Raw genomic sequence first — 54,543 nt, 5'->3', positions numbered from 1 at the left:
CGCGCCCGACGAGGATGTCCGGCTGGAGACCGATAGAGCGCAGTTCCTTCACCGAGTGTTGGGTCGGCTTCGTCTTCTGCTCGCCGTTCTGTGAGTACGGGACGAGCGTGACGTGGGTAAAGAGAATGTCGCCGTCGTCCTCCTCGTGGGCGAACTGCCGGAGCGCCTCCAGATACGGCATCCCCTCGATGTCGCCGACCGTGCCGCCGACCTCGATGATACACACGTCCGATCCCTCGGCTGCCTCCCGAATCCGGCGCTTGATGTCGTCGGTGATGTGGGGGATAATCTGGACCGTCTTGCCGAGATAATCGCCGGCGCGCTCCTTCTCGATGACGTGTTGGTAGGTCTTGCCCGTCGTGATGTTGTGGTCGAAGGTCATGTCGATATCGAGGAACCGCTCGTAGTTCCCCAGATCGAGGTCGACCTCGCCGCCGTCCTTCAGGACGTACACCTCGCCGTGCTGGTAGGGGTTCATCGTCCCCGCGTCGACGTTGAGATACGGGTCGATCTTCACGGCGGTCACGTCGAACCCGGCGTTCGCGAGCAGTCGGCCGGTGCTGGCGGCGGTAATTCCCTTCCCCAGTCCGGACATGACACCCCCTGTAACGAAAATGAACTTCCGACCCATGCTCGGGTCGTACTCGGTGAGTTCCGTCGGCATACTGACCGTCGTCGGGGCCACGTCAAAACCGTTGTGAATCCACCGACCCCGGCGGCAGAGACCACCGGCAGAACTGCCCGCCGTGGTGTGAACGCTTATACAGTATCGGCTGGTCGCTAGCAGTATGACCGGACACACACACCAGCGAACGCCACCGGAGGGACCGTTCCATGGCTAAGGGACAGTTCGAACACGTCCTCGTCCCGGTTGCCTCCGACACCGACGCCGAATCGACCGCCGAGGCGCTGGCCGACCATCTCGAGACCGACCGCGTCACCGTGGTCCACGTCGTCGAGAAGGCCGGCGGCGCACCGGACAAGGCGGGCGTCAAGCAGCGCGAGGAGGCCGCCGCCGAGGCGTTCGAGCGGTTCGAGGAGACGTACGGTGAGTCCGTCGAGACGGACATCGTCTACGACACCAACATCGCCGACGGGTTGCTGGCCGCGGCCGCCGAGGTGGGGGCCGACGCGCTCGCGTTCACGCCCCGCGGTGGCGGCTGGTTCGAGCGACTCCTCTCCGGGAGCGTGACCCGCAGGCTACTCGACGAGACGGACCGACCAGTCGTCGTACTGCCCGGGGGCGACCAGTGAGCGAGGAGGAGCTCGCTAAGGACCTCGGCCCCTTCGCCGCGCTCACAATCGGCGTCGGGACAATGATCGGTGCGGGTATCTTCGTGCTGCCGCGACAGGCGATTACCGACGCCGGCTCATTCGCCGTCGTCTCCTTCGTGCTTGGCGGCGTTATCGCACTCTTCACCGCCTTTTCGGCCTCGGAGCTGGGGACGGCAATGCCAAAATCCGGCGGTGCCTACTACTACGTGAATCGCGCGCTCGGTCCCTTCTTCGGCTCTATCGCCGGCTGGTCGAACTGGCTCGGGCTCGCGTTCGCCTCGGCCTTCTACATGGTCGGGTTCGGCCGCTACATCCAGAACATCATCGGCGTCACCGGGAGTCTTGAACTCGGTCTCGTCTCCATCGCGTGGGTGAAGATTATCGGACTGTTCGGTGCGGCGCTGTTCACTTTCGTCAACTACGTGGGCGCAAAGGAAACCGGCAAACTCCAGAACGTCATCGTCGGGATTCTCGTCGTCATCCTGGCGGCGTTTACCATCCTCGGAACGACGCAGGCGAACGCGGCGAATCTGCCGGAGGCGACCGGTTACGGGCCGATGTTCGCGACCACTGGTCTCATCTTCGTCTCGTATCTCGGCTTCGTCCAGATTACGAGCGTCGCCGAGGAGATCAAAGAGCCGGGCAAGAACCTCCCGCGTGCAATTATCGGGAGTGTGCTCATCGTGACCGTCATCTACGCGCTCGTGCTCATCGTGATGAGTGCGGCCGTCGAGCCGGGGTTCATCGCGGCGCTGTCTGAACAACAGATTGCCGTCGTCGAGGTGGGACGGCTCATCTTCTGGCCGCTGGGAACGGCGCTGCTCATCGGCGGCCTGCTGGCGACGGCCTCATCGGCGAACGCCTCCATCCTCGCGTCTTCGCGGATTAACTTCGCGATGGGTCGCGACCGCATCATCACGCCCGATCTCAACGAGATTCACGACCGCTACGGCACTCCGTACAAGTCCATCGCCATGACCGGCGGGCTGATTCTCGTCTTCATCCTGCTGGCGAACGTGGAGACGCTCTCGACACTCAGCAGTGTGCTCCATCTCGTCATCTACGCCCTCCTGAACGTGGCGCTCATCGTGATGCGGGAAGCCGACGTGCCTGAGTACGAACCCAGCTACACGGTGCCGCTGTATCCGTTCACGCCCATCGTCGGTGCAATCGTCTCGCTGGCGCTAATCTACTTCATCGACCCGCGAGTCATCGCCATCGGGGCCGGGTTCGTCGTCTTCGCCGGGCTGTGGTATCTGTTCTACGCCCGGTCGCGAACGACCAGAAGCGGCGTGCTCGGTGACTGGATTCGCTCGCGTTCCGATGAGCTTCCCGACGCGGCCGTCTCCGCGGCGGCCTCCGTCGAACCCGACGCCAACGACTACCGCGTGATGGTACCGCTCGCGAATCCGAACACCGAACGCGACCTCATCAAGCTTGGGGGAGCCATCGCGAAACACCACGGCGGCACGCTCCACGCCGTCCACATCGTCACCGTCCCCGACCAAACCGACCTCCAGTACGCCAAGGAGCACCTCGGCGAGTTCGACGGTGACACCGCCGGCGTCCTCGAACAGGCGCGGCTCGACGCCGAGGAGTTCGAGGTGCCAATCGAGACGCACACCGTCATCTCCCACCGCGGCTTCGAGGAGGTGTTCGACGCCGCGACGACCCACGAGGCCGACACCGTCGTCATGGGCTGGGGCGGGAACAGCCACGGCTCGCCGGGCCGCATCGAGTCGGCCTACGACGAGGTGATGCAGAAGCTCCCGTGTGACTTCATCGTCATGAAAGACCGCGGCTTCGACCCGTCGCGGGTGCTCGTCCCGACGGCCGGTGGTCCCGACTCCGAACTGTCGGCGGCCGTCGCCCGCATCCTCCGGGACGCCTACGACTCGGAGGTGACGCTGTTGCACGTCGCCGACGACGAGACCGAGGGGCGCGAGTTCCTCGATGAGTGGGCCGAGGCCAACGGGCTTCCGGACGCCACGCTCAGAGTCGAGACCGGCGACGTGGAGGCGGCCATCGAACGGGCCGCGCGGGACGCCACCCTGTTGTCCATCGGTGCGACCGAACAGGGGCTGCTCTCGCGGCTCGTCTCCGACTCGCTCACGATGGATGTCATCGACGACCTCGACTGCACCGTGCTCCTGACGGAGACGGCACACGACCGCTCGCTGCGCGACCGGCTGTTCGGCTCGCGATAAGCCGGATACCGCCGACGCCGCTTTTGTGAGGTGAAGATTCACTGTCCGTGCCCCCTAACCGAGCGTATGGGCACGGTTCCACGAACGACGGCACGCGGCGGGCGGTCGCCGACCGTCGAGACGCTGCTCGCTCTCGCCGTCGTCTTCCTCGTCCAGTTTCCGCTCTCGGTCGTCGGATTCGCGCCACTGTTTGCACTCACGCCCGCGTTCCCGGTGACGCCATGGACCCTCGTCACGAGCACCTACAGCCACGCCGGACCGGGACATCTCCTGTCGAACGCGCTCGTCTTGGTCTTCGTCGGCTTGGCCGTCGAGCGCACGACGACCCGGCTCCGGTACCACGCGTTCTTCGTCGCGACGGGTGCGGTGTCGGGACTCGCACAGATACTTCTGGCTCCCGTGACGGGAGCCGTCGGCGTGCTCGGCGCGTCGGGCGCAATCTTCGGGCTGCTTGGCTATCTCGTCGCCGGAAATCCGCTCTCGATGCGACTGCTCGACGGCGTAGACGCGAGCGCTCCGAACTGGGTCGTCCCGGCCGGGCTGTTGGCGGTCGGGCTCGGACTCGCCGTCGCGATGAGCGGGCCGAACTCCGCGTTCGTCGCGCACCTCGCGGGACTGGTCGTCGGTCTCGGGGCCGGGCGCGCGCGACTGCTCCACGTCGGTCGCGGCGACCGACGGACCCACAGGGTATAGGTCACGGGGTGTGACATCCGGGTATGCCAACCGTCGACGACCTACGGAACGACGTTCGGGTCGCGGTCGACCGCTACGAGCGCCGCGAGTCCACCGCGTTCACGAAGGAGGCGCTGGCGGCCGTCGCCGGCGCTGTCGGTTCGCCGGTCGAGAAGCCGCTCCCGCCGAAAGGCGAGATGCATGCCGCCATCGCCGAAAGCGTCGAGGGTCTCGACGCCGACCGCGACCGAGAGCGCCCGTTCCGAAAAGCCGAACTGGAGACGCTCGTCGCGACCGTCGCGCAGTAGTCAGGCGTCAAGCGCGTCGCGCAGGAAGCCACCACACCGCCGTGCGACCTTCTGTGACTGTCCGACGAAGTGGTGGTCTGCACCCAGCGACTCGACGGTGAAGCCGACCGCGCGGGCCCGCTCGACCACGGGCTTCCACTCGGCGGTCGTGTCGCGCTCGCCGTAGAGCACGTAGCCCGGACAGTCGATGGCGTCGACGGCTGTGACGGCGTCGAGGTCGGCGGAGAGCCGCGAGGCGGGCGCGAGCGCAGCAACTCCGTGTACCTCCTCGCGGGCAGCCGCGAGCAGGGCGATACAGCCCCCGAACGAGTAGCCGAACAGCGCGACCCGGTCGTACTGCTCGCGTGCCCACGCCACGGCGTTGCGGGCGTCGGTCAGTTCCCCCTCGCCCTCGGTCCACGCGCCGTAATCAAATCGGAGGGTCGCCACGTTGGGCGCGAGGTCGTCGCTCACGGCTTCGAGCCGGGTGTCGGTCCGTTTCCCGCCCATCTGTGGATGGGGCGGACAGGCGACGACGCAGGCGTCGGCGTCGGGAGAGTCGAGGGTGGCGCGCACGTCGCGCGCGCCGGGAACGAGTACCGTCTCGCTGTCGGTCATACCCTCGGTTCGGTGCGGTGTTACTTCGCGTCTTCGTCCCCGGATTCGGTTTCTTCGTCCGCTTCGTCCTCGTGTCTGGCCAGTCCGGCGAGGTGGGGTGTCTCGGGGAGCACGACCTCCTCGACGCCGAGTCGAACAGCGTCCGTCGAGCCGGGGAGACAGAATACGGGGACGCCCTCGACGACGCCGGCGGTCGCGCGGGTGCCGACGACGCGCGTGCCGACCTCGTCGTACGAGAGCCGGCGGAACAGTTCGCCGAAGCCAGGGAGCCGCTTGGCGAACAGCCGGTCGACCGCCTCGACGGTCACGTCGTCGGGAGAGACGCCCGTGCCGCCCGTCGTGACGACGATGTCGGTGTCGTCACGCTTCGACAGCTGGCCGACGATGGACTGTATCCGGTCGTGGTCGTCGGGGACGAGTTCGCGGTGAACGACATCGTGGCCGGCGTCGGTACAGGCACTCACGATGGCGTCGCCGGAGGGGTCGTCGTCGAGCGACCGCGTCGAGGAGATGGTGACGACGCTCACGCCGAGCGTCTCGATATCGTCGTGGTGGTGCCCGTGCCCCTCCTCGTGTTCGTGGCCGTGGTCGTCGTGCTCGTCTGCGTTCCCCTCGGTCATACCGGTCGTGGGGAGGCCTCGCAGTTAGGCCTCGTGTTCGCGTCCTCGAACGAGCGGGACGCCCACGCCGGCGAGAAGCGTGCCGGCGACGATGGGTGCGATGACCTGCTCGCGGTCCCACGGGTCACACGGCTCCCGCTCGGTGCCGGTGAGGACGAGATACGACTCGTCGCCGCGAGTGACGACCGCGGTCGGGAGCTGTCCGCCGGTGAGTGCACTCCCGCCGGCCTCGCGGACGGCGGTGAACAGCGTCTGGTTCTCGTCGCTGAGGTCCGCGAACGTGACGCGGTCGTAGCCGTCAAGCGAGTCGTCGATGCGGTCGGTGTCGGTGATCTGGATGTAGGCCGCGTTGGCACACTGGCGGGCGTCGAGTTGGGCGGCCGCGCCGCTACCTGCAAGCAATAGCCCGCAGACGAACAGGGCGAGTCCGAGATACGTCCAGCGTGTCGTCCGGCGGGTCACACGCGAGGGTTCGCCCGTGCGAGCATGGGCCTTTTGCATGCGACCGCGACCTTCGGCACGTCTTTGTGTATCGGGGCTAACACCCGGCTATGAACGGTATCTTCTACGAGGAGCACGGTGACACCGACGTTCTCCAGTACGGCGAGCTACCCGACCCCGAGCCGGGTCGCAGTGAGGTGCTCGTGGACGTGAAGGCGGGCGCGCTCAATCACCTCGACATCTGGACGCGCAAGGGGATGCCCTCCCCGGGCGAGTTCCCGCACATCCCAGGCTCCGATGCGGCCGGCGTCGTCGCCGCCGTCGGCGAGGGCGTCACTCGGTTCGAGACGGGCGACCACGTCGCCGTCGCCTCCGGCTCGTACTGCGGCGAGTGTGAACACTGCCGCGCCGGCGAACACTCCCAGTGTGTCGAGTACACGATCATCGGCGAACACTCCACGGGCGTCCACTCCGAGCAGACGACGCTCCCCGAGGAGAATCTCGTCCACGTCCCCGACCACGTCGACTTCGAGACGGCCGCGGCCGCGCCGCTCGTCTTCCAGACCGCGTGGCGGATGCTCCACTCCCGCGCCGAAATCGAGGCCGGGGAGTCGGTGCTCGTCCTCGGCGCGTCGGGCGGTGTCGGACACGCCGCGGTCCAGATTGCCGACCACGCCGGCTGCGAGGTGTTCGCCACCGGTTCGACGGCAGCGAAGCTCGACGCGGCCCGGGAGCTGGGTGCCGACCACGTCGTCAACTACGAGGAAGAACCGTTCGACGAGTTCGTCAACGAACGGACCGACGGCCGCGGCGTCGACGTGGTGGTCGACCACATCGGCGGCGCGACGTGGGACGCCTCGATGAGCTCGCTGGCGAAAGCCGGCCGCATCGTCACCTGCGGCGCGACCGGCGGCCCGAAGGTGGAGGTGAACGTCGCCGACCTGTTCTGGCAGCAGTACGACATCCTCGGCTCGACGATGGGAGCCAACGCCGACATCGACGCCGTCCTCGAGTTGGTGTGGGACGGCACCTTCGAGCCACAGATTCGCGACGTGCTCCCGATGAGCGAGGCCGCCCGCGCCCACGAGATGCTCGAAGCGCGGGAAGGGTTCGGGAAGGTCGTCGTCGTCCCCGACAGCGAGCTATGAGCGACGATGACGACGGATACGTCCACGCCCCGGGCGAGGACAGCCACGGCGTCAAGCCGACTGACCGCGACCGCGAGTTCGGGCTTCGCGGCTGGATTCTCGTCGGCTGGCTGTTCGTCTCGCTCATCGTCGTTCCCGGCATGCTGTTGTACATCCCCGAGGCGGGCAACTTCACGAAGTCGCTCGGACTCGGCTACCGTGACGCCTTCCTCGTGCTACCGTTGATTCCGGCGCTCGGACTCGGCGTGCTCGGCGTCTGGGCGACGACGCGGCCTTAACGCCCCATCAGGATCGACACCGTCCACGAGCAGACGACGGTGTCGTCGCCCCGCTGTATCTCGATGTCACGCGTCACGATGCCTCGCGAGTCGTCCGACTCGGAGACGCGCATCCCGGTCACCTCGTGGCTGGCGTACAGTTCATCGCCCGGATAGACGGGCGCGTGCCACCGGAGATTCTCGATGCCGAGGCCCGCGAGGTTGGTCGAGTCGTTGAGGAAGTGCTCCACGAACAGCCGGGTCGCAGTGCCGATGGTGTAGAGTCCGCTCGCGAACACGTCGTCGTACCCCTTCGCGCGGGCGGCGTCGGCGTCGAGGTGCATCGGCTGTGGATCGAACTGTTCGGCGAAGGCGATCATCGAGTCCCGCTCTACCTCCGCCGGGCCGTAGGTCGCAGACCAGCCGACGTGAAGGTCATCGTAGGTGGTTGGCATACTCGCGGCACACCCGTCCGAGACAAAAATCCCCCGGCGCGGTCTCAGGGCTGGTCCGCCGTGTCCTGCACCCAGACGGTCTTCTCGTTGCAAAACGCCTTCAGCCCCTGTTCGGCGAGCTCGCGGCCGTAGCCGGAGTTCTTGATACCGCCGAAGGGGAGCCGCGGGTCCGACTTCGCGAGTTCGTTCACGAACACCGCGCCCGACTCGATGCGGCGCGCAACTGCCTGCCCACGCTCTCGGTCCTCGGTCCAGACGCTCCCCGCGAGTCCCAGCTCGGAGTCGTTGGCGAGCGCGACCGCCTCGGCCTCGCTCTCGACGCGGAAGACGGCGGCCGCGGGCCCGAACACCTCCTCGCTGGCGAGGGGTGCATCCGGCGGGACGTCGGTCACGACCGTCGGCGGGTAGAAATAGCCGGTCCGGTCCAGCGGTTCGCCCCCGGTCTCGACGCTCGCGCCGGCCTCGACGCTCGCCGTCACCTGCTCGTGGAGGTCGTCCACGAGGTCCGCCCGCGCCTGTGGCCCGATATCGGTGTCGGGGTCGGACGGGTCACCGACCGTCAGCGCCTCCATCTCCGTGACGAAGGCATCGAGGAAGGCGTCGTACGCGTCGGCGTGGACGATGAAGCGCTTCGCCGCGATACACGACTGCCCGGAGTTGAGCGTCCGGGCGCGTGCGCCGACGGCCGCGGCCGCCTCGATGTCGGCGTCGTCGAGCACGACGTACGGGTCCGAGCCGCCGAGTTCGAGCACGGAGGGCTTCAGCTCCTTGCCCGCAGTCTGCCCGACGGCTCGACCGGCCGGCTCCGAGCCGGTGAGCGTTACCGCCCGGATTCGGTCGTCTCGTATCATGGAGTCGACGCGGTCGGAGCCGACGACGAGCGTCTGGAACACGCCCTCGGGGAAGCCGGCCTCCCGGAGTATCGACTCGACGGCGAGGGCGCACTCGGGCACGTTCGAGGCGTGTTTGAGCAGTCCGACGTTGCCGGCGACGAGGTTCGGCGCGACGAACCGAAACACCTGCCAGAAGGGGTAGTTCCACGGCATCACGGCGAGGACGGGGCCGAGCGGCTCGGTGGCGACGAACGACTCCGTCTCCGGCTCCGTGCCGACCGGCTCGTCGGCCAGATACTCGGGGGCGCGCTCGGCGTAGTGGTCACACACCCACGCGCACTTCTCGATTTCGGCGCGTGCACCGTCGATCGGTTTGCCCATCTCCTTGGTCGCCAGCCGCGCAAACTCGTCGGTCCGGTCGCACAGTACCTCGGCCGTGGTCTCGAGCAGTCGACGGCGCTCGCGGAGGTCGGTGTCGCGCCACATCCAGAACGTCTCACTCGCGGTCGCAAGCGCCGTCTCTACGTCGTCGCCGTCGTGGCTCGCGACCGAGGAAAGCGACTCCTCCGTCGCCGGATTCGTTCGCGTCATGTGAGGAGATAGCACGACCACCAGTAAAGCTGTCGGGGTCGAAGCGAACGGAGGGAGTTTAGTAGACGGCCGCTAATAGACGGGTATGTTCGACCGTCTCGTCGCCGTCGATAGCGCGCTGTCGGAAAATCAGAAGCTGTTCGGCGGTGCCGTCATCGTCGCGCTCGGCGTCATCCTCATCGCACTGATGAGCTTCGGCGCGTTCGGTACGGAACTGCTGAAGATTCTCCTCGGTATCGCGGGCGCGGTGTGTATCATCGTTGGCACGCTGCTCGTCGGCACCTCGGAGAATCGCGAGCACGCCGTCTGATTACCAGTCGATTCGCTCCTTGTCGCGCCAGAAGTCCCCCGACGGGTTACCGGGCGTGAACCGACACAGCCACGTCGGCGTCTCCGCGCCCTTCTCCACCGACCGTTCCGCTTCCTCGCCGCCGAGATCCGTCCGGACCCAGCCCGGACAGACGGCGTTCGCCATCAGTCCCTGTTCGTTGTACTCGCCGTGGAGATACGTCGTCAGCCCGTTCAGCCCGGCCTTCGAGACGCGGTAGGCCGGCGAGCCACCGTCCATCTCGGACAGCTGTCCCATCCCCGAGGAGACGTTGACGACGCGACCGCCGTCCTGCTGGACGAGCAGCGGGACGAGGTGTTTACACACGAGCATCGGGCCGCGGAGATTCGTCCCGAGCGTCCGGTCGATGCGCGAGGGCGGCTCCGCGACAATGTCGTCACCCGGACGCTGTCCGGGTGACCGGCCCGCGGAGCTTCGCTCCGCTCTGTCGTCCCCGAACTCACCGATACCGGCGTTGTTGACGAGGATGTCGAGCCGCCCCACCTCTGAGAAGACGCCGTCGGCGATGGCGTCGATATCGCCCTCCTGTGTCACGTCGAGTAAGACCTTCTCGCAGCCGTCCGGCACCTCGGCGTTCATCGACCGCGCGCCGGCGTACACGGTCGCGCCGAGGTCGTTCAGATTTCGAGCGATTTGTGCGCCGATACCCCTGTTCGCGCCGGTGACGAGCGCGACTTGGCCGCCGAGGTCGTCGTGAAGTTCCATATCTCCGTGTCGACGGGCGGCAAAAAGGGTCTGGCTGTTCGTCTCCGGCTCAGAACGCGTAGGGGTCGTCTGCGCCGGCGATTTCGGGCACGACCCATGTCCCGTCGGCGTCCTGTTCGACTTCGCCGGCGTCCTGGAGCCGGCGGAGTCGCTCCTTCGCTTCTTCGGTGCCGATTCCGATCGCGCCGGCGATACCGCGGGCAGTCACGCCGTCGCTCTGCTCGATGACCTGGAGCACGTCGTCGCCGGGTGCCTCGTCGTCGAATCCGCCGTCGTTGTGTTGCATGGCCGTACGTCGCTGGCGGGGGTATTTGAGGGTGCGGTTGTCCGGCCGGCGTGCGAGTCGGTCGCGCGACTACGCTCGCTGCTCGATAGCGCCCCGCACGTCCTCCCACACCTCGTCGGGAGTGCCTTCGCCGTCGATTTCGGCGTAGGCGTCGGTCCCGGCGTAGTGGTCGATGACCGGTTCGGTGTTCTCGGCGAAGACGCGGAGCCGCTCGCGGACCGTCTCCTCCGTGTCGTCCTCGCGCTGGGTGAGGTCTGCACCGCACTCGTCACAGACGCCCGACTCCTCGGGCTGGTCGAACTCGACGTGGTAGGTCTCGCCACACTCCGGGCAGACCCGGCGACCGGTGAGCCGGTCGACCAGTTCCTCCTCGCTGACGGCGAGTCGGATGACGGCGTCGAGCTCCGTCCGCTCGTCGAGGAACTCCGCCTGCTCGATGTTGCGCGGGTAGCCGTCGAGGACGAAGCCGTCGGCGTTACCGAGTGCCGTGACGACGATCTCGTTGACGACCTCGTCGGGGACGAGTTCGCCGGCGTCCATGAAACCGCCGGGCGTGTCGAACTCGAATCCCAACTCGGAGATGTCCATCCCCTTGTTGGCGCGCAGGGCGTCGCCGGTCGTGATGTGGTCGACGCCGAACTCGTCGCTGATTCGTGAACTCTGGGTTCCTTTGCCAGCACCGGGAGCACCGAGTAACAGCACGCGTGGCTTGCTCATGGGCTGGATTCTCGACCCCTGCGTAAAACTCTGAAGAAACTGGCCGCACTCGCCCCGATTGTTTGGCCGCGTGGGAGCACGGACCGACGTGCCGTGCTGAGTGGCGCGGACCACGGACCGACTCGCCGTGCGGGTCGAGTCGGACTGTGGACCGCGCGGTTGAAACCGCTCCCCGGTGAAGCGCGGGTATGAGCGACGAGAGCAACGAGTGGGAGGAACCCGACCGCGAGGAGTTCAGCCACGACCCGCTCGGCCACACGCACGTCTGGGAGGAGATGACCGTCGGCGACCTCGTCGAAGGGTACGGCGAGGCTGGCATCGGGGCCGCCGACGTTCACGAGGCCGCCGACATCTACACGGAGATGCTGGCCGACGACGACTGCACCGTCTTCATGTCGCTCGCGGGCGCGATGGTCCCGACCGGGATGCGCCGCGTCGTCGCCGACCTGATTCGCGACGGCCACGTCGACGCGCTCGTCACGACGGGCGCGAATCTCACCCACGACGCCATCGAGGCCATCGGCGGCAAACACCACCACGGCCGCGCCGAACACGAAGAACGCACCGAACGCGAACACGACGAGACCCTCCGCGACGAGGAGGTCGACCGCGTGTACAACGTGTATCTCCCACAGGAGCACTTCTCGCTGTTCGAGACCCACCTCCGCGAGGAGGTGTTCCCGCCGCTCGAAGCCGAGAGGACGGTCGGCATCGAGCGGTTCACCCGCGAACTCGGCAAGGCGAACGCGGCCGTCAACGAGCGCGACGACATCGAGGAGGGACCCGGCGTCGCGGCCGCAGCCTACGAGTCCGACGTACCGATTTACTGTCCGGCGGTCGCAGACTCGGTGCTCGGACTGCAGGCGTGGATGTACTCACAGACCTCCGACTTCTCGCTCGACGCCCTCTCGGATATGACGGCGCTGACCGACCTCGCGTACGATGCCGACCGCGCCGGCTGTCTGCTCGTCGGCGGCGGCGTTCCGAAAAACTTCACCCTCCAGACGATGCTCGTCACGCCGAACGCCTACGACCTCGCAGTCCAGGTTACGACCGACCCCTCCAGCACGGGCGGGCTGTCGGGCGCGACGCTGGACGAAGCCCGTTCGTGGGGGAAACTGGAGAAAGGTGCCCGCAACGCGACCGTCGTCGGTGACGCGACCGTCTTCCTGCCCCTGCTCGTCGCGGCCGCTCGCGAGCGGCTAGCCGAGTAGACCGCTTACTCGTCGCGCGTGAGCTGGTCGTCGCCGTGGCGCTCGCGCAGGTCGCGAAGGTACTCCCGCTGTTCGACCATGCGCGGGGTCGGCTCCGCGAACGCGTCGGCGAACATCTCGTCGGGGTCGGTCTCGACCTCTGAGAGCTGGTCGACGGCCGCGGCCATCCGGTCTTCGTTCGCCTGCTCGATTGCGGCGACGGCATTGTCATCGAGCACGCCCTGCCGGCGGAGATACAGTTCGAGCCGGTCGATCGGGTCCACGCGCTTCCACTGGTCGACTTCCGCGTCCTCGCGGTAGGCCGTCGGGTCGTCGGCGGTCGTGTGGGCACCGTAGCGGTACTCGACCGTCTCGATGAGCGTCGGGCGCGACTGGGCGTCCGGGTCGGTCGCCTTCTCGCGGGCTGCAAGCGTCACCTCGTAGACGGCGAGCGGGTCCATCCCGTCGACCTGCACGCCGTCGAAGCCGTACGCCTCGGCCTTCTGGGCGATGGTGTCGGCGGCGGTCTGTTCCTCGCGCGGCACCGAGATGGCCCACTGGTTGTTGTGACAGATGAACACCGTCGGCGTGTCGTAGACGCCGGCGAAGTTCAGCCCCTCGTGGAAATCACCCTCCGACGTTGCGCCGTCGCCGAAGTGACAGACGACGACCTCGTCGTCGTTACCCTGTAGCTTGGCGGCCATCCCGATTCCCGTGACGTGGGGGATGTGGTCGGCGATGCAGATGTTGAGCGGGAAGATGCGGTCGTCCGCGAGCGCGGCGTTGCCCGACTCGTGGCCGGCCCAGTAGTGCAGATACTCGGGCGGGAATCCACGCACCAGCGGCGCGGCGTGTTCGCGGTACTGATACGACACCCAGTCGTCCTCGTCGAGTGCGTACATCGACCCGAAGCCGGACCCCTCCTGGCCGGCCATCGGCGAGTAGGTCCCCATCCGGCCCTGTCGCTGGAGACTCACCATCCGGTCGTCGAAGTGGCGGCCGAGCTTCATGTCGGCGTACAGGTCCCGAAGCGTCGCGTCGCTCGCCGTCGGCTCGTACCCCTCGCGCAGGTGGCCGTCGGGCGCGAGCAGGCCGACGCGGTCGTCGTAGTCGCGGGCCAACAGCGTGCGGCGTGCCGACTCGTCCATACCTCCCGTGCGGTGCGCGCCGACATAGTTCTGTCCGAGCGCTTTTTCTCTCCGGTGGCGTAGCGACGAGTGGCCGATGACGAGCGACCGGGCCGAGCCGGTGTAGGCAGCCGGCAGTGACGAACCCTATGAGTGCCGAGGCCAGTTCTCTCTCGTGCGGTTCGGAAGCGAGATGAGCGAACGTCAGAGAATCGCGTACTCCCCGAGACGAGATAGCGCCGTGTCGACCCTGTCGGCTCCCCAGCAACGTATTACCGCCGGAGTCACGGGGTGGATGACAGCCCGGACAGGAACTCAGTCGGCAGTCGACTCCTCCGTTGGCTCTCCCAACAGTGCCAGCGCCATCCGTTCGGCGACGTACCCGAAGCCGTTGGCCAGATGCAACGTGAGCAGGACGAGAATCGTACCGACTCCCACTGCCAGAGCGGTCTCGGGGAGCGTCTCGACCGTCCAGGTGACGGGCTCACCGTTCACCTCGCCGAAGCTGACGTCGAACGGACGACGCACCACTGCCGAGATGAGCGTCACGCCCTGCACCACCCCGTAGGCGAGCATGACGCCGATTATCCCGAGAAAGATCTTCAACAGCAGAAAGCCGAACCCCCGCCAGGTGCTCGCCGCATCGACGGATCCCCGGAGGCGGCCGCCGACCCCGCTCCGATTCGTGACATCATCCGGAGTCTCCAGTGAGACGGCAAGGAGCGCGTTCACCAACTGCCGTTCCAGCGCCGCGAGCGCCCGCACGACAGCGAGCATCAGCGCCAGGATGGCGATTCCCACAAGCGCTACCGAGAGGAGCGTCCCAAAAATCATGCCGAAGCCGAACAGCGACCAGTACAGCATCGTGAGCGGAAACGACACAAAGAGGTAAGCCAGGTTCGCGTAGGTCCGGCGAGAGACGACCGGACCGAATACGGCGTCGATACCGCCTCGAAGCGTGATTCGACCATCGACGATGGAGGGCATCACTCACCCGTTGCACAGCCCAATACTAAACGACCGGTGCCGACGTGCGGTGTGTGCGTGAGTCCGTCCGACGGATGGGTATCGAGTCGAGCGAAGGCGTCGACCGTCTCGCCGGCGCGTTCTCGCATCGAGCGTGTTGTGAACCGGACCTTTCGACCCGCCCGCGACCCACGAGACCGGGCGTCTCACTTCCGAGACAGGAGTTCACGGCCCGAGAGTCGAGACGGGAGCGACCGGGCCGTCGTGCGACCGGCTTACGTCGCGGCTTCGATTGCCGCTTCGAGGTCGGCGATGATTTTCGCCGGGTCCTCGATGCCGACGGAGAGCCGGACGAGTTCGTCGGTGACGCCCGAGGATTCCTGCTCCTCGTCGGTGAGCTGTTGGTGGGTCGTGCTTGCGGGGTGGATGATGAGCGTCTTCGCGTCCCCGACGTTGGCGAGCAGGCTCGCCAGTTCGGTGGACTCGACGGTCTTCCGGGCCGCCTCGTAGCCGCCCGCGAGACCGAAGGTGATCATCCCGCCGTAGCCGCCCTCGAGGTACTTGCTGGCGTTCTCGTGGGTCGGGTGGGATTCGAGTCCGGGGTAGTTGACCCACTCGACGTCGGGGTGGGCATCGAGCTGCTCGGCGACGAGCATCGCGTTCTCGCAGTGGCGCTCCATCCGCAGCGGGAGCGTCTCGATGCCCTGGATGGTCTGCCACGCGTCGAAGGGTGACTGCTGATTGCCGAGGTCGCGCAGCCCCCGGGCGATGGCGGCGTAGGTGAACGCCGCGTCGCCGAACGTCTCGGCGAAGTTCACGCCGTGGTAGGCGGGGTTTTCGCTGGCGATTTCGGAGTACTTCTCAGGGTAGTCGGCCCACGGGAATGAGCCGCCGTCAACGACGACGCCCCCGACGGTCGTGCCCGAGCCGTGGAGCCACTTCGTCGTGGACTCCCAGACGAGGTCGGCCCCGTGTTCGAGCGGGCGACACAGCGCCGGCGTCGCGAACGTGTTGTCCACGAATAGCGGAACACCGTGGTCGTGCGCGATATCCGCGACGCGCTCGATATCCGGCGTGTCGAGGGCGGGGTTGCCGATGGTTTCGAGGTGGACGTAGGCCGTATCCTCGTCGATAGCCGCCTCGTACCCCTCGTAATCGAGTGTGTCCACGAACCGGGTCGTCACGCCACGTCGCTCGACGCTGTGGGTCAGATAGGTGTAGGTGCCGCCGTACAGCGAGTTCGAACTGACGATGTTGTCGCCCGCCTCGGCCAGCAGGAAGGTCGTGAGGTCGAATGCAGCCATTCCGGAGCCGGTGGCGGCCGCCCCGACGCCGCCTTCGAGGGTGGCCAATCGCTCCTGCAGCGTCTCGACGGTCGGATTCATCAGCCGCGAGTAGATGTAGCCCGGCTTCTCGAGCGCGAACTGCGCGGCCGCGTCCTCGGCGTCATCGAAGACGTAGGAGGTGGTCTGGTACAGCGGCGGTGCCCGCGCACCGGTCGCGGCGTCGGGTTCCTGTCCGGCGTGCAGCGAGTCGGTCGAAATCGAACGGGAGTCTGGGTCGTCGCTCATACCGTAGTTTGTGGTGCGAGACCGCTTACAGCTACCGCTGTGTGCAACACTCACACGTCGATAGCGAAAACGTGACCGAACCCGGGCGACTCGCTACTTCTTCGGCCCGTGGCTCTTCCCCGAGCGCGTGCTCGTTTTATGATGGAGACGGACAGCGAGCGCGAGCGGGACCGACAGGAGCGTCCCGACCGCGCCGGCGACGCCGACGCCCTGCCAGCTGAGCGACTGCTGTGGGCCGTTGCCGACGACGACCACCCCGCGCATCCCTTGGTCGCCGTACTCCTCGCACTCGTAGGTGGAGAGCCCGTCGCCGCCGAACTCGACGGCGTACTCGTAGCCGGCCGCCGAGGTCGTGGCCGACTCGTAGCCGAGTTCAGGGTCGACCACGTCGTACTGGTTCGGACCGTCCCACACCCAGCGGATGGTGGTGCCCGGCGAGACGTGAATCGCCGGCGGGTCGAACGCGAGCTGACCGCCGTTGCCCTCCGCGCCGACCGTGACGGTCACCTCCTCGCTGCCGCGCTTGTCGACGACGCCGGTGTAGTTGTCCGTGTTCGCGAGCCAGCCGTCAAACGAGCGGGCGTCGGGCGCGTCCTGTTCGCCCGTGTCGGTCTCGTTTGCCGACGGGGTTGGGGTCGCGGTGCTGCTTCCGGGCAGCGACACGTTCGCGTCGCCGGTGACGACGGCCCCGCGCATTCCCACTGCCTTGTGGGGCGTACAGTAGTAGCGGGTGACGCCGGCCGACTCGAAGGTGTGTTCGAACGTCGCACCCTGCTCGCCCTGCATCGAGGACTCGAAGCTCCCGTCGGAGGCGATGACGTTGTGGCTTCCGCCGCCGCCGGTCCACTCCCACCGAATCGTCGCGCCGGGGTCGATTCGGACGACCGGCGGTCCGTAACCGAACGCTCCGCCGTTGGCGTCTGCGCCGACGGTGACGGTCACCGTGTCGCTGCCCGTCCGGTCGGTGACGGAGCCGGCCCCGTCGGTGTCCGCGAACCAGTCGGTCAGGTCGGTGCCCTCCTGTGCTGTGACCGGGCCGGCGGCGAGGGTCGCCCCCGCGCCGGCCGCGCCCAGCATGAACGTTCGTCGTGTTGGCATCGGTCTCACCCCTCGTAGCCGGCGTGGTCCATCAGGTCGGCGAAGATGTCCGTGTCCATCGCCTCCTCGTAGACGATACCGGTCAACATTCCGCCGGGATAGCTCGACCCGTTGCGCACGTGGTCGACCTTGTGACAGTGCATCAGATAGATGCCGGGGTCGGCGTCGGCCTCGAACTCGACGGTATAGCGTTCCGCCGGCGAAACGGACTGCACGTCGCGCTTGTAGCGTGCCGCGTCGGGAATCTGTGAGCCGTCCCGTTCCACCACCTCGAACCGATGGTTGTGCATGTGTAACGGGTGAGATCGGAAGCCGGCGTTGACCCAGTGGAGCCGGACGGTGTCACCCGAGGAGACGACGATGGGACTGCCGTCTTCCGGATTGAGCGTTCGGGGCGCACACTTCCCGTTGATGGTGAACACGTCGGGGCGGCGGTTCGTGATGTCGTAGGTGGCGTCCTGTCCGGCGAGCTGGCGGGAGAGCCGCGAGTCCCACTCCTTGACGGTCATGAAGTACTCCTTGTCGGCGGGCTCGTACCCCTGCGGGTCGACGCGGAGCGTGCCGTACATCCCCATCTCCATGTGACGCGGCGTCTGGTAGTGACAGTGGTAGATGTGGGTGCCGGGGACGTTCGCCGTGAACTCGTAGGTGTGTGTCTCGCCCGGGCCGACGGTGATGCCCGTCGTCGTCGGGACGCCGTCGTTTTCCCACGTCTTGTGGATGCCGTGGAGGTGGAAGGTGTGGGGCATCCCCGCCTCGGAGTTGTCGAGCGTCACCTCGAACTCCGACCCCTCGTCGATACGCAGGATGGGACCTGGGACCGAAGGGTCGCCGTCGTCGGCCTGCCACGCCCACACCATCGGGAGATTCACCGGGCCACCCATCGACTCGCCGGGGTGGGCGCGGTGGGCCGCACGCACCGTCTTCAGCGTCACCGAGTTCCCCTGCTCGTTCAGATCGACGACCTCGGGTGGACTGGTCGTCGGCAGCGACTGCGACAGCGTCGACGCCGTGTTTCCCCGTTCCTCGACCGTCGGGTCGGTCGTCGTCATACAGCCGGCCGCCGCGACCGCGCCGGTCGTGCCTGTCGCCGCCACGAACTCTCGCCGCGTGATACCGTCGCCGGGTGCGCCAATCTTCGGGGTCATACAGATACGCCTTGTCGGGGGTCACAAGTAGCCCCCCGCGGTGAGTCCCAGTCCCGGAGACGCGAGCGAACACGTTCGGGCAATAGTATATAAACGCTCGATTCGGAACTTCGGCAAGGTAATGAGTCGGGCGACCCCGACCACTGACAGGGATGGCACGTGCACGACTCACCGTCACGACACCGGACGGCTCGTGGGCCGGGCGAGTCACGCGGAGCCATCCTGACGCGCACATCCGGGTCAGAACGGCGAGTATCGGTGAGCCGGCGACGCTCGTCGCGGAGGTGACAGCACCCTCGCTCGCTCCCGTCATCGCGGCCATCTCGGAGGCGGACGGGGTCCGCTCGCTCGACATCCTCGACCGCCACGGCGACACCGCAGTGTGTCGACTCACCGTCGCAGACGCCGGCCCGCTGGCCGCCGCGGCGGCCGCCGGCGCACCCCCGGAGTATCCGTTCACCGTCGCGGACGGCACCATCGAGTGGGAGCTAACCGCGACACGGTCGGCGCTCGCCGACCTCGCGGACGAGCTCTCCGAACGGGGTCTCGAGTTCACGGTGGCGGAGATGCGGCCCGGCGACGACGGCGAGCCCCTGCTCACGCCCCGACAGCGCACCGTCGTCCGGACGGCCGTCGACAGCGGCTACTACGAGGTACCCCGCGGTTGTTCACTCGCCACGGTCGCCGAGCAGGCCGACCTCTCGAAGTCGACGTGTAGCGAGATTCTCCGACGCGCCGAGAAACGACTGTTGACGCGCTATCTCAACGGGGGACAGCCGTGAGCAACCCGTTCGAGGAGTCGGTCGACCCGGCCGCGGTGTTGGCTGCGCTGGACGACGAGGCCTGTCGTGAGCTCATCGGGGAACTCGACACCCCACACACGGCGGACGAACTCGCCGAGGCGTCGGATATCGCCCGGTCGACCGTCTATCGGAAACTGGACATCCTCACGGACGCCGGACTGGTCGATGAGCGAACCGAGGTCCGGTCGGACGGCCACCACACGACCCGATACGTCCTCGATTTCGAGGCCGTCCACGTCCTGCTTGACAACGACCGCCACCTCGATATCGAGGTCGACCGCCCCGAAGAAGGACCAGACGAGCGCGTTGCGCGTCTGTGGACAGAGATTAGAGATTCGACATGACACACCCATACGCAATTGCAGCACTGAAGACAGTCACGCTGGCGCTCGGACTCGTCATCACCTACTACAGCGTGCAGGCGTATCGCAGGACGGACGCGGAGCCGCTTGCAGCACTCGCGCTCGGCTTCGGTATCATCACCATGGGCGCGTTCACGGCCGGAATTTTAGATTGGTTTGCCCCCGTCAGCCGCGACCTCGCGCTCCTCGTCGAGAGCGCCTTCACCGCCCTCGGCTTCGCGGCCATCTTCTACGCCCTGTTCGTCGACCGGGGGACCTGACGGCTACCGCCGCGAGAGTCCTCGCAGCGTGGCGACGAACAGCCCGCTCGCCAGCAACAGCCCGCCCGCGAGCGCGAACGCGATCTCGTAGCCGGTTGTCGCGACCCACCCGCCGAGCGCACTCCCGACGCCGCCACCGACCGCGCCGAGGGCAGTGTAGACACCGAGCGTCTCGCTGCGAATCGCCGGCGGCGCGTGTCTGGTGACGAGCGCGGGGCCGGTAACGGCGATGACGGCCAACGTCGCACCGATGACGGTGAACCCGACAGCGGCGACGGCGACGGCGACCGACTGGCTCGCCACGCCGACAAGCAGCGCGACGGCCGGGAACGCCAGCCCACGGACGAGGAGTCCACCCGCCTGCAGTCGCCGGAGGTCGAGCCGAACACGGCCGACCCAGCCGTACAACAGCGCGGAGACGACAGCCGAGAGCAGATAGAGGAAAAACACCTGACTGGAGCCGAAGGCGCGCTCGGTGAGAAACAGGGGAAGCGGTGCCCAGAATGCGGCCGAGCCGGTGAAGAATACGAACGCAGCGACGAGATACGCTGCTCGTCGGCATCGCAGACGTCGGCGTAGCCGGTCTCACCGCCGTCGATTACATCACCGCGCAGGCCGATGCGACCCAAATCGGTCACCTCGCGACGCGACACCTCCCCGATATCACGCCCTTCACCGACGGGGTTCCTCGCCGACCGATTCGCCTCTACAACGTCGGGACGGACGTGACCGTCTGCGTCTGTGAGCTGTCGCTCCCGCCGTGTGTCTCCGAGTTGGTGAGCGAGGAGCTGCTCGCGTGGGCGAACGAGACCGATATCGAGACGGTTGCGGCCGTCTTCGGCGCGTCCTACCCGCACGCCGAGGAGGACCACGCCGTCTCGTACGTCGGCACCGAGTCGTTCCGCGAGGGGGCGGTGGCCGACCGCCCGTTCGAGCCGCTGTCGGCCGGCTACTTCGATGGCCTACTCGGGGAACTGCTCACGGCGGGACTCGACGACCCGGAGCCGGCCGTCGGTGCACTCGTCACGCCGGCACATCCGCCGGGACCGGATATCGACGCGGCAATCCGGCTCGTGGAGGCGGCCGACACGGCCTACGGCGTCGGCGTCGAGACGACCGAACTCGAGAACCGCTCGGCGGCACAGCGACAGTACTACGAGGCGCTCGCAGAGCGGATGGCGACCCTGCGAGACGAGGGGACCGACCGACCATACGACGACCGGATGTTCATGTAGCTGTGGCCGGCAATCGTTGCCGGACCGAGCCATGTGGGAAGCTTTTACCCGCTGATTCGCGATTTTACATGTACGATGTCAGAACGTGGAGCGACGTTCAACTCGCTCGATACCACTCTCCCTGCGCCCGACTCGACGGACCGCGTCCACCACAACCCAAGCGAGGCGACGCTCCGCTCGCTTTCCGCCCACCTGGAGACAGAGACGGAGTTCGGCGCACCTGCCTACGTGAGCGAGCAGCGTTCGCGACAGTCTGAGTTCACCCGCAACGACACGGACAGCGACTTCGACGCCGAGGATTACACCCACGTCCAGACGGCACTCGAGGGCGTTCGCGAGACCGACCGCGAGTTCGTCTGTCTCGATTTGCAGGTGGGTCGCCACCCCGACCACACATACAACGCGCGCTACTTCGTCCCCGCCGAACAGGCGCGCATCGCCCTCGCGCTCACGCGGCTGTTCGAGCGCGGAGAGTTCGACGAGCCGGATTTCTGTACGGTCCAGCTCCCCGACCACGGCACGCTCGCCATCCGCACGCTCGTCGACGAGGGACTCACGACCGTCCTCGGAAGCGACTACACCGGCGAGGCGAAGAAATCCTTCCTCCGACTGTTCATGCAGCGGACGAAGGCCGCCGGCGGTCTCGGCCTCCACGCGGGCAGCAAGCGCGTCACCCTCAAGGACGACGGTGACACCCGCGATGTCGGCCAGCTGTTCTTGGGGCTATCCGCGACTGGAAAGTCGACGCTGACAGCCCACGGGCTCGGGCTTTCGGGCGCGGAGTCCGCGACGATGTTACAGGACGACGTGTGTGCGCTCCTCCCCGACGGCACCGTCGCCGGCAGCGAGGGAAACGGCCTGTACGTCAAGACCATCGGACTGGACCGCGACGAGCAGGAGGCCGTCTACGACGCCGTCACCCACAACTCTGCGGTGTTGGAGAACGTCGACGTGAGCGAGGACGGCACCGTCGACTTCGACAGCGACCGGTACACCACGAACGGGCGGGCCGCCGTCTTCCGGGAGCGACTCGCCTCTGCCGGCGAGGAGATCGACCTCGAGGAGGTGAATCAGGTGTTTTTCATCACGCGGAACCCGGCGATGCCGCCGGTAACGAAGCTGAATTCGGCGTCGGCCGCCGCGGCGTTCATGCTCGGTGAGTCGATTCAAACCTCGGCGGGCGACCCGGACGCCGCGGGCGAGGCGATTCGCGTCGTCGGCACCAACCCATTCATCGTCGGCTCCGAGGGGGAGGAGGGCAACCGCTTTCGCGACCTCATCGAGTCGCTCGACGTGGAGTGTTACCTGCTCAACACCGGCCGCGTCGGCGAGCGCGACATCGGCGTCACGGAGTCGGTAACTATCTTGCGCGAACTCGCCCGCGGGTCGGTCTCGTGGCGCGAGGACGGGGACACCGGCCTGTCGGTTCCCGCCGACCTCGCCGGCGTCGACATCGAGCAGTTCGACGCGAGCGCGAATCTCTCGGACGCGACCGACCGGCTTGCCGACCTCCGCGAGGAGCGGCGCGCGTATCTGGCCGCGTTCGACGACCTCGACGACGCCATCGTCGACGCCGTCTACTGAGCGCCCGGCGTGGGGGACTTTGTGCACACGCGACGACTCGCTGGTATGACCACCTCGAGTGCCCCCGACTCTCGCCGCGAACAGGTCGAGTTCTACCTGCTCGACCACGAGACGCCGGCGGGGAAGGCCGTCGACGTCGGGCTGCTCGTGTTGAATCTGCTGTTCGTGCTGGTGCTCGTCGTCGACACCTACCCGCTGGCTCCGCGGACCGAGATGGCGCTGTTGCGCTTCGAGGTGCTCGTGAGCGTCGTGCTCGCGGCCGAGTACGTGCTCCGTATCTACAGCGCCTCGGACCGCGTCGCCGAGCTGTTTGACCCCTACACTGTTATCGACGGCGTGTCGATTCTGCCGGCGCTGGCCGTCCTACTCGTCCCGGGACTCGGCGTCGGGGCCTTGGAAGTCGGGCTGTTGCGCGCGCTGCGTGTCGCCCGCGTCCTCCGATTCTACCGGTTCACCGACGACGAGGTGTTCTTCTTCGGGCGCATCGAGGAGGAGACGCTCCGGGGGCTGCGACTTCTCCTCACCGTGTTGACCATCTTCTTCATCTCGGCGGGGCTGTTCTACGCCGCCGAACACGGCCCGAACCCCGCCGTCGAGACGTTCGGAGACGCGTTCTACTACGTCGTCGTCACGCTGACGACGGTCGGATTCGGCGATATCGTCCCCGTTACCCCGCTCGGTCGATGGGTGACGGTCACGAGTATTCTGGCCGGCGTGCTCGTCGTCCCGTGGCAGGCCGGCCGCATCGTCCGCGAGTGGACCACCGCACAGAAGGAGGACGTGACCTGCCCGCAGTGTGGGCTCTCGTATCACGACCCCGACGCCTCCCACTGCAAGGCGTGTGGCCACGTCATCTACCAGGAGTACGACTCCCGGTAGAACGAACCACTTTTTGCCCGATTGTCGGAACTGACGACATGGAGCGACTCCGCGACTCACTGCACGACGCGCCCATCATCGACAAGGACGGCTACGAGTATCTCGTCCACCCCATCTCGAACGGGGTTCCGGTGCTCGACCCCGCACTCCTGCGTGAGGTCGTGGTCGGGATGGTCCGGCGGGCCGACCTGGAGGTGGACAAGATCGTCGCCCCCGAGGCGATGGGCATCCACATCGCCACGGCCCTTTCTCTCCAGACGGACGTGCCGCTCGTCGTTATTCGCAAACGCGAATACGGACTCGAGGGTGAGGTCGCGCTCCACCAACAGACCGGCTACTCCTCTTCGGAGATGTTCATCAACGACGTGGAACCGGGCGACAGCGTCCTCATAGTCGACGACCTGCTCTCGACGGGCGGGACCCTCGCAGCTATCTGTGGCGCACTCGACGACATCGGGGCCGATATCGCCGATATCGTCGTCGCGCTCCGGAAGGTCGGTGCCAACGCGCTCGACGAGACGGGGTACGACGTGAAATCGCTCCTCGACATCACGGTCGCCGACGGCGAAGTCACGATTCACGACTGAGTAACCCACGTTCGTGAGAGGGTGATGCATTAGTGTGCATACTCCCATCGTCTCGAACCGCGTTCTGTGCGCCGATGCGGAACAACTTTACACTGAGGTGTGTACCGACCGGTATGTCAGAGTCGGAGATGGACATCGAGTACGGCATCGACGAGCAGCCGCCGCCGCTGAAGGCGGTGTTGCTCGGTCTCCAGCATCTCGCGGTGATGATTGTGCCCGCGACGGCCGTCGCGTACGTCGTCGGGGGCGCGGTCGGACTCTCCGCGAGCGACCTCACCTACACGGTGCAGATGGTGTTGCTCTTTTCCGGTATCGCGACGGTCGTCCAGTCGTACGGGGCCGGCGTTGTTGGGGCGCGACTCCCCGTCGTGATGGGGTCGAGTTTCACCTTCGTCGGCGCGGCCATTGCCATCGGCAACAACTACGGGCTGGCGACGGTGTTCGGCTCCATCCTCGTCACCGGCGTCCTCGTCGAGTGGCTCATCGGCTGGCAGTTCAAGCGCATCGAGGCGTACTTCCCGCCGCTTGTCACCGGGCTGGTCGTGCTCATCATCGGGCTGTATCTCGTTCCAATTGGCTTCGAGTACGCGGCCGGCGGCGCACCCGTCGACGGCCCGCAGTTCGGGACGCTCTACAACCTCGGGCTCGCCGCACTCGTGCTCGTGGTCGCGGTCGTCCTCAACCTCGCGACCGACGGGCTGGCGCGCATCCTGAGTACGCTCGCGGCCATCGTCGTCGGCTACGTCGCCGCCATCGCACTCACCCTCGGCTCCGGGCTGGAACTAGTGAGCTTCGACGCCGTCGGCCAGGCCGCGTGGCTCGCACTTCCACAGCCGGGTCGGTTCGGTGTCCCCGAGTTTCGCCCCGTCCCGATTGCGACCTTCGCGTTCCTGTTTCTCGTCTCCGCGATGGAGACGGTCGGTGACATGTCCGGCGTGACGAGCGCCGAGGGACGCAACCCGACCAACGAGGAGTTCCGCGGCGGACTGTTCACCGACGGGCTGTTCTCGTCGGTCGGCGCGGCGTTCGGTGCCTACCCCATCACCTCCTTCTCACAGAACGTCGGCATCGTGAACTTCACGGGCGTGTTGAGCCGGTACGTCGTCACCGTCACCGGCATCCTGCTTGCCGTCTTGGGTCTCTCGCCGAAGGTCGGTGCGGTCGTGACGACGATTCCGAGCGCCGTCTTCGGCGGTGCAGTCCTGCTGATGGCCGGGATGGTGGCCGCGAGCGGGGCGCGGCTCATCACCATCCACTGTGAGATGAACCGCCGGAACATGACCGTCATGGGCGTCTCGCTCGGGCTCGGGTTGGGCGTCGCGACGGCTCCGAGTGCGGCCTTCGCACAGCTCCCGCAGTGGGCGAGTACGTTCTTCAGTCAGGCCGTCATCATGACGGGGCTGTCGGCGCTGCTCTTGAACACGTTCGCACCCGGGACACAGAGTCCGCTGTTCGGCGGCGAGCCGGAGACCGAGCCGCCGCTCGAAGAGCCGGTCGGGAGCGACGACTGACCCTGCGGGCGGTTTTGTGGCGTCGGCGCGTATCCCGGGCATGGACTTAGACCAGTTCGCCGACGACGCGCCCGAGGACGACGCCGACCCGGACGCGCGCTGTTGTGTCGTCGCGACCCGACAGGCGACGTTCGGGCGGTGTCGGGACGGTATCTACCCCTCTCCGCGCTCGTACGACCGCACCCGCCGCGAGTTCGAGTACATGGCCTTCTACCGGACCGCACCCGTCTCCGAGATTACCCACTACGCACCCGTCGAGGCACGCGTCGAACAGACCCGCGGCGAGTCCGGGCCGGTGACCGACGAAGACTGGGAGACGCTCATCGACCCGTTTTCCGACGAGCGCGTGGTCGTCGTCTTCCAGTTGGGTGAGCTTGTCCCGCTCAACTCGCCCGTCGAGAACGACCGGAACGGGGTTCGGGGCGCGTGGTACTGCAGTATCGAGGACCTCCGAGCTGCGGGAACGCTGTCGGCGTTAGCGGAGTGTTCCGAGACGTGATTACGACTCGATGACCGCATCACACCGCAGACACAACACCGCGTCCACGACGTGGTTGATGTCGTTCGCGCCACAGTCGGGACACTCGTAGCTGTCGTTGCCGTACTCCGTCGACCCGCGAGGCGCATGGAGGTGCCCCTCCTGTTCGCGGGCGTCGAGATACCCCGGCAGGCGAGCGCGGGCGAACCGAACCCGACGGGCGAGCGCGTCGGAGCCGTCACCGTGGATATCGTCCCACGCGTCGTCGTCGGGGCGCGACAGTTGGGTGAGCAGGTCGGTCCCGGCCTGCAGGAGTGGCTCCGTCGTCGCGCCGGCAGGGTCAACGACACCTGCCTCGGCGTAGGCGTTTCCCGCGCGGTCGTACGCCGCACTCGCCTTCGCGTCGTTGCCGGCGATTACCTGGCAGTGGCCAATCCACTCTTCGCAGGCGGCCGCGGCGAGCGGGTCGGCGTCGCGTCGGTAATCCGTCGCGACGAGTCGGGCCTGGAGCGCGCGGTTGTGGGCGGTGGTGTCGTCGCCGGCGATGCGGGCCGCGGCCCCAGCGAGCAGGAGATACCGGAGTCCGTCGCCGGCGCTCGTTCGGTCGTCGGTTAGGGTGCGCTCGAACCCCTCGTAGCCGGCCATCGTCCCGTACGCTCCGAGGGTGTAGCCGTCCACGATATCGGGCCACCGTTCCGTACCCAGCAGTCGAATCGCGCGGGCAGCGTGGTCGCGGTCGGACATACCCAAATGACGGGACCACGCCCGAGAGTCGTTCGGGTAGCGGCAACGCGTTCAGTAACAGCGCACGTCGACCCGCTCGTCGTAGAGTCGCTGACACAGCGTCGTAATCGGCCCGGTGCCGATGGCGATGCCGTCGACCGACTCGACTGGCCGCAGTTCCCACGTCGAGTTCGTCAGGAAGGCCTCGTCGGCCTCGCGCACGTCATCGAGGTCGTACTCGCCGGTCTCGACCGGAAACGACTCGCCGCGGGCGATATCGAGGACGTGCTCGCGGGTGATACCGGGGAGCAGTTCCCCACGTTCGGGTGTCTTCAACACGCCGTCGCTCACGAAAAAGAGGTTGCTCGTCGTCCCCTCCTGCACGCGACCGGCCTGGTCGCGCACGAGCGCCTCGTCGGGCTGGTGGTCCTCGGTCGTGGCGCGTCTGAGTTCGAGCCGCGCCATGATTCCGTTCAGGTAGTTGTGGGTCTTCGCGTCGGCCGGAACCGCGTTCGACGGAACGCGGCGGGTCGTCACCGTCTGGACCGTCGCCGGGTCGTCCCAGACGCGTTCACCCGCCAGTCCGCCCCGCGGGAGCGGTTTGACGACGACCACGACGGTCGGGTCGGTCGCCGGCTTGGGCGTGAGCTTCCCCGACTGGACGCCGCGAGTCACCGACACCCGGACGTAGGCGTCAGCGAGGTCGTTCGCCGCGAGCGTCTCCGCCACGCGCTCAGTCAGGTCGGCGGGAACGGCCTCGGCCATGCCGAGCGTCTCGCAGGTGGCAGCCAGTCGGTCGCGGTGGTCACTCCACGCGAACACCTCGCCGCCGTACGCGCGGCAGGTCTCGAAGGCAGCGTCGCCGTAGCGGAACCCTCGGTCCTCGACGCTGACAGTGGCGTCCTCGCGAGCGACGAGGTCGCCGTCGACGTGATACTCCATGTCCGCGTCACGACCGGGAGCTACCTCGGTCTGTCGGACCGAGCGAGTGAAGGTGACGCCACCCTCAGTCCGTGTATGTTCTCGGTCGTCGGCTGTTCGAACTGCGATGAGCTGTGGGTCGTGGAGGGGCGACCCGACACCACGCGGTGTCGCCGGTGTGGCACCCGCCGGCAGTTCTCGAAGCTCAAGAAGTTCGCCGAGACCGATACGGCCGAATCGGCGAAGAACGTCCGCTCGGTGATGAAACAGCGACAGGCCGGTGACGATTCCGACCTCGATGACTTCGCGTCGATGGGTGAGGAGGCCGCCGACGCCGGGATAGACGACGCCGACTACCTCGACGCGGTCGGCGTCGACAGCGCGGCCGTCGCCGAGGCCGGCACCGTCGAGTCCGGTCGCTCGCTCTCCAAGCGCGAGGCCGTCGAGACCGCACTCGACGAGTTGGACCGGCCGACGACGGACGCGGTTGCCGAGTTCGCGGCCGAACACGGCGCGAGTCGCGACTACGTCGAGCGGGCCCTCGAGAAGCTGGAGCGTGCCGGCGAGGTGACGGAGTCAGGGGGTGAGTACCGCAGCCTGTGAGCGATTCGAGGAGCGATTCGAACGACGGCTGGGAGCCTGACCCCGAGTGGGACGACCCCGGCAGCGACGGCGAGTCGGTCGGCTGGCCGGCTCTCTCGGAACTGGACCCCGTCTCTATCGTGGTCGGGACGATCGTCGGCGTCGCCGGCGTGCTCCTGCTCATCCAGCCGTCGGTGCGGGTCATCGGGGTGTTCGGGACGCGCATCCCGACGTTCGTGCTCTCGTCCGGTGTGCTCTCGCTCGGCTTCGCGGTCGGCGCGCCGGCGTATCTTCGACGGGGGTACTGGCTTCGCGGCGTCGCCCACGCCATCGGCGCGGTCGGCTTCGGCGGGCTCTTTTTCGCCGCGGGCTTCGGGAGTCTCCTCCTGCTGTGGGCGGGGCTTGCGGTTATCATCGGCGGCGTGCTCTTTCTGGCGGCGGAGTCGCGGAAGCTGGAGTAGTCACGGGGTCGTAGCTCCTCGATTGCACGCGACGGCATAGGGGGCGAAAATCAGTGTACACCGACGTGTCGTCACGGTCTACGCAAGAGGCACGACCGGGAACAGATTCATCTGTTAACGTCGTTAACGATTCTGTATGGGAACCAAACATCTCCGGGTGGATGAGGACCTCCACGCCTACATCAAATCGGAGCGGCGAGACGGCGAGACGCTCAACGAGACGCTCAAGCGGCTGCTTGACGGCTACTCGTTGTCGCAGTTCGCGGATGACGCCGCCGAACTCGACCTTGATTTCAGCGTCGAAGAAGCCACGGACGGCGCGGTTGACGCCACGCCACCGGGGGAGGAACCGTGATTGTCGACACGCAGTATCTCGGTGCGTTAGCCGACCAGAACGCCGCCGCACGAGAGAAGGCGGCGGAACTCAGCGACACCGCCGTCCCGGTTCGTGTGCCGACGGCGGTCGTCTGGGAAGCGTACACCGGGCTTGGAAACATCGCCTTCGAGTCGGATGCTACCGCGCTCCGTCGGCTCTACGAGCGACTGCTCCGGTCGCACTCGTCGCTCGAGATGACCCCGGAGGTCGCCAAGCGTGCGGGAGAGCTGAACGGGACGCAAATGAACTCGGACACACGCTCACAGCTCGACGGCGCAGATTCAGTCGTTGCGGCTCACGGTCTTCTTCTCGGTGAGCCAGTCATCTCCAACGATAGCGATTTTCGCGACGTGGAGGGGCTCGAAGTCGTGACTTACTGACCGAGAGCGATTGGATTGGTCAGGTACGCCAACAGGATAAAGAGGCCAAGCAGTTGCGTGGCGGTATACTGTCAAACCCAATCAGGGAGTTACCGACCCAGTTCCTCGTGGGCGCTGGCGAGATGTGAGGAGGCGAGCGCGCCGAGGAGAGAGAGTTCACCACCGAGTGCGGCGGTCGTAATCACTTCCGCGAGCGCGTCAGCGTTGGAGCCAGCGGGGTCGCCGCCGCCGCGCACCCCGACCACGTCGAGGGATTCGGCCTGCGTCGGAAGCTTCGTCCCGCCGCCGACGGTCCCGACCTCGAGGGAGGCGATAGACAGCGAGGCGTACAGCGTGTCGCCGCCGTCGCGCACGTCGACGGTCGTGATGGCGTTGCTCCCCTCGACCACCTGCGCGATGTCCTGTCCGGTGGCGAGGAACGCGGCGGCGATGGTGTTTGCGGCGTGGGCGTTGAAGCCGAGCGAGCCGGCCTTCGCCGACCCGACGAGATTCTTGCGCGTGTTCGCCTCGGCGATAGCGTCGGGTGTCGTCTTCAACACGTCAGCGACGGTCTCCCGCGAGAGGGTCACGTCGGCGCTGACGGTGCGTCCACGCCCGTTGACGGCGTTGACGGCAGCTGGTTTCTTGTCGGAACAGAGGTTTCCCGAGAGCGCGACGAGTTCCGCGGGCGTCTCGGTCTCGATGTGGTCTGCGGCCTCCTGGGTCGCGATGGTGGCCATGTTCATCCCCATCGCGTCCTTCGTGTCGTAGGCGAACCGGACGAAGACGCTGTCGCCGACGACGTGCGGGGTCGCGCTCGTGAGCTCGCCGTGGCTCGTGGTCGATTCGGCCGTCTCGGCCAGCACGTCGAAGTTCTCGCGCACCCACGCGGCGACCTCGGCGGCCTCGCCCACGTCGGCGACACGGAACACCGGCGCGCGCGTCATCGCGTTCTGGAGGACGCGCGCCGTCGCGCCGCCGTCGTTTCGCATCGCCGCACAGCCGCGGTTGACGGAGGCAAGCAGCGCCCCCTCGGTCGTCGCGAGCGGGAGGTATTTCTCGCCCGACACCGCGCCGTCGTCGTCGCCGTCGTTGATCTGGATGGGACCGACCATCCCCATCGGGACCTGTGCGCCGCCGATGAGGTTTTCCACAGCGGTCTCGGTCGCCTGCTCGGCGTCGAAGGCGTAGTCGGCGACAGTCGTCAGGTCGGCTTCCGTCTCGTCGGCGAGGAGCCGGCGGCGGGCCGCGGCGGCGGTGACGGCGTCGACCTCGTCGTCGAGTTCGTGCAGGCGAAGCTCGCCGTCCTGCACGCGCTGGGCGAGGGTCTCGGGGTCAGGTGTCTCGGTCATACGGGTGGGTCGAAGCGACGGGTCAAACCGTTTTGCATCCGGTCTATCCCCGAACGCTTACCGACGCGCCCGCCGACCGACGAGTATGACAGCGCCAGCCGACACCATCCTCACCGACGCCGAGGTGCACACGCTCGGCGACCCCGACGAGACGTACGGTGCGGTCGCGATTCGCGACGGCCGCGTCGTCCGGCTCGCCGACAGCTACGAAATCGAGTTCCTCGAAGGCGCACAGACGGCGGTCATCGACTGCGAGGGCGGCGTGGTCCTCCCCGGCTTCGTCGACGCCCACACCCACCTGGAGATGGTCGGTCGCCACCTCGTCCACGCCGACCTCCGAGACGTGTCCTCGCCCGGGGAAGCCGTCGACCGGCTCCGCGAGCGCGCGAGTGAGACGGACGGCCCGGTGCTCGGCTACGGTTACGACGAGTCGACGTGGGACGAGAGCCGGTATCTCACGACCGCCGACCTGAATCCCGTGGCCGACGACCGGCCGGTCGTCGCCTTCCGCGAGGATATGCACACGGCCTCCGTCAACGACGCCGCGCTCGCCGCGTATCGTGACGAGATGCCGGACGAGGACGTACAGACCGAGGGCGGCGAGCCGACGGGCGTGCTCGTCGAGGAGGCGGTCGGCGCGCTCTTTTCGGCGTTCGACCCCGGCGTCGAAGAGACCGAGGACCTGCTCCGGGCCGCACAGGAGCGCGCGAACGCACTCGGCGTCACCGGTGTCCACGACATGTGTCGCCGGAGCTACAAGCCCCGCGTCTTCCGCGATTTCGACGCGCGCGATGAACTCACGCTCCGGGTCCGGCTCAACTACTGGGAGAACCACACGGACGCCGTCGTGGAGGCGGGGTTGCGCTCGGGCCACGGGAGCGAGATGGTCCAGACGGGCGCAATCAAGACGTTCACCGACGGGAGCTTCGGCGGGCGCACGGCCAAGCTCCGCGAGCCGTACAGCGACGACGAGGAGACGGACGGGCAGTGGGTCGTCGACCCCGAGGAACTGGACGAGATGGTCGCGGCCGCGGCTGAGGCCGACCTCCAGTTCACGGCCCACGCCATCGGTGACGCCGCCGTCGCCGAATCGCTGGACGCGCTCGCTGCTCACGACGCCAGCGAACACCGCCACCACATCGAACACGCCGAACTCCTGACCGAGGACCTCGTCGCGCGGTTCGCCGAGACGGGCGCCGTCGCCTCCGTCCAGCCGAACTTCCTGAAGTGGGCGCGCGACGGTGGGTTGTACGAATCACGACTCGGCGACCGCCGACGCGAGGTGATGCCGTTCCGCGAGCTTCTCGATGCCGGCGTTCCGCTCGCGTTCGGGTCGGACTGCATGCCGCTCGACCCACTGTTCGGTATCGAGCAGGCCGTCACCGCACCCGAGCCGAGCCAGCGGCTCACCGTCACCGAGGCGCTGCGCGCGTACACCTACGGGGGGGCCTACGCCGCCGGCCGCGAGGCGGAGTTGGGCACCCTCGACGTTGGAAAGCGGGCCGATATCGTCGTGCTCGACGAGTCGCCGTGGGAAGTCGCTGGAGACGCGGTGGCCGACATCGGCGTGGCCCGGACGCTCGTGGACGGCGACACCGTCTACGAGGCGTAACGCGACGATACTTTGCCGTTTTTTTCGGTTGGAGAGCGACAGCCACTCACAGAGCAGAGAGTGGCTACTTTATCACCCACTAATCCATATTGAAGACGAAATCTTTTCACAGAGTGGTACAAATGAGAGAGTACACACAGATGGCGCGAATGGAGACCGCAGACTTCGAGACCGACCTGAGTCTGTTCAAGTACGACAACCTAGAGCAGCTACCGCCGGCCTACCGGGAGCTAACGGAGGCTGAACGGACGGAGCGAATCGAGGCGGCGACCGAACGGCTGGGCGACGACGTGCTCATCCTCGGCCACAACTACCAGCGGCGGGAAATCGTCGAGCACGCCGACTTCGTGGGCGACTCCTACGAACTCTCGAAACGCGCCGCGGAGTCCGACGCGAGCCACGTCATCTTCTGTGGCGTGACGTTCATGGCCGAGTCGGCGGACATCATCACCGACGCCGACCAGTCCGTCCTCCTCCCGTCGATGGAGGCGTCCTGTCCGATGGCGGGGATGGCCGAGGCCCTCCAAGTGGATGCGGCGTGGGACCAACTCACCGCCGCCGCACCCGACGCCGACGTCGTCCCGGTCACGTACATGAACAGCTACGCCGACCTGAAGGCGTTTTGTGCCGAGCAGGGTGGGCTGGTGTGTACGTCCTCGAACGCGGCCGACGCCTTCGAGTGGGCCTTCGAGCGCGGGGACACGGTGTTGTTCCTGCCCGACAAGCATCTCGGCGAGAACACCGCCCACGAGCTGGGGATGGCCGACGCCGTCGCCGAGTGGGACCCGTGGGCCGAAGGGGGTGCAGACGCCGCGCAGGCGGCCGACGCCGACGTGATTCTGTGGGACGGCTACTGTCAGGTCCACGAGCGATTCCGCGAACACCACGTCACCGAGGTGCGCGAGCGCTACGAGGACGTGAACGTGGTCGTCCACCCCGAGTGTCGCCGCGAGGTCGCGGCCGCCGCCGACGTGGTCGGCTCGACTGCCACCATCTGCGAGACGGTCGCGGACGCCGACCCCGGCGACCGGTGGGCCATCGGTACCGAAATCCACCTCGCGAACCACCTCGACCGCTGGCACGAGGACGTCGAGGTCGTGCCGTTGTGCGGTGACGCCTGTATGGACTGTAACGCGATGCGACAGATCGACTCGAACTACCTCACGTGGCTGTTGGAGGAGCTGGTCGACGGGACCGAGCGAAACCGCATCGAGGTGGCCGCGCGCGAGGCCGAACTGGCCGAGGTCGCCCTCGACCGGATGTTAGAGCTATGAAAACGGGTGAATCAGAGACGCTCGTGGTCGGTGGCGGAATTTCGGGCTGTGCGGCGGCGCTCGCGGCCGACCGCGCTGGCGGCGACGTGGTGCTCGCAACGAAGGCCACCCGACCGGAGGAGACGAACAGCTACTGGGCACAGGGCGGCGTGGCGGTCACGCGCTCGGACCCGGACGCGTTCCGCGAGGACATCATCGCGGCCGGCGCGGGAGCCTGTGACCCGGCGGCCGTCGAGACGCTCGTCGCGGAGGCGCGGCCCGCGGTTGAGGACGTGCTCGTCGACACCCTCGGGGTGTCGTTTGATGCTGACGGGGACGGATTCGACTACGGCCGGGAGGCCGCTCACAGCGAATCGCGCGTCCTCCACGTCGACGCGGCGACCGGCGCGGCGATTCTCCCCCGATTCCTCGCACACCTCCACGACGAGACGGACGTGACCGTGCGCGAGGACACGGCCGCACTCGAGTTGGTGACCCACGAGGGTCGGGTCCACGGGGCGTTACTCGAACACGACGGCAGCGTCTCCGCGCACTTCGCCGGCGGAACGGTGCTCGCGACCGGGGGCATCGGCGGGGCCTACGACCGGACGACGAACCCCGACGCGGCGACCGGCGACGGCATCGCGATGGGCGCACTCGCCGGTGCCGACGTGGCCGACATGGAGTACGTCCAGTTCCACCCGACCGCGTTCGCGGACGACGGTGGCGAGACCGGCACCTTCCTCCTGAGCGAGGCGGTCCGCGGCGAGGGGGGCGTCCTCCGGAACGGCGACGGCGAGCGGTTCATGCCCGACGTGCACCCCGACGGCTCGCTGGCTCCGCGTGACGTGGTGGCTCGCGCTGTCGCGACGGAGCGCGCGGAGACGGGTGAGGTCCGACTCGACGTGTCCGAGGTGGCGTTCGAGTCGTCGTTCCCCGGGCTCGCGAATCGGTGTCGCGACCGGGGCGTCGACCCCGCAGACGGCATTCCCGTCGCGCCCGCCGAACACTTCTGTTGTGGCGGGCTGGCGACCGACATGGACGGGCAGACCTCGCTCGACCGGCTGTTCGCTGCCGGTGAGTGTGCCCGCACGGGCGTCCACGGCGCGAACCGGCTGGCCTCGACCTCCCTGCTCGAAGGATTGGTGGTCGGTCGCCGCGCCGGCCGCGAGGCGGTCGGAACGACCCCTGAACGCGTCGAGGTGAGCGAGCCCCGGGACGGCGACCCCGACCTGCCGGCCCGGTTCGCGACCGAGAAGGGCGACCGCCTCCGGCGCACGATGACCGAACACGTCGGCATCGAGCGCACGAGCGACGGACTCCGGCGGGCCGCGACGAGCATTCGCCGGCTGAAAGGCGAGGTCGACGCCTACACTCGGACGCGGACGAGCCGAGACCTGTACGAACTCCGGAACGCGACTGTGACCGCGCTGCTCGTCGTGCGCGCGGCGAGCGAGAACGACGAGTCCCGCGGGTGTCATTACCTCGCGGACACAGAGGTGCAGTATGCTGATTGAGCAGTCCCAAATCGAGGCGTGGCTCCGAGAGGATATCGGCCACCACGACGTGACCAACGATGTGCCCGGCGAGACGACGGGTCGACTCGTCGCCAAACAAGACGGAGTCGCGGCCGGACTCGACGCGGCGGCGGCCGTCTTCGAGTATCTCGACGTGTCGGTGACCGAGCGCGTGGAGGACGGGACGCGCGTCTCGGCCGGCGACGAGCTGCTCGCGGTCGCGGGGACAGCGAGTGACCTCCTCCGCGGCGAGCGCGTGGCGGCGAACCTCGTCGGCCACGCCTCCGGGATCGCGACGACGACCCGGCGGGCCGTCGACGCCGCGAGAGAGGTGCGCGAAGAGGTTGCCGTTGCCGCGACCCGGAAGACGACGCCCGGACTCCGGGGAATCGAGAAGCGCGCCGTCGCCGCCGGCGGCGGTGACACCCACCGGCTCACCCTCTCGCACATGGTGCTCGTCAAGGAGAACCACGTCGCAGAACTCGGGATGGCGGAGGCCGTCTCCAGGTGTGTCGACCGCGTCTCCTTCGCGACGAAGGTGGAGTGTGAGGTCGAGACGCCGGCCGACGCGACCCGCGCCGCAGACGCCGGAGCCGATATCGTCCTGCTCGACAACATGAGTCCGGCAGAGACGGCAAACGCCGTCGACTTACTCGACGGAGCGGCGCAGGTCGAGGCTTCGGGCGGTATCACCCACGAGGACGTGCCGGCCTACGCGGAGACTGGCGTCGACGTGATTTCGATGGGGGCGCTCACCCACTCGGCCGACCAGCTGGACCTCTCGTTCCGGACAGGCTAAAGCGGCTTCTCGTAGCCGACATAGTCGTGGTCAGCGTCGTCGTTCTCCCAGACGGTGTACCGCTCGTAGCCGCGCGCCTCGTAGAAGTCGACGAGGAACGGGTGGCCGGTGTAGGTTCCCAACTGAAGCCGGTCGTACCCCTGCTCGCGGGCGTACGCCTCCACGCGCTCGAACAGGCGGGTGCCGATACCGCGGTCCTGCGCGTCGGGCGCGACGGCGAGCCGTTCGGCGAACGGGTGGTCCTCGCTTTCGAGGACGCGAACTGCTCCCACGATGTCGCCGTCGCGCTCGGCGACGAACTCCGCGGACGGCTCCTCGGGATCGAACCACGACCGGACGTACTCTGGATCCACGTCGGTCATCCCGGTCGGGTAGCCGAGGTCGGCCGTCGTCTGGTACGCGGTCCGGTACAGCGGGACGAGGGCGGTCACGTCGTCGGTCGTCGCGGGGCGAATCTCGATTCGGGCGCTCACTCCAGTAACACCTCGCCGGTCATCGCCTCGGGGACCGAGACGCCAATGACATCCAGCAGGGTCGGTGCGATATCACAGAGTGCACCCCCCTCTCGGACCGTCGCGTCGGATGTGCCGGATGCGGGGACGGAGACGAAGGGGACTGGATTCGTCGTGTGGGCGGTGTGGGGCGACTCTTCGGTACCCATGTCGTCTGCGTTGCCGTGGTCCGCGGTGACGAACAGGTGGCCGCCGGCGTCGTGGACGGCCGACGCGAGCTGAGCGAGATTGGCGTCGACAGCTTCGACCGCCGCGACCGCGGCGTCGAAATCCCCCGTGTGCCCGACCATGTCTGCGTTCGCGTAGTTGAGTAGCAACACGTCCGGAACCTCGCTCTCGATGTGGTCGACGGCGGCGTCGGTGAGTTCCGGGGCCGACATCTCGGGCTGGTGGTCGTACGTCGCCACGTCTGGCGAGGGGACGATGTGGCGCGACTCGCCCGCGAACTCGACCTCTCGCCCCCCGTTCAGGAAGTAGGTGACGTGGGGAGACTTCTCCGACTCGGCCATCCGGAGCTGGGTGAATCCGGCGTCGGCGAGCGTCTCCCCGAGGGTCTGTTCAGGCTGATTCGGCGGGAACGCCACGGGCACGTCGAAGGTGGCGTCGTACTCGGTCATCGTGACGAGGTACGGCTCCGGGGGGGCCACGTCCACGTCCCACGTGGGCCGGAGGTTCGCGAGCATCCGCGTCAGCTGGCGGGCGCGGTCGGCCCGGAAGTTGAAGAAGACGACCACATCTTCTGGGTCGAGGGCGTCGCCGCCGTCGACGAGCGTCGGCTCGACGAACTCGTCGGTGTCGCCGCGGTCGTAGCTCGCCTCGGCGGCGTCGACGGCAGCGTCGGCGCTGTGTGGAGCCGCTCGGTTCACGATGGCGTCGAACGCCCGCGCCGTTCGCTCCCAGTTCTCGTCGCGGTCCATCGCGTAGTAGCGACCGGTGACGGTCGCCACGTCACCGGTGTCGTGTTCCTCGACGGCCGATTCGAGTTCGGCGAGGAAGCCGGCCCCCGATTTCGGGCCGGTATCGCGTCCGTCGGTGAAGGCGTGGGAGACTGCATCGACGCCGGCGTCGGCCGCGGCCGCGACGAGCGCGTGGAGGTGGTGTTGATACGAGTGGACGCCGCCGTCGGAGACGAGTCCCATGAAGTGGACCTGTGCGTCGTTCGTGCGGGCGTGAGCGAAGGCGTCGGCGATGGCGTCGTTCTCGCCGAGCAGGCCGGCGTCGCTCTCCTCGCTGATACGCGTCGAGTCCTGGAGGACGACCCGGCCCGCACCGATGTTGAGGTGTCCGACCTCGCTGTTTCCCATCTGCCCGTCGGGGAGTCCGACCCGACGGCCGTGGGTCTCGAGCCGGCCGGCAACACCCCGCTCGGTGAGCCAGTCCACGGTCGGCGTGTCGGCCGCGCGGACGGCATCGCGCGCGTCGGGGTCGTCGTTTAGCCCCCAGCCGTCAAGGATAACGAGTGCCGCGTGCATGCGCGAGGATTCGCGGGCGGGCGTAAGTAGGGTTCGTTATCGGGCCGCGACGTAGCCGCTGCCGGCACCCGTCAGTCCGACGCCGACGACGAAGCCGACCAGCGAGCCGAGCGGAAGCGCACTCCCGACGCCGCCGCCGGTGTCGGCGGCGGGCGAGAAGACGACGAGCGCGACGAGGACGACGACCAACAGTCCGACGATGCCGACGGCAGAGGCGAGTCCACCCGCAGCCGCACCGCCCGTCGGTTCGACCGCGCGGTCGCCGACGATGCGCCCGACGAGTACCGCCACGATCGGCGACAACAGGAGCGCGAACACGAGCGCGACGGCCACGCCGTTGAACAGGCCGCCGCCGAAGCCGAGCGACTGGGCCGATGGAGCCTGCCCGCCGGGACCGAGTGCGCTCGCGAGGAAGACGGAGAGGGTGTAGCCGAGACCGAAGACGAGAAACGTCGCAGTACCGGTGACGGCAGCGCCACGGAGCGCGTTACCGTCGGCCACAGGGACGGCCGTGGTGTCGGCACGCGTGACTGCTGCAGCGCCGGCAGCCGTCAGCCCGATACCGACTGTAAAACCGACCAGCGGTCCGGCACCGATGACGCTCGTTCCGGTGTCGCTTACGGTGCCACCGAGCGCGCTCGCGGCGGCCAGCCCTGCAAAAACCATCACGAGGAAGCCGACGACCGACGCGAGTGCGGCATCGCCGGCCGAACGCGACCCGTTGTCGAGAGCGATACCCCGCCCGACGAGGACGGCGACGAGCGGCGACAACACGACGGCGAGTGCGAACCCGATGAGTGCTCCCGCCCCGCCGAACAGTTGGCCAGCGACCGCGTTCGTCGTTCCACTCCCGACGAACTGATTGAGGAAGAAGAACGTCAGGATGAAGCCGAGACCGGTGGCGGCGTAGAGTCCGACCGCCTCGACGACGCGCCGGTTCGTCGGCGGCGAGTCGCGCCCGTCGGTTGCGGGCGATGCAGGCTCGTCCTCGCGACCGATAGTGGTGTCTGTACTCTCGTCGCCGGTACTGGACCCCGTTTCGGCTGGCTCGTCTGCCGTCGGACGGGCGTGTCACCCGTGCGTCAAAAATCTACCCACGACCGGTGCGCCGAGTCACTTTTTACCGGCGGCGACCCGACTTCGACAAAGAATGACGCTCGACCCCGTCCACTTCAAGGCCATCTCGCGGTTGGCGAGTGGCGTCTCCCGCAGCGTCGACGAGTCACAACACCGCGAGTTCGGCGAGACGGTCTGGGCGGAGTGGCTCGACCCGCTCGTCTCGGACGGCCGTGAGGTGGTCGAGCCGCTCGGCGAGCAGCGGCGCTACCGCGTCGACGCCACTGACATCGCGCTCGAGGCCGACGAGTACCATCCGCGCCACGGACTCGACTCCGGCACTATCAATCCGACTACGTTCAAAAACGGGTTAGTCGCGGACGTGGCCCACGCAGCGATGAGCCGCGTCCCCTCGGACCTCGAACTGCATCGTGGCCGCACCAACGTCGTCGCCGTCCACTCCAACGACGTGACGGTGGGGAACGTCGGCGGCGACTGGCAGGTGGACGACGGCGGCTACGTCCGCCAGCGGCTCCTCCACGTCCCGACGACGGACCACGCCAAAACCGCCGTCGTCCACGAACTCGCCTTGTACATGGCCGAGGCGACCCACGCCACCGAGAACGCCGATACCGTCACCGACCTGCTCGTGATGGACGGGCCAATCTACCCGAAGGGGCTGTTGACGTGGCTCCAGCGCGACCCCGAACTCGCGGAGCTGCTCGCGAGCGACGAGCGCCCGCGCGAGGTGCTCCAGCTGTACATCGACCTCGTAGAGCGGTTCATCGAGCGCGACATCCCGATGCTCGGCTTCGTGAAGAACCCGGCGAGCCGGCTCATCACCCGCGCCATCCGCGAGAAAGAGGGAAACTCCCCGTGGCTCAACGACGCCGCCTTCTTCTCACAGCTGCTCGAACAGGGGGAGATGGACGACGGCGAGTGGGTGCGCGAGACGGAGGAACTCACCTACACGAACTGGTTCATCTCCCGCGGGAGCACGGACCGCGCGCTCGTCTCCCCGGACGTACCCGGCGTCGAACACGCCTACGACAACGAGGCGTACGAGGTGACGTTCACGATGGTGTACGATCCGCGGACGGACACCGTCTACCGGGTGGAAGCGCCCCGCTACTTCACCGACGACGCCGACCGCCGCGACCGGCTCATCCGCCAGATTCTGAAAGGCGTCGCGAGCGAGCAGGGACCGCCGGCCGTCGTCGGGAAGGCCGATTCGCTGGCGAAGATTAGCGCACGCGAAACGGCGGCGCTCCGGCGAGCGTTAGAACAGGCGTTCGATTCGGAAATCGACGCCGACTACAACGACGACCGCTGGGGGCCGTTCGTCGAGTAATCAGGCTTCGGTCGGTTCGAGCACCTCAACCGAGACCTCCTCCTCGGGGACGCCGAGGCGAGCGAACTGCGTGCGGAGATGCTCCGTTGCGGCGGTGATCGCGCGGTCGCGCTCCTCGAAGCCGCGCGGCGTTGGGGACTCGAAGGCGACGCGGATCTCCTCGCCGGCGATGGTCTGTGCCTGTCCGCCGGTGGCAACCTGATAAAAGGAGTCACACACCCAGACGTACGGCGCGTCGGGGTCCGGCGCACCCCGGTAGGAGGGCGGCTCCTCGCTGGGTTCATACAGCGTGCCCGTCACCCCCGTTCCGCCCGCAACGCCGCGAATCTGTAGCATACCCGACGTAGGGGTGGGAGACGTAAATGGTCGCCGTCAGTCGTCCCCGCCTACCGGCTGGGCGAACTGTACCTGCTTCGGTCGCAGGCCGACCCGACGGTAGAACCGTCGTGCGCCGTCGTTGTGCCACTCACAACTCACCTTCAGTTGGTCGCAGTCTCGCTCGCGGGCGATGTCGCGCACGCGCTCGACGGTCGCCGTGCCGTGGCCCTGACCGCGGTGTTCCTCGTCGATGGCGAGGTTCTCGATGCGGAGATACCGGGTCTGTTCGCGCGAGGGGTGTTCACCCTCACGCAGGGTGAGGGGCCCTATCGTCTCCCCGTCGTGGGCGATGAGGTAGTTGGAGACGGCATCATCATCGAGGAGGGCGCGAAAGCCGTCGTCGGGAACGTCGTCGAGCGCGTCGAGGTGGTCTTCGATCGCGTCGACGAGGTGCATACCGGCGTGTTGGACGTGGCCGGCTTGATGATCTGGCTCGCGTGGTATTTGTTGACGTGGCTTTCTCCCGCACGTTGCCAGAACGCCTAAACCGTCGCCGGGCGACGTGTAGGTATGCGTATTGTTCGGCCGACTGTGTTCGTAGGCCCCGCGTAGGGCCACCACTATTCTCTCTCCGCGCGCGCACCGTTTCCGAACAGTCTAAACACACCACACAGTATCACGACACATGAGCACGGACGATATCGAGGGGAGCTACGACCCCGAGGCCGTCGAGTCCAAGTGGCGCGGCCACTGGGTCAACGACGGCACCTACGAGTACGACGAATCGAACACTGACCCCAACACCGCATACAGCATCGACACGCCGCCGCCGACGGTGTCGGGCAGCCTCCACATGGGCCACCTGTACAGCCACATCGCACAGGACTTCGCCGCCCGCTACCACCGGATGGCCGACGGTGACGCGTTCTTCCCGTTCGGCTACGACGACAACGGCATCGCGAGCGAGCGGCTCACCGAGCGCGAACTCGACATCCGCCACCAGGACTACGAGCGGCGGGAGTTCCAGGAGCTGTGTCGCGAAGTCTGTCAGGAGTACGAGGCCAGCTTCACCGAGGAGATTCAGGAGTTGGGCATCTCCATCGACTGGTCGAACACGTACAAGACCATCGAGCCGCGCGTCCAGCGGCTCTCACAGCTCTCGTTCCTCGACTTGTACGAGCAGGGTCGCGAGTACAAGCAGCGCGGGCCGGCAATCTGGTGTCCCGACTGCGAGACGGCGATCTCACAGGTCGAGACCGAGGACGCGGAACGCGACGCCCACTTCAACGATATCACCTTCGAGATTGTCGACGGTCCACGCGACGAGGTGACGATTGCGACGACGCGTCCGGAGCTGATTCCGGCGTGTGTCGCCATGTTCGTTCACCCGGACGACGACCGCACCGACGACCTGCCGGGGGCGACCGCGCGCGTCCCGCTGTTCGGCCACGAGGTCCAGATTCTGGAAGACGAGCGCGTCGACATGGAGAAGGGCACCGGCGTCGTGATGTGTTGTACCTTCGGCGACCAGAACGACATCGAGTGGTATCAGGCCCACGACCTCGACCTCCGGGTCGCCATCGACGAGTCGGGGACGATGACCGAGGAGGCCGGCGACTACGCCGGCATGTCCACCCACGAGGCCCGCGAGACCATCGTCGAGGACCTCGACTCCGCCGGCCATCTCGTCTCCCGCGAGGCCATCGTCCACGACGTGCAGGTCCACGAGCGGTGTGAGACGGACATCGAGTACCGCGTCACGGACCAGTGGTACGTCGAGATGCTCGATAAGACGGACGAGTATCTGGAAGCCGGCCGCGAGATGGACTGGTACCCCGAGAAGATGTTCACCCGGTACAAACACTGGGTCGAGGGGCTGGAGTGGGACTGGTGTATCTCTCGCCAGCGCGACTCCGGAATTCCGATTCCGGTCTGGTACTGCGAGTCGTGTGACGAGACGATCTTCCCGGAGAAGGCCGACCTCCCCGTCGACCCACTGTCGGATGAGCCACCCGTCGTCGAGTGTCCCGACTGTGGCCACGACTCCTTCGAACCCGAGGAAGACGTGTTCGACACGTGGGCGACGAGCAGCCTGACCCCCCTCATCAACGCCGGCTGGGACTGGAGCGAGGAGGACGGGTTCACGTTCGAGAACCCCGAACTCTACCAGTTCGACCTCCGCCCGCAGGGCCACGACATCATCAGCTTCTGGCTGTTCCACACGGTCGTCAAGTGTTACGAGCACACGGGCGAGGTGCCGTTCGAGTCGGTGCTCATCAACGGCCACGTCCTCGACCGCGACCGCCGGAAGATGTCCAAATCGAAGGGGAACGGCATCGACCCCCGCGAGGTCATGGACGAGTACCCAATCGACGCCATCCGCTACTGGGCCGCCTCGACCTCCGTCGGCGAGGACTTCCCGTTCAACGAGAACTCGATGCGACAGGGCGAGAAGCTGCTCCAGAAGCTGTGGAACGCCTCGAAGCTCGTCGACTCGCTCGCCGACACCGAGCCCGCCGAACCCGACGAGTTCGCCGCGATGGACGAGTGGCTGCTCGCCTCGCTGGACGACGTGATCGAGACCGTCACGGCGTACTTCGAGGCCCACGAGTACGCGAAGGCGCGCGATGAACTGCGCGCGTTCTTCTGGCACACGTTCTGTGACGATTATCTCGAAATCGCGAAACAGTCCGAGGCCGACTCGACGCCGTACACCCTGCGTGTCGCCCACCGGCGTTTCCTGAAGCTGTTCGCGCCGTTCGTCCCGCACGTCACCGAGGAACTGCACACCACGCTGTACGGCGACGACTCCGTCCACACGCTCGCGTGGCCCGAACCCGAAGGGTACGAGTCGAACCGCGCGGCCGGCGAGACGGCGCTCGAAGTCATCTCGGCGCTGCGCGGCTACAAGACCGACAACGGGCTCGCGCTCAACGCCACCCTCGGTGACGTTGCCGTCTACGGCGACATCGAGGGATTCGAGGACGCTATCTCGGGGGTCATGCACGTCGAGACGCTGGAGCGACTCGACGAGGCACCGGCCATCTCGACGGAAGTCGCGGGCATCGACCTCGACTACTCGAAGGTCGGCCCCGAGTTCGGGAGCAAGGTCGGTGCGATTGATTCGGCCATCGAGACCGGCGAGTACGCCGTCTCGAACGGCCAGCTGCACGTCGCGGATGAAGTGCTGGACTCGAAGCTGTTCGAGGTCGAAGAAGAGCGAACCTTCGCCGGCGAGGGTGAGTTCATCGAGACGGAGAACGCTGTCGTGATTGTCCGATAGCGATTCTGAATCTGTCTTTTTATTCGACTTGTCTTGACTCAGAGACAGAGCCAGAACGAACGAGCCACACCCGAACAGACAGCGACAGGAAGATCGCGAGCATCGTCAACAGAACGGCGAAGCCAGCAGCCAGGTCGTGTGCGGCAACGTCGTGGACAATCTCACCGCCGACGTACTCGGCGTTCAATACGGTGTGGTGAGGCTCGCCGACGATTGGAACGAAGTAGTCGACGATGTCGTTGAACCCGTACCACGCGAACGCGACGGCGACGGCCCAAATCGGAAAGTCAGCGTACTGGGGAATCAGAAACCCCTGTACGACCATGCCGGCGTGGCTCCAGATGAGGAACTGATACAGCCACAGCGGGGTCGAACCCTGCCCTTCGATGACGAGCTGGACGAACGGAGCCCACGCGCCGAGCTTGAGACAGCCGAAGAAAGCCAGCGCGTGGAGCCACGGTACGTCGTACTCGAGTCGCCACGCGATGAGCGAGAGGGCGATAAAGAGGGTGGCGACGGGCGAGTCGGGGACGACGGGCCACGCCGCGAGAACGGTGCGCTGGAACTGCGGGATGTAATAATAAAAGCCGGCGACGACGCCGAGCAGATTGACGATGGCGATGGGCCACGCGAGGCGGAGACCGAAGGCGGCGAGCCAGTCGGGCAAGGGGGCGAGATACCACGGGAGGTCGCGCTCGGGCGGGTCGATGTCGCCGCCCGGCGTGCGGGCCGCGAGGGCGTTCAGTCGGTCGCCGAGCGAGCCGGTCATACGCGGTGGGTCGAGCGACCGGGAGAAAAGCACGGCGAAAACGCACCTGTCGTCGGTGGAAGGGCACGGATTAAGTGAGTGAGACCCCTACTGTTGGGTATGTCAGAGACCGATATCGAAGAGCTCCGACGCGGGACGGACCTCGTGAAACGCGGGTTCGCGAAGATGCAGAAAGGCGGCGTCATCATGGACGTGGTGAGCCGCGAGCAGGCCCGCATCGCCGAGGACGCGGGCGCGGTCGCCGTGATGCATCTCGAATCCGTGCCGGCCGACATCCGCAAGCGCGGCGGCGTTGCACGGATGGCCGACCCCGGAAAGCTCGAGGAGGTCATCGATGAGGTCTCGATTCCGACGATGGGGAAGTGCCGTATCGGCCACACCGCCGAGGCGCAGATTCTCGAGGCCGCGGGCGCGGACATGCTCGATGAGTCTGAAGTGCTCACGCAGGCCGACGACCGCTATCACATCGACAAGCGCGACTTTACCGCGCCGTTCGTCTGTGGCGCGCGCAATCTCGGCGAGGCGCTCCGGCGCATCGACGAGGGCGCGGCCATGATTCGCACGAAGGGCGAGGCCGGCACCGGCGACGTGAACCAGGCCGTCACCCACCAGCGCAACATCCAACGCGCCATCCGGAAGCTGTCGGGGATGAACTACGAGGAGCGCGACGAGTGGGCGCGCGAACACGAGGCCCCGCGTCACCTCGTCCACGAGACCGCAGACCGCGGCCGGCTCCCGGTCGTCAACTTCGCCGCGGGCGGCATCGCCACCCCCGCCGACGCGGCACTCATGATGCACCACGGCTGTGACGGCATCTTCGTCGGCTCGGGCATCTTCGGCGCAGAGAACCCAGAGGCGATGGGCGAGGCAATCGTCGCGGCGGTCAACAACTACGACGACCCCGAGACGCTGAAGGAGATCGCGAAGTCGCCGGGGAAGGGCATGAGCGGACAGGCAAACGCCTTACTCGACGAAGACGAGAAGCTGCAGGGTCGCGGCGTCTAGTAGCGCACGTTTCTGTCTACGACGGCCATATCCGTCTCCAGTTCGCCGACGCGCTCGAAGGTCGGCGGCGAGACGATACGGGAAGCCGTCGACCGGTCGCGTGAGGCACCCATCAACACGAGGTCGAACCGCGGAGCCGTACGTTCGATGAACGGCTCCACTTCCAGTCTGGAGACGCGGGTCTCTACGTCGAACTCGCACGTCTCTGCCAGGTTCGCGAGCATCGACTCCGCGCGCCGGCGGTCGCCCTCCGGGCCGATACAGGTCGCCAGCGTCACGCCGCCCGGCCCGGCGAGCCGGCCGGCGAAGGCGAGCATCTCGTGGGCTACGTCGCTCGCGCGCCGGACCGGGACGAGCACCGTCGACCACTCGCTGCGGTGGCGGTCGACCGGTTCGTGTGCGAGCACGTCGACGGAGCCGCGAAACAGAGACGTAATAAACGGCGAGAGCTGGCCGTCGGTTCCCTCGTAGGCCGTCGCGATGAGGTCACAGTCGAGTTCGAGCGCCGTTGCGTCGATGACCTCCGCGGGCACGTCGCCGGTCGCGACGACCTGTTCACACTGTGCGCCGGTCGTAGCGGTGACGCGCTCGGCGAGACCTTCGAGGCGTGCGGCGCTCGGAGCGGCGACGGCAGCGGGGTCGCGCTCGTCCGTCTCGGGCGTATCGAGTCCGACCGAGACCGCGTCCTGTCGAGTAGCCGCGTCGTCGGGCGCGGCCGCGGCACTCGGGGCGGAGTCCTGGAGGAGGTCGCGCTCGGCGGCGGCCACCGTCTCCGAGTCGACCACGTCGGCCAACACGACGGTACCCGTCTCGCCGGCGATACGACCCGCAAGCATCGCGGTGACGGTCGTCTCGTCGCCGAGACTCGGGACGAGGACGCGGTTCGCGCTCTCGGTCGAGCGATAGAGGATGTCGGCCCGTCGCTCGTAGACGGTGTCGCGCCAGAAGACGAACGCGCCGGCGACGGTCCCGCTGGCGGCGGCGGTGAAGATCACGTACAACGCGAGCGGGCGGTAGGGAGCGCTGGCGGCCGTCGGTATCAACAGCGCGAGCAGCGCTGTCGAAAACGCCGACGGCTCCTCGATGTCGAACGCCCACGTGACCGCGGCGGTGAGAAAGACCGCGAAGCCGGCGGCCAACGGCGAGACGACCGAGAGGATCTCCCGCGCCCCGGGGGTTGTGAGACCGGTCGCGATGGCGGCCACGACCGCGAGTGAGCCACACAGCGCGCCGACGGTCAAGCCGAGCGTGAACCGCCACGGGTCCGCGTACTGCCCCTCCGGGTCGGAAAAGAGCGTGAACGTCCCCGAGGCGAGCGGCGGAAACAACACGAACGGAAGCAGGTTGACGCTGTTTGAGGCTGCCGTCACGAGGACGATGAGAACAGGAACGGCGACCAGTCCCGTCAGGTGAACGAAATTGGTCGTCGTCTCCAGCCACGCGGTGAACTCCGCGAGTTCGCGCCGCTCGACCCGGCGTACTCTGTCGAGCAGTCGGCGCACGCGGTCGCGGATACCCATCGCTGGTACCGACGGCTGCCGCAGACTAAACGCTCTCGGCGTCGGCTGTAGCATATGATCGGTCAGTGTTTATACCCCGTTCGCCCGTTTCTGTGAGTGCAATGGAGGACTCCGAGTATGCACTCCTTGCACGGTTCGAGGCGAACGACGGGAGCGAGGAAGCGCTCGCGGGCTTCCTGACCGACGCGCTCGCGATGGCACGCGAGGAGCCGGGGATGACGACGTGGTTCGCGCTCCGCTTCGACGAGTCGAGGTTCGGCATCTTCGATACGTTCCCGGACCAGGAGGGCCGACAGGCTCACCTCGAAGGTGAGATCGCGGCCGCGCTGATGGCCGACGAGGACGACCTGCTCGCGGGCGAGCCGAAGATCGAGGAGGTCGACGTGCTGGCGGCGATGCACGCCGACGAAACGTAACGGCTGGCAGTCTCGTTTTAGCTGAATGCAGGCGGTAAGCCCCCTTCCTCAAGGAGCAACGCAGGCCGAAGGCCGAGTAGCGCAGTAGGAAGGGGATACACCGCCGTCATCATTTTCCGACACATGATTTTTGCAGTCCCACAGGTCCACGTAATCCAAGCATATATTATGCATTAAGCATATAGTATTCATACGGTGAAACGGAAGACAATCACCATCCGTGAAGACCAAGAAGAATGGATTCAGGAGAACCACCTGAATCTCTCCTCGTTCGTTCAAGAGAAACTAGACGAGCTAATCGAAGAACGCGACTCATAGCCCATGAACTACAACTACAGGTATCGCCTCACGCCGACCGAAAGCCAGCGTGAGACGCTGGACTACCACCGCGATACCTGTAGACAGCTCTACAACCACACCCTGTATCGTTTCAACCAGATTCCAGAAGACGAGGGCACCGTCAAACAGCGTGTCCGTAAAATCCGTGACGAGCTTCCCGATCTCAAAGACTGGTGGGACGCACTTACCGATGTGTACTCAAAGGTGCTTCAGCCCACTGTCATGCGGATTGCCAAGAATATCAAACGCCTCGGACAACTCAAAGAGCAGGGCTACAAGGTTGGTGAACTCCGGTGGAAGTCACCACGCGAGTTTCGCAGTTTCACCTACAACCAGTCTGGCTTCGAACTCGACAAGAAGGGTGGGCAGACCGTGTTGTCGCTGTCGAAACTCGCAGACATCCCCATCGAACTCCACCGACCGCTACCCGAGGATGCGACAATCAAAGAAGTCACACTGAAAAAAGAGAAACCCGGCGAGTGGTTCGCTATCTTCGGTATTGAGATGGACACAGAACCGCCAGCCAAGCCACCGCTGGCGGATATTGACACTGACGACATGGTTGGCATCGACGTGGGTATTCTGAAGTATGCCCACGATACAGACGGCACAGCGGTCGAATCACTCGCCCTCTCAGAAGAACGCGACAGGCTCGAACGAGAGCAACAGAAGCTCTCCCAGAAAGCATACGAGTCGAACAACTGGCAGAAGCAACGTCGGCGTGTCGCTGAGTGCCATCTCGACATCAAGCGCAAGCGGCGTGACTTCCTGCACAAACTTTCGAACTACTACGCTCGGGAGTACGAACTGGTGGCCGTCGAAGACCTTGACGTGAAAGGGATGCTCGAATCACAGCGAAACAGCCGCAATACGGCGTCAGCGGCGTGGAATACCTTCACCGATATGCTCGAAACGAAGTGTGAGCGTGAAGGCACGCACTTCGTCGAAGTTGGACCTGAAGGAACTACCAAAGAGTGCGCTCAGTGTGGTGTCGAAACCGACAAACCGCTGTGGGTGCGTGAACACTCCTGTCCTGCCTGTAGCTTCGAGGCAGACAGAGACGCAAACGCAGCGTGGAACATTCTTTCTCGCGGACTCACCGAACTAGGAGTGGGTTACTCCGAATCAACGCCTGTGGAGACTGCGCTCCCTGTGGGAACTGCGGTTGTTCCTGCAAAGCGCGTCGTGGAAGCAGGAAGCCCCACCCTCAGCGAGCGCGTCAGCGCGAGCAGGGTGGGGTAGTTCACAGGTCGCTCGCTGCGTCGAGGGCGATGGCGATGGCGCGCTCGACGTTGTTCTTCGCCTTCTCCGGCAGCTCCTCGTCGGAGTCGGCTCCCTTCTGGGTGCCGGCGACGAGGTTGCCGTCGACGGTACAGATTGCGCCGGCGGCGAGCCCGCGGCGGCGTGCGAGCGAGAACACAGTCGCGGCCTCCATCTCGATGGCGAGCAGATTCGCCTCGTTCCAGTCGGCGACGTACTCGTCGGACTCGTTGTAGAAGGCGTCGTCCGAGACGATGGGACCGACGTGAATCTCCTCGTCGTTGGCTTCGGCCGACTGGACGAGCGCCGTCAGCGTCTGGTAGTCCGGGACGGCGGGGTAGGTCTCCGACTCGTAGCGCTTGGAGGTGCCTTCCTCCTTCGCTGCGCCGGTCGCGACGATCATGTCACCGACCTCGATATCCGACTGGAGCGCGCCGATGGTGCCGACGCGGATGAACGTCTCGACGCCGACCCGCGCCAGCTCCTCGACGGCGATGGCCGCAGACGGACAGCCGATACCGGTCGAGCAGATGGTAAGCTCGCGACCCTCGTAGGTCGCATTGACGAGTTTGTACTCGCGGTTTTCGGCGACGGTCTCGACGTTTTCACACTGTGTGGCGATGCGCTCGACGCGGCCCGGGTCGCCGGGGACGAGCGCGATGTCGTTCACGTCTCCTTCCTCGACGAGCAGGTGCGGCTGTTTTCCCATACGCGCGTCTCTCGACGGTGGACAAAGAGTGGTCCGTTTGCGCCGCCGGCAGTATCGACCGAACCCGGCCGGCTTTTCTCCGTCCCCCGTGAACCGTCTGTATGTCGCATCTCTTCGACGAACTCGAACTCCGTGACACGACGCTCCGCAACCGCATCGCCGTCTCCCCGATGTGCCAGTACTCCTGTGACGACATGGACGGGCTGGCGACCGACTGGCACACGGTCCACCTCGGCTCGCGCGCGACCGGCGGCGCGGGACTCATCATCAGCGAGGCGACCGCCGTCGAGCCGCGCGGGCGCATCTCTCCACAGGACTTGGGTATCTGGTCGGCAGAACACGCCGACGCGCTCGCGGACACCACCGCGTTCATGAAGAAACACGGCGCGGTGCCGGCCATCCAACTTGCCCACGCGGGTCGGAAGGCGTCGACCTATCGCCCGGGCGACCGCGAGGACCGCGTCACCGTCGCGAACGAGGACGGCTGGACGCCCGTTGGCCCGACCGAGGAGCCGTACCCCTACGAGCAGCCGCTCGACACGCACAAGCTCACGACCGAAGAGGTCGAGGGCGTCGTCGAGTCGTTCCGCGAGGGGGCCGAACACGCTCTCGACGCCGGCTTCGAGGCCGCCGAGGTCCACGCCGCCCACGGCTACCTGTTACACGAGTTCTACTCGCCGCTCACGAACACGCGCGACGACAAGTACGGCGGCGACTTCGAGGGACGCACGCGACTCGTCCGCGAGGTGACCCGTGCGGTGCGGGAGGTGTGGCCCGACGACAAGCCCGTCTTCGTCCGGCTCTCCGCGACCGACTGGATGGGCGAGGAGAACTGGACCGTCGAGGACACGGCGCGGCTCGCCCCCCTCCTCGCCGAGGACGGTGCCGACATGCTCGATATCTCCGGCGGGGCGAATCACCCGGACCAGAAGATTCCACACACCGGCCCGCATTATCAGGTGCCGTACGCCGAAGAGGTGCGCGAGGCGCTCGTCGACACGGACTGTGTCGTCGGTGCCGTCGGCGCAATCAACAGCGCGGAGGGTGCCGACGCGCTCGTGCGCAACGAACGCGCCGATCTCGTCCTACAAGCGCGCCAGAGTCTGTACAACCCGAACTTCCCGCTCCATGCGGCCGAGGAGTTGGGCGTCGAACCGCCCGTGCCGCGCCAGTACCACCGCGGCTTCTGAGTCACCAGACATCGATGCGCTCGCGTGCACCGCGGTAGCCGGCCGCGGTCCGCCACCGCTCGCTGGAGGCGAGATGTTCCACCTCGTAGCGTGCGCCACAGTCCCCACAGCGGCGAGCGTCGGGACTGGTCACGACCGCCGAGGCGCGGTGTCTGTCGGCCGTCCACGCGCAGTTCGTACACTCGAGCCGGAGTCGCGGCGTCGCGAACGTCGGACAGGTGACGCTCACGCCGAGTCGACTCGCCTGCTCGCGAAAGCGCGCGCCGTGGCCCGCCTCGCCGGCCGTCTGGTACTCCCACGCGTGAATGAGTTCGTGGCGAATCACGCGCTCGAACTGCGCGCGGTCGAACCGCTCGGCCGCCCGCCACGCCAGCCGAATCGTAATCCCGTCGCCGTCGTACCGACACACGCCGGCCCGCCGCTTGGCGCGCGTCGACACCTCCCAGTCGAGACCGTCGGTGTCGACGGCAAGCGGGACGCTGTCGGCGTAGGAACGCGCGTGGTCGAGAAGGGCGTCGTGGCTCGCCGGCGGCCACATCAGTCGTCGGTCGCGCCGAGTTTCTCCAACACCGCGGGAGGCATCTGCTGGCGGACCGCGTCGGGTATCTCGTCTGGCTTGGCGTCGGAGAGCTGACTCGGCGCGCCGCCGGTCGGATCGAACAGCTGGAGGGCGGTGTGGATGGTAGTCCAGTCGTCCTCCTCTGCGGCCGCACGGAGACTCTGTGTCGGCGCAGCGAGCAGTTGTGAGACGAGAGTGTCGGCCATCGCCTCGATGGTGGCACGCTGGTCGTCGGTCAGTCCGTCTTCCTCCAGCTTCGAAAGCGCCGTCGAGAGTTCGCGCTCTTTCATGCGCTCTGCGCCCTCGTACATCGCGGAGATGACCTCGTCGGCCCGCTTGCGCTTGTACTGGGCGAGCAGGTGGTCGAGTTCCGTCTGGATAATCTCTTCCACCTCGCGGGCGGCTGCCTGCCGGGAGGCGAGTGTGGCGTCGGTCAGCGACCGCAGGTCGTCGAGGTCGCGCACGTCGACGCCGGTGACCCCGGCTGCACTCGGGGCCACGTCACGCGGCTGGGCGATGTCGATGATGAACGTCTCGCCGGCGTTGAGCAGCGTCTCGCCGTCGAGTACTGGCGTCGAGGAGCCGGTCGCGGTGACGATCACGTCGGCCTCGGTGACGGCGACGGGGAGCGCGCCCAGTCCGACGGCCGAGACGTTCCCGTCGAGCGTCTCGGCGACGTGGTCGGCACGCTCTCGCGTCCGGTTCGCGATGACGACCTCGGCCGCGGAGTCGGTGAACGACTGGGCGGCGAGCGTCCCCATCTCGCCGGCTCCGACGACGAGCGCGGTCGCGTTCGCGAGGGCACACTCCGTGCCGGCGAGGCGCGCGGCGGCGGAGCCGAGCGAGACAACGCCGTCGTTGATCGCCGTCTCGGTGCGGGCGCGCTCGCCGACGTGGAGCGCCTTCAGGAGGCCGTCGTCGAGCACCGGGCCGACGGCACCGGCGGTTCTGGCAGTGTCGTAGGCGCTGCGGAGCTGGCCGAGAATCTGGTCTTCCCCGACGATGAGCGATTCGAGCCCACACGCGACCCGAAGCAGCTGTTCGAGCGATTCCTCGTGGTCGAGGTCGCGGGCGACCTCATCCGGGGCGGCGGCGGCGTAGTCGGCAAGCACCTCGCGGCCGCGGGCTTCCTCCTCGGTCACGACGTACGCCTCGGCGCGGTTACACGTCTGGAGGACGAACGCCTCTTTCACGTCCTGCTGGGCGGCGAGGTGTTCGACGGCCTCGCGCTCGCTCAGCGAACAGACGGTCTCGATATCGTCGACGGAGGCGCTGGTGTGAGAGATGCTAACACCGGAGATGAGAGCGGAGTCAGTCATGTATTGTCACCTACTGTGTCACGAACGACGCGGTCGGCTCGTTGCCGTGCGTTAGTTCCTCCTGTACCTAAATGCTTCCAAACCCCATCGTCTCGCACCACCGCCCGAACCGCATCCCGGCGGCGCGATGGGTCGACGCCGTCAGCCTGTAGCTCGCCGCGGATCTCGCCCACGAGCGCCGCCATCTCGCCCGCGTGCTCGATGTCCGCCTCAATCTGCTCGCGCAGGTGTTTCGAGAGCGCCGGTGCGCTCCCACCCGTCGAAATCGAGACGACCACGTCGCCGTCGCGCACGGTCGCTGGGACGACCACGCTCCCGGGGTCGCGCTCACCGTGGGTGTCGGTCCGATTGACGAGGACGTTCCGTTCGCGTGCGTCGGCCTCGATGCGGGCGTTCAGCGCTGTGTCGTCGGTCGCCGCGACGACGAGTGCCGGCTCCGTCCGATCGAGCCACTCTGCCACGTCTTCGGGTGCGGGAGCCTCGCGGACGAACTCCGCGCCGCCGAAGTCGGTGTCTGCAAAGTCGGGCGCGACGACGACGACTCTCGCCTCCCGGGTGAAGCGTCTGGCCTTGCGCGCGCCGACGCCACCGCCGCCGAAGACGAGCACCGTCTCACCGGCGAAGTCGTGCAACAGCGGAATCACGCCGTCTCCTCTGTCTCGACTGTGTTCGCTTTCGCCCGCTCGTCCAGCCGGATACCGGTCTTCTTCAGGATGCGCGTCGAGAACAGCGAGTCCCACTCGTCGTCGTCCACGTCCCAGTACTGTGCCATCACGTCGCGCACCTGCTGGATGCGGCGCTCGCTTTCCGCCTCGTCGCGCCCGTGTGTCATCGCGAAGAAGTTGTACGGCCACACGCCTTCGTGGCGCGGGCGACGGTAACAGTGGGTGACGAACTCCAGTTCGGCGACCGCCGGCCCGACCTCGTCAACGAGGTCGTCGGGGACGTTCCAGACTGTCATCCCATTTTCCGTGTAGCCGAGCGCGTAGTGGTTCGGGATGACGCCGACCCGGCGCACCTTCCCTTCCTCGTTGAACCGTTTGATCGTCTCGAGAACCCACGAGACGGATTTGTCGAGTTCGGCCGCGATGTCTGCGTAGGGCGTCCGCGTCGTCGGGAAGCCGCCCTGAATCGCCATCACGAGGTCGTACTCGTCGGGGGAAAGCGACCGGCGGTCCGTCGGCGTCACCGACGGGCCGAGATGCGAGAGGTCAACGTCGCCGTCGGGTATCGGTCCGTCGAGCAGG

At 66.9% G+C, this 54,543-nt stretch carries 62 protein-coding genes (2 of these 62 only partly in view); 32 read left to right on the top strand and 30 right to left on the bottom strand.

From position 1 onward, the window contains the following. On the bottom strand, positions 1-664 hold the beginning of the coding sequence (gene pyrG / locus DMP03_RS07510; RefSeq protein WP_152120068.1) for a glutamine hydrolyzing CTP synthase. It extends 959 nt beyond the left edge of the window; 664 of the gene's 1,623 nt are visible here — the first part of the coding sequence; it begins with the start codon at positions 662-664; its stop codon lies off the left edge, out of view. A 170-nt stretch (positions 665-834) separates the two neighbouring features. Between pyrG and DMP03_RS07505 the strand changes: the two genes are divergently transcribed. From DMP03_RS07505 to DMP03_RS07490, 4 genes are all read left to right on the top strand, one after another. Continuing rightward, the gene (locus tag DMP03_RS07505; RefSeq protein WP_152120067.1) at positions 835-1,254 is read left to right on the top strand and encodes a universal stress protein; all 420 of its coding nucleotides are present in this window, start codon (positions 835-837) and stop codon (positions 1,252-1,254) included. Continuing rightward, a complete protein-coding gene (locus DMP03_RS07500; RefSeq protein ID WP_152120066.1) occupies positions 1,251-3,482 on the top strand; it encodes an amino acid permease in 2,232 nt (743 codons plus the stop codon). The genes DMP03_RS07505 and DMP03_RS07500 overlap by 4 nt, the downstream gene beginning before the upstream one ends. 66 nt (positions 3,483-3,548) lie before the next feature. Beyond that, positions 3,549-4,175 carry a rhomboid family intramembrane serine protease gene (locus DMP03_RS07495; protein WP_152120065.1) on the top strand — a complete coding sequence of 209 codons (627 nt, stop codon included), beginning with the start codon at positions 3,549-3,551 and terminating at the stop codon, positions 4,173-4,175. Positions 4,176-4,198: 23 nt separating this feature from the next. Continuing rightward, a complete protein-coding gene (locus tag DMP03_RS07490) occupies positions 4,199-4,462 on the top strand; it encodes a hypothetical protein (protein WP_152120064.1) in 264 nt (87 codons plus the stop codon). On the opposite strand, the gene DMP03_RS07485 is transcribed toward DMP03_RS07490, so the two are convergent. Genes DMP03_RS07485 through DMP03_RS07475 form a run of 3 tightly spaced genes read right to left on the bottom strand, consistent with a single transcriptional unit; the run spans position 4,463 to position 6,141 of the window. Beyond that, on the bottom strand, positions 4,463-5,059 hold the full coding sequence (locus DMP03_RS07485; protein ID WP_152120063.1) for an alpha/beta hydrolase: 597 nt from the start codon (positions 5,057-5,059) through the stop codon (positions 4,463-4,465). It lies immediately after the preceding gene. Positions 5,060-5,079: 20 nt separating this feature from the next. Beyond that, positions 5,080-5,679 (bottom strand): MogA/MoaB family molybdenum cofactor biosynthesis protein, encoded by a 600-nt coding sequence (locus DMP03_RS07480; RefSeq protein WP_152120062.1) that lies wholly within the window; start codon positions 5,677-5,679, stop codon positions 5,080-5,082. Positions 5,680-5,703: 24 nt separating this feature from the next. Further along, a complete protein-coding gene (locus DMP03_RS07475) occupies positions 5,704-6,141 on the bottom strand; it encodes a hypothetical protein (protein ID WP_152120061.1) in 438 nt (145 codons plus the stop codon). An 89-nt stretch (positions 6,142-6,230) separates the two neighbouring features. Here DMP03_RS07475 and DMP03_RS07470 point away from each other — a divergent pair, with 89 nt between their 5' ends. Then, positions 6,231-7,268 (top strand): zinc-binding dehydrogenase, encoded by a 1,038-nt coding sequence (locus DMP03_RS07470; protein ID WP_152120060.1) that lies wholly within the window; start codon positions 6,231-6,233, stop codon positions 7,266-7,268. Next, positions 7,265-7,546: a hypothetical protein gene (locus DMP03_RS07465; RefSeq protein ID WP_152120059.1), complete on the top strand. Its 282-nt coding sequence runs from the start codon at positions 7,265-7,267 to the stop codon at positions 7,544-7,546. Before DMP03_RS07470 ends, DMP03_RS07465 begins: the two co-directional genes overlap by 4 nt. Here the strand turns inward: DMP03_RS07465 and DMP03_RS07460 are convergent. Together DMP03_RS07460 and DMP03_RS07455 are read right to left on the bottom strand one after the other, a co-directional pair. Then, a complete protein-coding gene (locus DMP03_RS07460) occupies positions 7,543-7,980 on the bottom strand; it encodes a MaoC/PaaZ C-terminal domain-containing protein (protein WP_152120058.1) in 438 nt (145 codons plus the stop codon). The two genes, DMP03_RS07465 and DMP03_RS07460, sit on opposite strands and share 4 nt — an antisense overlap. 44 nt (positions 7,981-8,024) lie before the next feature. Continuing rightward, positions 8,025-9,404 carry an NAD-dependent succinate-semialdehyde dehydrogenase gene (locus tag DMP03_RS07455; RefSeq protein WP_152120057.1) on the bottom strand — a complete coding sequence of 460 codons (1,380 nt, stop codon included), beginning with the start codon at positions 9,402-9,404 and terminating at the stop codon, positions 8,025-8,027. 85 nt (positions 9,405-9,489) lie between these two features. Here DMP03_RS07455 and DMP03_RS07450 point away from each other — a divergent pair, with 85 nt between their 5' ends. Beyond that, on the top strand, positions 9,490-9,714 hold the full coding sequence (locus tag DMP03_RS07450; protein WP_152120056.1) for a hypothetical protein: 225 nt from the start codon (positions 9,490-9,492) through the stop codon (positions 9,712-9,714). On the opposite strand, the gene DMP03_RS07445 is transcribed toward DMP03_RS07450, so the two are convergent. The 3 genes from DMP03_RS07445 to DMP03_RS07435 all read right to left on the bottom strand — a co-directional run bounded on the left by DMP03_RS07445 (position 9,715) and on the right by DMP03_RS07435 (position 11,461). Further along, positions 9,715-10,458 (bottom strand): SDR family NAD(P)-dependent oxidoreductase, encoded by a 744-nt coding sequence (locus tag DMP03_RS07445; protein WP_152120055.1) that lies wholly within the window; start codon positions 10,456-10,458, stop codon positions 9,715-9,717. It lies immediately after the preceding gene. Positions 10,459-10,507: 49 nt separating this feature from the next. Further along, positions 10,508-10,744 (bottom strand): hypothetical protein, encoded by a 237-nt coding sequence (locus tag DMP03_RS07440; protein ID WP_152120054.1) that lies wholly within the window; start codon positions 10,742-10,744, stop codon positions 10,508-10,510. Positions 10,745-10,813: 69 nt separating this feature from the next. Further along, positions 10,814-11,461 carry an adenylate kinase gene (locus DMP03_RS07435; protein ID WP_152120053.1) on the bottom strand — a complete coding sequence of 216 codons (648 nt, stop codon included), beginning with the start codon at positions 11,459-11,461 and terminating at the stop codon, positions 10,814-10,816. A gap of 188 nt (positions 11,462-11,649) precedes the next feature. Between DMP03_RS07435 and DMP03_RS07430 the strand changes: the two genes are divergently transcribed. Next, entirely contained in the window at positions 11,650-12,675 is a 1,026-nt protein-coding gene (locus DMP03_RS07430) for a deoxyhypusine synthase (RefSeq protein ID WP_152120052.1), read from the top strand. 5 nt (positions 12,676-12,680) lie between these two features. Here DMP03_RS07430 and DMP03_RS07425 read toward each other — a convergent pair whose 3' ends face one another. From DMP03_RS07425 to DMP03_RS07405, 5 genes are all read right to left on the bottom strand, one after another. Further along, positions 12,681-13,802: a thiamine pyrophosphate-dependent enzyme gene (locus DMP03_RS07425; protein ID WP_152120051.1), complete on the bottom strand. Its 1,122-nt coding sequence runs from the start codon at positions 13,800-13,802 to the stop codon at positions 12,681-12,683. A gap of 294 nt (positions 13,803-14,096) precedes the next feature. Next, positions 14,097-14,768, bottom strand: a complete 672-nt coding sequence (locus tag DMP03_RS07420) for a sensor domain-containing protein (RefSeq protein ID WP_152120050.1) — start codon at positions 14,766-14,768, stop codon at positions 14,097-14,099. Positions 14,769-15,022: 254 nt separating this feature from the next. Continuing rightward, on the bottom strand, positions 15,023-16,318 hold the full coding sequence (locus tag DMP03_RS07415; RefSeq protein ID WP_152120049.1) for an O-acetylhomoserine aminocarboxypropyltransferase/cysteine synthase family protein: 1,296 nt from the start codon (positions 16,316-16,318) through the stop codon (positions 15,023-15,025). Positions 16,319-16,411: 93 nt separating this feature from the next. Continuing rightward, on the bottom strand, positions 16,412-17,416 hold the full coding sequence (locus DMP03_RS07410) for a halocyanin domain-containing protein (RefSeq protein ID WP_152120048.1): 1,005 nt from the start codon (positions 17,414-17,416) through the stop codon (positions 16,412-16,414). A gap of 5 nt (positions 17,417-17,421) precedes the next feature. Next, entirely contained in the window at positions 17,422-18,564 is a 1,143-nt protein-coding gene (locus tag DMP03_RS07405) for a multicopper oxidase domain-containing protein (RefSeq protein ID WP_152120047.1), read from the bottom strand. Positions 18,565-18,716: 152 nt separating this feature from the next. On the opposite strand from DMP03_RS07405, the gene DMP03_RS07400 reads away from it, so the two are divergent. Genes DMP03_RS07400 through DMP03_RS07390 form a run of 3 tightly spaced genes read left to right on the top strand, consistent with a single transcriptional unit; the run spans position 18,717 to position 19,989 of the window. Further along, positions 18,717-19,346, top strand: a complete 630-nt coding sequence (locus DMP03_RS07400; RefSeq protein ID WP_152120046.1) for a helix-turn-helix domain-containing protein — start codon at positions 18,717-18,719, stop codon at positions 19,344-19,346. Beyond that, the gene (locus tag DMP03_RS07395) at positions 19,343-19,711 is read left to right on the top strand and encodes a winged helix-turn-helix domain-containing protein (RefSeq protein WP_152120045.1); all 369 of its coding nucleotides are present in this window, start codon (positions 19,343-19,345) and stop codon (positions 19,709-19,711) included. Before DMP03_RS07400 ends, DMP03_RS07395 begins: the two co-directional genes overlap by 4 nt. Beyond that, the gene (locus tag DMP03_RS07390; RefSeq protein ID WP_152120044.1) at positions 19,708-19,989 is read left to right on the top strand and encodes a DUF7521 family protein; all 282 of its coding nucleotides are present in this window, start codon (positions 19,708-19,710) and stop codon (positions 19,987-19,989) included. The genes DMP03_RS07395 and DMP03_RS07390 overlap by 4 nt, the downstream gene beginning before the upstream one ends. 3 nt (positions 19,990-19,992) lie before the next feature. Here the strand turns inward: DMP03_RS07390 and DMP03_RS07385 are convergent, their stop codons facing one another. Beyond that, a complete protein-coding gene (locus DMP03_RS07385) occupies positions 19,993-20,556 on the bottom strand; it encodes an MFS transporter (protein ID WP_152120043.1) in 564 nt (187 codons plus the stop codon). On the opposite strand from DMP03_RS07385, the gene DMP03_RS07380 reads away from it, so the two are divergent. From DMP03_RS07380 to DMP03_RS07355, 6 genes are all read left to right on the top strand, one after another. Beyond that, positions 20,514-21,224: a proteasome assembly chaperone family protein gene (locus DMP03_RS07380; RefSeq protein WP_152120042.1), complete on the top strand. Its 711-nt coding sequence runs from the start codon at positions 20,514-20,516 to the stop codon at positions 21,222-21,224. The two genes, DMP03_RS07385 and DMP03_RS07380, sit on opposite strands and share 43 nt — an antisense overlap. A 75-nt stretch (positions 21,225-21,299) precedes the next feature. Continuing rightward, a complete protein-coding gene (locus DMP03_RS07375) occupies positions 21,300-22,808 on the top strand; it encodes a phosphoenolpyruvate carboxykinase (ATP) (protein WP_152120041.1) in 1,509 nt (502 codons plus the stop codon). 45 nt (positions 22,809-22,853) lie between these two features. After that, positions 22,854-23,687, top strand: a complete 834-nt coding sequence (locus tag DMP03_RS07370) for an ion transporter (RefSeq protein ID WP_152120040.1) — start codon at positions 22,854-22,856, stop codon at positions 23,685-23,687. 38 nt (positions 23,688-23,725) lie between these two features. Continuing rightward, a complete protein-coding gene (gene hpt, locus DMP03_RS07365) occupies positions 23,726-24,274 on the top strand; it encodes a hypoxanthine/guanine phosphoribosyltransferase (RefSeq protein ID WP_152120039.1) in 549 nt (182 codons plus the stop codon). Positions 24,275-24,387: 113 nt separating this feature from the next. Next, positions 24,388-25,785 carry a uracil-xanthine permease family protein gene (locus DMP03_RS07360; RefSeq protein WP_152120038.1) on the top strand — a complete coding sequence of 466 codons (1,398 nt, stop codon included), beginning with the start codon at positions 24,388-24,390 and terminating at the stop codon, positions 25,783-25,785. Positions 25,786-25,825: 40 nt separating this feature from the next. Beyond that, positions 25,826-26,284 (top strand): hypothetical protein, encoded by a 459-nt coding sequence (locus DMP03_RS07355; protein ID WP_152120037.1) that lies wholly within the window; start codon positions 25,826-25,828, stop codon positions 26,282-26,284. Here the strand turns inward: DMP03_RS07355 and DMP03_RS07350 are convergent, their stop codons facing one another. Continuing rightward, entirely contained in the window at positions 26,285-27,007 is a 723-nt protein-coding gene (locus DMP03_RS07350; RefSeq protein ID WP_152120036.1) for a hypothetical protein, read from the bottom strand. It lies immediately after the preceding gene. 51 nt (positions 27,008-27,058) lie between these two features. Beyond that, a complete protein-coding gene (locus DMP03_RS07345) occupies positions 27,059-27,928 on the bottom strand; it encodes an aminotransferase class IV (protein WP_152120035.1) in 870 nt (289 codons plus the stop codon). A 75-nt stretch (positions 27,929-28,003) separates the two neighbouring features. On the opposite strand from DMP03_RS07345, the gene DMP03_RS07340 reads away from it, so the two are divergent. The 4 genes from DMP03_RS07340 (at position 28,004) to DMP03_RS07325 (ending at position 29,706) form a co-directional block, all read left to right on the top strand. After that, the gene (locus DMP03_RS07340; protein WP_152120107.1) at positions 28,004-28,510 is read left to right on the top strand and encodes a DUF5817 domain-containing protein; all 507 of its coding nucleotides are present in this window, start codon (positions 28,004-28,006) and stop codon (positions 28,508-28,510) included. Continuing rightward, entirely contained in the window at positions 28,507-28,950 is a 444-nt protein-coding gene (locus DMP03_RS07335) for a hypothetical protein (protein ID WP_225870715.1), read from the top strand. Before DMP03_RS07340 ends, DMP03_RS07335 begins: the two co-directional genes overlap by 4 nt. A gap of 136 nt (positions 28,951-29,086) precedes the next feature. Continuing rightward, a complete protein-coding gene (locus tag DMP03_RS07330) occupies positions 29,087-29,305 on the top strand; it encodes a hypothetical protein (RefSeq protein ID WP_152120034.1) in 219 nt (72 codons plus the stop codon). Then, entirely contained in the window at positions 29,302-29,706 is a 405-nt protein-coding gene (locus tag DMP03_RS07325; protein WP_152120033.1) for a PIN domain-containing protein, read from the top strand. The genes DMP03_RS07330 and DMP03_RS07325 overlap by 4 nt, the downstream gene beginning before the upstream one ends. An 89-nt stretch (positions 29,707-29,795) precedes the next feature. On the opposite strand, the gene hmgA is transcribed toward DMP03_RS07325, so the two are convergent. Further along, complete coding sequence (gene hmgA, locus DMP03_RS07320) at positions 29,796-31,037, bottom strand: hydroxymethylglutaryl-CoA reductase (NADPH) (RefSeq protein WP_152120032.1); 1,242 nt, start codon at positions 31,035-31,037, stop codon at positions 29,796-29,798. An 85-nt stretch (positions 31,038-31,122) separates the two neighbouring features. Between hmgA and DMP03_RS07315 the strand changes: the two genes are divergently transcribed. The 4 genes from DMP03_RS07315 (at position 31,123) to nadC (ending at position 36,218) form a co-directional block, all read left to right on the top strand. Next, positions 31,123-32,649, top strand: coding sequence for an amidohydrolase (locus tag DMP03_RS07315; protein WP_152120031.1), 1,527 nt, complete (start codon positions 31,123-31,125; stop codon positions 32,647-32,649). A 149-nt stretch (positions 32,650-32,798) separates the two neighbouring features. After that, complete coding sequence (gene nadA / locus DMP03_RS07310) at positions 32,799-33,923, top strand: quinolinate synthase NadA (protein ID WP_172967100.1); 1,125 nt, start codon at positions 32,799-32,801, stop codon at positions 33,921-33,923. Continuing rightward, positions 33,920-35,419, top strand: a complete 1,500-nt coding sequence (locus tag DMP03_RS07305) for an L-aspartate oxidase (RefSeq protein ID WP_152120030.1) — start codon at positions 33,920-33,922, stop codon at positions 35,417-35,419. The genes nadA and DMP03_RS07305 overlap by 4 nt, the downstream gene beginning before the upstream one ends. Further along, positions 35,412-36,218, top strand: a complete 807-nt coding sequence (gene nadC, locus DMP03_RS07300) for a carboxylating nicotinate-nucleotide diphosphorylase (RefSeq protein ID WP_152120104.1) — start codon at positions 35,412-35,414, stop codon at positions 36,216-36,218. The genes DMP03_RS07305 and nadC overlap by 8 nt, the downstream gene beginning before the upstream one ends. Here the strand turns inward: nadC and DMP03_RS07295 are convergent. From DMP03_RS07295 to DMP03_RS07285, 3 genes are read right to left on the bottom strand one after another with little or no spacing between them, the layout of a single operon-like run. Beyond that, on the bottom strand, positions 36,215-36,691 hold the full coding sequence (locus DMP03_RS07295) for a GNAT family N-acetyltransferase (protein ID WP_152120029.1): 477 nt from the start codon (positions 36,689-36,691) through the stop codon (positions 36,215-36,217). The genes nadC and DMP03_RS07295 overlap by 4 nt on opposite strands. Beyond that, the gene (gene gpmI, locus DMP03_RS07290; protein WP_152120028.1) at positions 36,688-38,202 is read right to left on the bottom strand and encodes a 2,3-bisphosphoglycerate-independent phosphoglycerate mutase; all 1,515 of its coding nucleotides are present in this window, start codon (positions 38,200-38,202) and stop codon (positions 36,688-36,690) included. The genes DMP03_RS07295 and gpmI overlap by 4 nt, the downstream gene beginning before the upstream one ends. Before the next feature lie 36 nt (positions 38,203-38,238). Then, complete coding sequence (locus DMP03_RS07285) at positions 38,239-38,976, bottom strand: hypothetical protein (RefSeq protein ID WP_152120027.1); 738 nt, start codon at positions 38,974-38,976, stop codon at positions 38,239-38,241. Between the two features lie 376 nt (positions 38,977-39,352). Here DMP03_RS07285 and DMP03_RS07280 point away from each other — a divergent pair, with 376 nt between their 5' ends. Then, positions 39,353-40,609, top strand: coding sequence for a DNA double-strand break repair nuclease NurA (locus DMP03_RS07280; RefSeq protein ID WP_152120026.1), 1,257 nt, complete (start codon positions 39,353-39,355; stop codon positions 40,607-40,609). Here the strand turns inward: DMP03_RS07280 and DMP03_RS07275 are convergent, their stop codons facing one another. After that, complete coding sequence (locus tag DMP03_RS07275; RefSeq protein ID WP_152120025.1) at positions 40,610-40,945, bottom strand: DUF7113 family protein; 336 nt, start codon at positions 40,943-40,945, stop codon at positions 40,610-40,612. Between the two features lie 36 nt (positions 40,946-40,981). After that, the gene (locus DMP03_RS07270; protein ID WP_152120024.1) at positions 40,982-41,383 is read right to left on the bottom strand and encodes a GNAT family N-acetyltransferase; all 402 of its coding nucleotides are present in this window, start codon (positions 41,381-41,383) and stop codon (positions 40,982-40,984) included. Positions 41,384-41,612: 229 nt separating this feature from the next. Between DMP03_RS07270 and DMP03_RS07265 the strand changes: the two genes are divergently transcribed. After that, entirely contained in the window at positions 41,613-44,210 is a 2,598-nt protein-coding gene (locus DMP03_RS07265) for a valine--tRNA ligase (RefSeq protein ID WP_152120023.1), read from the top strand. A gap of 19 nt (positions 44,211-44,229) precedes the next feature. Here the strand turns inward: DMP03_RS07265 and DMP03_RS07260 are convergent, their stop codons facing one another. Beyond that, on the bottom strand, positions 44,230-44,979 hold the full coding sequence (locus tag DMP03_RS07260; RefSeq protein ID WP_152120022.1) for a DUF1405 domain-containing protein: 750 nt from the start codon (positions 44,977-44,979) through the stop codon (positions 44,230-44,232). A 99-nt stretch (positions 44,980-45,078) separates the two neighbouring features. Here DMP03_RS07260 and pdxS point away from each other — a divergent pair, with 99 nt between their 5' ends. Continuing rightward, positions 45,079-45,984 (top strand): pyridoxal 5'-phosphate synthase lyase subunit PdxS, encoded by a 906-nt coding sequence (pdxS, locus tag DMP03_RS07255; RefSeq protein WP_152120021.1) that lies wholly within the window; start codon positions 45,079-45,081, stop codon positions 45,982-45,984. Here pdxS and DMP03_RS07250 read toward each other — a convergent pair. Further along, entirely contained in the window at positions 45,981-47,504 is a 1,524-nt protein-coding gene (locus DMP03_RS07250) for an HPP family protein (RefSeq protein ID WP_225870716.1), read from the bottom strand. The genes pdxS and DMP03_RS07250 overlap by 4 nt on opposite strands. Before the next feature lie 101 nt (positions 47,505-47,605). On the opposite strand from DMP03_RS07250, the gene DMP03_RS07245 reads away from it, so the two are divergent. The 3 genes from DMP03_RS07245 (at position 47,606) to DMP03_RS07240 (ending at position 49,501) form a co-directional block, all read left to right on the top strand. Next, complete coding sequence (locus DMP03_RS07245; RefSeq protein ID WP_152120020.1) at positions 47,606-47,920, top strand: putative quinol monooxygenase; 315 nt, start codon at positions 47,606-47,608, stop codon at positions 47,918-47,920. A 195-nt stretch (positions 47,921-48,115) separates the two neighbouring features. Further along, entirely contained in the window at positions 48,116-48,238 is a 123-nt protein-coding gene (locus tag DMP03_RS14770; RefSeq protein ID WP_263969970.1) for a hypothetical protein, read from the top strand. A 3-nt stretch (positions 48,239-48,241) separates the two neighbouring features. Then, a complete protein-coding gene (locus tag DMP03_RS07240) occupies positions 48,242-49,501 on the top strand; it encodes an RNA-guided endonuclease InsQ/TnpB family protein (protein ID WP_152120019.1) in 1,260 nt (419 codons plus the stop codon). Position 49,502: 1 nt separating this feature from the next. On the opposite strand, the gene DMP03_RS07235 is transcribed toward DMP03_RS07240, so the two are convergent. Then, on the bottom strand, positions 49,503-50,228 hold the full coding sequence (locus DMP03_RS07235; protein ID WP_152120018.1) for a nucleoside phosphorylase: 726 nt from the start codon (positions 50,226-50,228) through the stop codon (positions 49,503-49,505). Positions 50,229-50,329: 101 nt separating this feature from the next. Between DMP03_RS07235 and DMP03_RS07230 the strand changes: the two genes are divergently transcribed. Further along, on the top strand, positions 50,330-51,418 hold the full coding sequence (locus DMP03_RS07230) for an NADH:flavin oxidoreductase/NADH oxidase (protein WP_152120017.1): 1,089 nt from the start codon (positions 50,330-50,332) through the stop codon (positions 51,416-51,418). Position 51,419: 1 nt separating this feature from the next. Here the strand turns inward: DMP03_RS07230 and DMP03_RS07225 are convergent, their stop codons facing one another. The 4 genes in view from DMP03_RS07225 to ahbB are tightly spaced (each overlapping or abutting the next) and all read right to left on the bottom strand, a layout consistent with a single transcriptional unit that may run on beyond the window. Then, the gene (locus DMP03_RS07225) at positions 51,420-51,956 is read right to left on the bottom strand and encodes a SprT-like domain-containing protein (RefSeq protein ID WP_152120016.1); all 537 of its coding nucleotides are present in this window, start codon (positions 51,954-51,956) and stop codon (positions 51,420-51,422) included. Then, entirely contained in the window at positions 51,956-53,296 is a 1,341-nt protein-coding gene (gene hemA / locus DMP03_RS07220; RefSeq protein ID WP_152120015.1) for a glutamyl-tRNA reductase, read from the bottom strand. The genes DMP03_RS07225 and hemA overlap by 1 nt, the downstream gene beginning before the upstream one ends. Further along, positions 53,293-53,940 (bottom strand): precorrin-2 dehydrogenase/sirohydrochlorin ferrochelatase family protein, encoded by a 648-nt coding sequence (locus tag DMP03_RS07215; protein ID WP_152120014.1) that lies wholly within the window; start codon positions 53,938-53,940, stop codon positions 53,293-53,295. The genes hemA and DMP03_RS07215 overlap by 4 nt, the downstream gene beginning before the upstream one ends. Next, on the bottom strand, positions 53,937-54,543 hold the 3' portion of the coding sequence (ahbB, locus tag DMP03_RS07210; RefSeq protein ID WP_152120013.1) for a siroheme decarboxylase subunit beta. 479 nt of this gene lie beyond the right edge of the window; 607 of the gene's 1,086 nt are visible here — the last part of the coding sequence; its start codon lies off the right edge, out of view; its stop codon occupies positions 53,937-53,939. Before ahbB ends, DMP03_RS07215 begins: the two co-directional genes overlap by 4 nt.

Origin of the sequence: Halosegnis rubeus, assembly GCF_009184545.1 — an archaeon.
Lineage (GTDB): Archaea > Halobacteriota > Halobacteria > Halobacteriales > Haloarculaceae > Halosegnis > Halosegnis rubeus.
This window is presented reverse-complemented; position numbering and strand designations above follow the sequence as displayed.

Coding starts and splice junctions, on each gene's coding strand:
- DMP03_RS07505 (WP_152120067.1), top strand. CDS start 835: ATGGCTAAGGGACAGTTCGAACACGTCCTCGTCCCGGTTGCCTCCGAC.
- DMP03_RS07495 (WP_152120065.1), top strand. CDS start 3,549: ATGGGCACGGTTCCACGAACGACGGCACGCGGCGGGCGGTCGCCGACC.
- DMP03_RS07490 (WP_152120064.1), top strand. CDS start 4,199: ATGCCAACCGTCGACGACCTACGGAACGACGTTCGGGTCGCGGTCGAC.
- DMP03_RS07485 (WP_152120063.1), bottom strand. CDS start 5,059: ATGACCGACAGCGAGACGGTACTCGTTCCCGGCGCGCGCGACGTGCGC.
- DMP03_RS07480 (WP_152120062.1), bottom strand. CDS start 5,679: ATGACCGAGGGGAACGCAGACGAGCACGACGACCACGGCCACGAACAC.
- DMP03_RS07470 (WP_152120060.1), top strand. CDS start 6,231: ATGAACGGTATCTTCTACGAGGAGCACGGTGACACCGACGTTCTCCAG.
- DMP03_RS07465 (WP_152120059.1), top strand. CDS start 7,265: ATGAGCGACGATGACGACGGATACGTCCACGCCCCGGGCGAGGACAGC.
- DMP03_RS07460 (WP_152120058.1), bottom strand. CDS start 7,980: ATGCCAACCACCTACGATGACCTTCACGTCGGCTGGTCTGCGACCTAC.
- DMP03_RS07455 (WP_152120057.1), bottom strand. CDS start 9,404: ATGACGCGAACGAATCCGGCGACGGAGGAGTCGCTTTCCTCGGTCGCG.
- DMP03_RS07450 (WP_152120056.1), top strand. CDS start 9,490: ATGTTCGACCGTCTCGTCGCCGTCGATAGCGCGCTGTCGGAAAATCAG.
- DMP03_RS07445 (WP_152120055.1), bottom strand. CDS start 10,458: ATGGAACTTCACGACGACCTCGGCGGCCAAGTCGCGCTCGTCACCGGC.
- DMP03_RS07440 (WP_152120054.1), bottom strand. CDS start 10,744: ATGCAACACAACGACGGCGGATTCGACGACGAGGCACCCGGCGACGAC.
- DMP03_RS07435 (WP_152120053.1), bottom strand. CDS start 11,461: ATGAGCAAGCCACGCGTGCTGTTACTCGGTGCTCCCGGTGCTGGCAAA.
- DMP03_RS07430 (WP_152120052.1), top strand. CDS start 11,650: ATGAGCGACGAGAGCAACGAGTGGGAGGAACCCGACCGCGAGGAGTTC.
- DMP03_RS07425 (WP_152120051.1), bottom strand. CDS start 13,802: ATGGACGAGTCGGCACGCCGCACGCTGTTGGCCCGCGACTACGACGAC.
- DMP03_RS07420 (WP_152120050.1), bottom strand. CDS start 14,768: ATGCCCTCCATCGTCGATGGTCGAATCACGCTTCGAGGCGGTATCGAC.
- DMP03_RS07415 (WP_152120049.1), bottom strand. CDS start 16,318: ATGAGCGACGACCCAGACTCCCGTTCGATTTCGACCGACTCGCTGCAC.
- DMP03_RS07410 (WP_152120048.1), bottom strand. CDS start 17,416: ATGCCAACACGACGAACGTTCATGCTGGGCGCGGCCGGCGCGGGGGCG.
- DMP03_RS07405 (WP_152120047.1), bottom strand. CDS start 18,564: ATGACCCCGAAGATTGGCGCACCCGGCGACGGTATCACGCGGCGAGAG.
- DMP03_RS07400 (WP_152120046.1), top strand. CDS start 18,717: ATGGCACGTGCACGACTCACCGTCACGACACCGGACGGCTCGTGGGCC.
- DMP03_RS07390 (WP_152120044.1), top strand. CDS start 19,708: ATGACACACCCATACGCAATTGCAGCACTGAAGACAGTCACGCTGGCG.
- DMP03_RS07375 (WP_152120041.1), top strand. CDS start 21,300: ATGTCAGAACGTGGAGCGACGTTCAACTCGCTCGATACCACTCTCCCT.
- DMP03_RS07370 (WP_152120040.1), top strand. CDS start 22,854: ATGACCACCTCGAGTGCCCCCGACTCTCGCCGCGAACAGGTCGAGTTC.
- hpt (WP_152120039.1), top strand. CDS start 23,726: ATGGAGCGACTCCGCGACTCACTGCACGACGCGCCCATCATCGACAAG.
- DMP03_RS07360 (WP_152120038.1), top strand. CDS start 24,388: ATGTCAGAGTCGGAGATGGACATCGAGTACGGCATCGACGAGCAGCCG.
- DMP03_RS07355 (WP_152120037.1), top strand. CDS start 25,826: ATGGACTTAGACCAGTTCGCCGACGACGCGCCCGAGGACGACGCCGAC.
- DMP03_RS07350 (WP_152120036.1), bottom strand. CDS start 27,007: ATGTCCGACCGCGACCACGCTGCCCGCGCGATTCGACTGCTGGGTACG.
- DMP03_RS07345 (WP_152120035.1), bottom strand. CDS start 27,928: ATGGAGTATCACGTCGACGGCGACCTCGTCGCTCGCGAGGACGCCACT.
- DMP03_RS07340 (WP_152120107.1), top strand. CDS start 28,004: ATGTTCTCGGTCGTCGGCTGTTCGAACTGCGATGAGCTGTGGGTCGTG.
- DMP03_RS07330 (WP_152120034.1), top strand. CDS start 29,087: ATGGGAACCAAACATCTCCGGGTGGATGAGGACCTCCACGCCTACATC.
- hmgA (WP_152120032.1), bottom strand. CDS start 31,037: ATGACCGAGACACCTGACCCCGAGACCCTCGCCCAGCGCGTGCAGGAC.
- DMP03_RS07315 (WP_152120031.1), top strand. CDS start 31,123: ATGACAGCGCCAGCCGACACCATCCTCACCGACGCCGAGGTGCACACG.
- nadA (WP_172967100.1), top strand. CDS start 32,799: ATGGAGACCGCAGACTTCGAGACCGACCTGAGTCTGTTCAAGTACGAC.
- DMP03_RS07305 (WP_152120030.1), top strand. CDS start 33,920: ATGAAAACGGGTGAATCAGAGACGCTCGTGGTCGGTGGCGGAATTTCG.
- gpmI (WP_152120028.1), bottom strand. CDS start 38,202: ATGCACGCGGCACTCGTTATCCTTGACGGCTGGGGGCTAAACGACGAC.
- DMP03_RS07280 (WP_152120026.1), top strand. CDS start 39,353: ATGACGCTCGACCCCGTCCACTTCAAGGCCATCTCGCGGTTGGCGAGT.
- DMP03_RS07275 (WP_152120025.1), bottom strand. CDS start 40,945: ATGCTACAGATTCGCGGCGTTGCGGGCGGAACGGGGGTGACGGGCACG.
- DMP03_RS07270 (WP_152120024.1), bottom strand. CDS start 41,383: ATGCACCTCGTCGACGCGATCGAAGACCACCTCGACGCGCTCGACGAC.
- DMP03_RS07265 (WP_152120023.1), top strand. CDS start 41,613: ATGAGCACGGACGATATCGAGGGGAGCTACGACCCCGAGGCCGTCGAG.
- DMP03_RS07260 (WP_152120022.1), bottom strand. CDS start 44,979: ATGACCGGCTCGCTCGGCGACCGACTGAACGCCCTCGCGGCCCGCACG.
- pdxS (WP_152120021.1), top strand. CDS start 45,079: ATGTCAGAGACCGATATCGAAGAGCTCCGACGCGGGACGGACCTCGTG.
- DMP03_RS07250 (WP_225870716.1), bottom strand. CDS start 47,504: ATGGGTATCCGCGACCGCGTGCGCCGACTGCTCGACAGAGTACGCCGG.
- DMP03_RS07245 (WP_152120020.1), top strand. CDS start 47,606: ATGGAGGACTCCGAGTATGCACTCCTTGCACGGTTCGAGGCGAACGAC.
- DMP03_RS07240 (WP_152120019.1), top strand. CDS start 48,242: ATGAACTACAACTACAGGTATCGCCTCACGCCGACCGAAAGCCAGCGT.
- DMP03_RS07235 (WP_152120018.1), bottom strand. CDS start 50,228: ATGGGAAAACAGCCGCACCTGCTCGTCGAGGAAGGAGACGTGAACGAC.
- DMP03_RS07230 (WP_152120017.1), top strand. CDS start 50,330: ATGTCGCATCTCTTCGACGAACTCGAACTCCGTGACACGACGCTCCGC.
- DMP03_RS07225 (WP_152120016.1), bottom strand. CDS start 51,956: ATGTGGCCGCCGGCGAGCCACGACGCCCTTCTCGACCACGCGCGTTCC.
- hemA (WP_152120015.1), bottom strand. CDS start 53,296: ATGACTGACTCCGCTCTCATCTCCGGTGTTAGCATCTCTCACACCAGC.